At 56.4% G+C, this 57,224-nt stretch carries 50 protein-coding genes, 1 tRNA gene and 1 pseudogene (1 of these 52 running past the window's edge); 24 read left to right on the forward strand and 28 right to left on the reverse strand.

Annotated features, from left to right (window positions below; all coding sequences use genetic code 11):
• Positions 1-148: 148 nt before the first annotated feature.
• The 4 genes from dtpD to cadC all read right to left on the reverse strand — a co-directional run bounded on the left by dtpD (position 149) and on the right by cadC (position 7,156).
• Positions 149-1,633 (reverse strand): dipeptide permease DtpD, encoded by a 1,485-nt coding sequence (dtpD, locus tag GUC22_RS20125; RefSeq protein WP_024358909.1) that lies wholly within the window; start codon positions 1,631-1,633, stop codon positions 149-151.
• Positions 1,634-1,692: 59 nt separating this feature from the next.
• Positions 1,693-3,840 carry a lysine decarboxylase CadA gene (cadA, locus tag GUC22_RS20130; protein ID WP_160183742.1) on the reverse strand — a complete coding sequence of 716 codons (2,148 nt, stop codon included), beginning with the start codon at positions 3,838-3,840 and terminating at the stop codon, positions 1,693-1,695.
• An 81-nt stretch (positions 3,841-3,921) separates the two neighbouring features.
• Positions 3,922-5,259 carry a cadaverine/lysine antiporter gene (cadB, locus tag GUC22_RS20135; RefSeq protein ID WP_024358910.1) on the reverse strand — a complete coding sequence of 446 codons (1,338 nt, stop codon included), beginning with the start codon at positions 5,257-5,259 and terminating at the stop codon, positions 3,922-3,924.
• A gap of 364 nt (positions 5,260-5,623) precedes the next feature.
• Positions 5,624-7,156: a lysine decarboxylation/transport transcriptional activator CadC gene (gene cadC / locus GUC22_RS20140; protein WP_004137845.1), complete on the reverse strand. Its 1,533-nt coding sequence runs from the start codon at positions 7,154-7,156 to the stop codon at positions 5,624-5,626.
• A 353-nt stretch (positions 7,157-7,509) separates the two neighbouring features.
• On the opposite strand from cadC, the gene GUC22_RS20145 reads away from it, so the two are divergent.
• Positions 7,510-8,376 (forward strand): GNAT family N-acetyltransferase, encoded by an 867-nt coding sequence (locus GUC22_RS20145; protein ID WP_004137846.1) that lies wholly within the window; start codon positions 7,510-7,512, stop codon positions 8,374-8,376.
• 36 nt (positions 8,377-8,412) lie between these two features.
• Here GUC22_RS20145 and GUC22_RS20150 read toward each other — a convergent pair whose 3' ends face one another.
• Positions 8,413-9,288, reverse strand: a complete 876-nt coding sequence (locus GUC22_RS20150) for a LysR substrate-binding domain-containing protein (RefSeq protein ID WP_004137847.1) — start codon at positions 9,286-9,288, stop codon at positions 8,413-8,415.
• Positions 9,289-9,426: 138 nt separating this feature from the next.
• On the opposite strand from GUC22_RS20150, the gene GUC22_RS20155 reads away from it, so the two are divergent.
• From GUC22_RS20155 to GUC22_RS20165, 3 genes are all read left to right on the forward strand, one after another.
• The gene (locus GUC22_RS20155; RefSeq protein WP_049088974.1) at positions 9,427-9,969 is read left to right on the forward strand and encodes a hypothetical protein; all 543 of its coding nucleotides are present in this window, start codon (positions 9,427-9,429) and stop codon (positions 9,967-9,969) included.
• A gap of 9 nt (positions 9,970-9,978) precedes the next feature.
• Positions 9,979-10,806 (forward strand): MBL fold metallo-hydrolase, encoded by an 828-nt coding sequence (locus GUC22_RS20160; RefSeq protein WP_049130778.1) that lies wholly within the window; start codon positions 9,979-9,981, stop codon positions 10,804-10,806.
• Positions 10,807-10,978: 172 nt separating this feature from the next.
• The gene (locus tag GUC22_RS20165) at positions 10,979-12,955 is read left to right on the forward strand and encodes a glycosyl hydrolase family 28 protein (protein WP_160183743.1); all 1,977 of its coding nucleotides are present in this window, start codon (positions 10,979-10,981) and stop codon (positions 12,953-12,955) included.
• 90 nt (positions 12,956-13,045) lie between these two features.
• Here GUC22_RS20165 and GUC22_RS20170 read toward each other — a convergent pair whose 3' ends face one another.
• Positions 13,046-14,251: an MFS transporter gene (locus GUC22_RS20170; RefSeq protein WP_116943827.1), complete on the reverse strand. Its 1,206-nt coding sequence runs from the start codon at positions 14,249-14,251 to the stop codon at positions 13,046-13,048.
• Between the two features lie 465 nt (positions 14,252-14,716).
• Positions 14,717-15,256, reverse strand: a complete 540-nt coding sequence (locus GUC22_RS20175; RefSeq protein WP_201746401.1) for an FMN-binding negative transcriptional regulator — start codon at positions 15,254-15,256, stop codon at positions 14,717-14,719.
• Between the two features lie 329 nt (positions 15,257-15,585).
• On the opposite strand from GUC22_RS20175, the pseudogene GUC22_RS27630 reads away from it, so the two are divergent.
• Positions 15,586-15,721 (forward strand): annotated as a pseudogene (locus GUC22_RS27630) (integrase); the annotation flags it as partial.
• A gap of 15 nt (positions 15,722-15,736) precedes the next feature.
• Here GUC22_RS27630 and GUC22_RS20180 read toward each other — a convergent pair.
• Positions 15,737-15,813 (reverse strand) — tRNA-Arg (locus GUC22_RS20180).
• A 340-nt stretch (positions 15,814-16,153) separates the two neighbouring features.
• Between GUC22_RS20180 and folD the strand changes: the two genes are divergently transcribed.
• Positions 16,154-17,020 (forward strand): bifunctional methylenetetrahydrofolate dehydrogenase/methenyltetrahydrofolate cyclohydrolase FolD, encoded by an 867-nt coding sequence (gene folD, locus GUC22_RS20185; RefSeq protein WP_004137856.1) that lies wholly within the window; start codon positions 16,154-16,156, stop codon positions 17,018-17,020.
• Between the two features lies 1 nt (position 17,021).
• Positions 17,022-17,234: a ribosome-associated protein YbcJ gene (gene ybcJ, locus GUC22_RS20190; protein WP_004099787.1), complete on the forward strand. Its 213-nt coding sequence runs from the start codon at positions 17,022-17,024 to the stop codon at positions 17,232-17,234.
• Positions 17,235-17,371: 137 nt separating this feature from the next.
• On the opposite strand, the gene cysS is transcribed toward ybcJ, so the two are convergent.
• A complete protein-coding gene (gene cysS, locus GUC22_RS20195) occupies positions 17,372-18,757 on the reverse strand; it encodes a cysteine--tRNA ligase (RefSeq protein WP_024358988.1) in 1,386 nt (461 codons plus the stop codon).
• A gap of 175 nt (positions 18,758-18,932) precedes the next feature.
• Here cysS and ppiB point away from each other — a divergent pair, with 175 nt between their 5' ends.
• The 5 genes from ppiB (at position 18,933) to purK (ending at position 22,259) form a co-directional block, all read left to right on the forward strand.
• Positions 18,933-19,427, forward strand: coding sequence for a peptidylprolyl isomerase B (gene ppiB, locus GUC22_RS20200; protein WP_004130079.1), 495 nt, complete (start codon positions 18,933-18,935; stop codon positions 19,425-19,427).
• 3 nt (positions 19,428-19,430) lie between these two features.
• Complete coding sequence (gene lpxH / locus GUC22_RS20205; protein ID WP_082237501.1) at positions 19,431-20,153, forward strand: UDP-2,3-diacylglucosamine diphosphatase; 723 nt, start codon at positions 19,431-19,433, stop codon at positions 20,151-20,153.
• Between the two features lie 106 nt (positions 20,154-20,259).
• The gene (locus tag GUC22_RS20210) at positions 20,260-20,589 is read left to right on the forward strand and encodes a hypothetical protein (protein ID WP_004137860.1); all 330 of its coding nucleotides are present in this window, start codon (positions 20,260-20,262) and stop codon (positions 20,587-20,589) included.
• 96 nt (positions 20,590-20,685) lie between these two features.
• Positions 20,686-21,195 carry a 5-(carboxyamino)imidazole ribonucleotide mutase gene (gene purE / locus GUC22_RS20215; protein WP_004137862.1) on the forward strand — a complete coding sequence of 170 codons (510 nt, stop codon included), beginning with the start codon at positions 20,686-20,688 and terminating at the stop codon, positions 21,193-21,195.
• Positions 21,192-22,259: a 5-(carboxyamino)imidazole ribonucleotide synthase gene (gene purK, locus GUC22_RS20220; RefSeq protein WP_116943825.1), complete on the forward strand. Its 1,068-nt coding sequence runs from the start codon at positions 21,192-21,194 to the stop codon at positions 22,257-22,259. Before purE ends, purK begins: the two co-directional genes overlap by 4 nt.
• A gap of 141 nt (positions 22,260-22,400) precedes the next feature.
• Here purK and GUC22_RS20225 read toward each other — a convergent pair whose 3' ends face one another.
• The 4 genes from GUC22_RS20225 to GUC22_RS20240 are packed head-to-tail and all read right to left on the reverse strand — an operon-like array spanning position 22,401 to position 27,054.
• Positions 22,401-23,294 (reverse strand): carbamate kinase, encoded by an 894-nt coding sequence (locus GUC22_RS20225; RefSeq protein ID WP_116943824.1) that lies wholly within the window; start codon positions 23,292-23,294, stop codon positions 22,401-22,403.
• Positions 23,295-23,303: 9 nt separating this feature from the next.
• A complete protein-coding gene (locus GUC22_RS20230) occupies positions 23,304-24,107 on the reverse strand; it encodes a DUF2877 domain-containing protein (RefSeq protein ID WP_160183744.1) in 804 nt (267 codons plus the stop codon).
• A 10-nt stretch (positions 24,108-24,117) separates the two neighbouring features.
• Positions 24,118-25,377 carry a DUF1116 domain-containing protein gene (locus GUC22_RS20235; RefSeq protein WP_024358993.1) on the reverse strand — a complete coding sequence of 420 codons (1,260 nt, stop codon included), beginning with the start codon at positions 25,375-25,377 and terminating at the stop codon, positions 24,118-24,120.
• A gap of 9 nt (positions 25,378-25,386) precedes the next feature.
• Positions 25,387-27,054 carry an acyl-CoA synthetase FdrA gene (locus GUC22_RS20240; RefSeq protein ID WP_024358994.1) on the reverse strand — a complete coding sequence of 556 codons (1,668 nt, stop codon included), beginning with the start codon at positions 27,052-27,054 and terminating at the stop codon, positions 25,387-25,389.
• Between the two features lie 315 nt (positions 27,055-27,369).
• Between GUC22_RS20240 and allD the strand changes: the two genes are divergently transcribed.
• From allD to allE, 3 genes are read left to right on the forward strand one after another with little or no spacing between them, the layout of a single operon-like run.
• Positions 27,370-28,419 (forward strand): ureidoglycolate dehydrogenase, encoded by a 1,050-nt coding sequence (gene allD / locus GUC22_RS20245; RefSeq protein ID WP_024358995.1) that lies wholly within the window; start codon positions 27,370-27,372, stop codon positions 28,417-28,419.
• Between the two features lie 21 nt (positions 28,420-28,440).
• Positions 28,441-29,676 (forward strand): allantoate deiminase, encoded by a 1,236-nt coding sequence (gene allC / locus GUC22_RS20250; RefSeq protein WP_024358996.1) that lies wholly within the window; start codon positions 28,441-28,443, stop codon positions 29,674-29,676.
• A 10-nt stretch (positions 29,677-29,686) separates the two neighbouring features.
• Entirely contained in the window at positions 29,687-30,469 is a 783-nt protein-coding gene (gene allE, locus GUC22_RS20255; RefSeq protein WP_049088822.1) for a (S)-ureidoglycine aminohydrolase, read from the forward strand.
• A 76-nt stretch (positions 30,470-30,545) separates the two neighbouring features.
• Here allE and glxK read toward each other — a convergent pair whose 3' ends face one another.
• From glxK to allA, 10 genes are all read right to left on the reverse strand, one after another.
• Positions 30,546-31,691 (reverse strand): glycerate 3-kinase, encoded by a 1,146-nt coding sequence (gene glxK / locus GUC22_RS20260; RefSeq protein WP_024358998.1) that lies wholly within the window; start codon positions 31,689-31,691, stop codon positions 30,546-30,548.
• Positions 31,692-31,709: 18 nt separating this feature from the next.
• Entirely contained in the window at positions 31,710-33,020 is a 1,311-nt protein-coding gene (locus tag GUC22_RS20265; RefSeq protein ID WP_024358999.1) for a uracil/xanthine transporter, read from the reverse strand.
• Positions 33,021-33,195: 175 nt separating this feature from the next.
• A complete protein-coding gene (gene allB, locus GUC22_RS20270; protein WP_024359000.1) occupies positions 33,196-34,557 on the reverse strand; it encodes an allantoinase AllB in 1,362 nt (453 codons plus the stop codon).
• A 107-nt stretch (positions 34,558-34,664) separates the two neighbouring features.
• Complete coding sequence (locus tag GUC22_RS20275; protein ID WP_064342294.1) at positions 34,665-36,119, reverse strand: allantoin transporter; 1,455 nt, start codon at positions 36,117-36,119, stop codon at positions 34,665-34,667.
• A gap of 81 nt (positions 36,120-36,200) precedes the next feature.
• The gene (locus tag GUC22_RS20280) at positions 36,201-37,454 is read right to left on the reverse strand and encodes an MFS transporter (RefSeq protein WP_004137889.1); all 1,254 of its coding nucleotides are present in this window, start codon (positions 37,452-37,454) and stop codon (positions 36,201-36,203) included.
• A 53-nt stretch (positions 37,455-37,507) separates the two neighbouring features.
• The gene (glxR, locus tag GUC22_RS20285; RefSeq protein WP_004137891.1) at positions 37,508-38,386 is read right to left on the reverse strand and encodes a 2-hydroxy-3-oxopropionate reductase; all 879 of its coding nucleotides are present in this window, start codon (positions 38,384-38,386) and stop codon (positions 37,508-37,510) included.
• A 97-nt stretch (positions 38,387-38,483) separates the two neighbouring features.
• Positions 38,484-39,260 (reverse strand): hydroxypyruvate isomerase, encoded by a 777-nt coding sequence (hyi, locus tag GUC22_RS20290; RefSeq protein WP_004137893.1) that lies wholly within the window; start codon positions 39,258-39,260, stop codon positions 38,484-38,486.
• A 13-nt stretch (positions 39,261-39,273) separates the two neighbouring features.
• A complete protein-coding gene (gene gcl / locus GUC22_RS20295; RefSeq protein ID WP_116943821.1) occupies positions 39,274-41,055 on the reverse strand; it encodes a glyoxylate carboligase in 1,782 nt (593 codons plus the stop codon).
• 88 nt (positions 41,056-41,143) lie between these two features.
• The gene (gene allR / locus GUC22_RS20300) at positions 41,144-41,962 is read right to left on the reverse strand and encodes an HTH-type transcriptional repressor AllR (protein WP_049088818.1); all 819 of its coding nucleotides are present in this window, start codon (positions 41,960-41,962) and stop codon (positions 41,144-41,146) included.
• 91 nt (positions 41,963-42,053) lie between these two features.
• Positions 42,054-42,536, reverse strand: a complete 483-nt coding sequence (gene allA / locus GUC22_RS20305; RefSeq protein ID WP_004137898.1) for an ureidoglycolate lyase — start codon at positions 42,534-42,536, stop codon at positions 42,054-42,056.
• Positions 42,537-42,746: 210 nt separating this feature from the next.
• On the opposite strand from allA, the gene allS reads away from it, so the two are divergent.
• Both allS and mnmH read left to right on the forward strand, forming a co-directional pair.
• The gene (allS, locus tag GUC22_RS20310; protein ID WP_004137900.1) at positions 42,747-43,670 is read left to right on the forward strand and encodes an HTH-type transcriptional activator AllS; all 924 of its coding nucleotides are present in this window, start codon (positions 42,747-42,749) and stop codon (positions 43,668-43,670) included.
• Between the two features lie 87 nt (positions 43,671-43,757).
• Entirely contained in the window at positions 43,758-44,843 is a 1,086-nt protein-coding gene (mnmH, locus tag GUC22_RS20315) for a tRNA 2-selenouridine(34) synthase MnmH (RefSeq protein WP_049085243.1), read from the forward strand.
• Between the two features lie 106 nt (positions 44,844-44,949).
• Here mnmH and GUC22_RS20320 read toward each other — a convergent pair whose 3' ends face one another.
• Complete coding sequence (locus tag GUC22_RS20320; protein ID WP_004130005.1) at positions 44,950-46,095, reverse strand: porin; 1,146 nt, start codon at positions 46,093-46,095, stop codon at positions 44,950-44,952.
• A 209-nt stretch (positions 46,096-46,304) separates the two neighbouring features.
• Between GUC22_RS20320 and GUC22_RS20325 the strand changes: the two genes are divergently transcribed.
• A complete protein-coding gene (locus GUC22_RS20325) occupies positions 46,305-46,610 on the forward strand; it encodes a monooxygenase (protein WP_049085210.1) in 306 nt (101 codons plus the stop codon).
• A gap of 70 nt (positions 46,611-46,680) precedes the next feature.
• Here GUC22_RS20325 and ybbP read toward each other — a convergent pair whose 3' ends face one another.
• Together ybbP and ybbA are read right to left on the reverse strand one after the other, a co-directional pair.
• Positions 46,681-49,098: a putative ABC transporter permease subunit YbbP gene (gene ybbP, locus GUC22_RS20330; RefSeq protein WP_064342291.1), complete on the reverse strand. Its 2,418-nt coding sequence runs from the start codon at positions 49,096-49,098 to the stop codon at positions 46,681-46,683.
• Positions 49,095-49,781, reverse strand: a complete 687-nt coding sequence (ybbA, locus tag GUC22_RS20335) for a putative ABC transporter ATP-binding protein YbbA (protein WP_024359143.1) — start codon at positions 49,779-49,781, stop codon at positions 49,095-49,097. Before ybbA ends, ybbP begins: the two co-directional genes overlap by 4 nt.
• On the opposite strand from ybbA, the gene tesA reads away from it, so the two are divergent.
• From tesA to GUC22_RS20350, 3 genes are all read left to right on the forward strand, one after another.
• Positions 49,749-50,375, forward strand: a complete 627-nt coding sequence (gene tesA / locus GUC22_RS20340) for a multifunctional acyl-CoA thioesterase I/protease I/lysophospholipase L1 (RefSeq protein ID WP_098066568.1) — start codon at positions 49,749-49,751, stop codon at positions 50,373-50,375. The two genes, ybbA and tesA, sit on opposite strands and share 33 nt — an antisense overlap.
• Entirely contained in the window at positions 50,365-51,174 is an 810-nt protein-coding gene (locus GUC22_RS20345) for an SDR family oxidoreductase (RefSeq protein ID WP_162685301.1), read from the forward strand. Before tesA ends, GUC22_RS20345 begins: the two co-directional genes overlap by 11 nt.
• Before the next feature lie 61 nt (positions 51,175-51,235).
• Positions 51,236-52,090: a co-chaperone YbbN gene (locus GUC22_RS20350; protein WP_004137910.1), complete on the forward strand. Its 855-nt coding sequence runs from the start codon at positions 51,236-51,238 to the stop codon at positions 52,088-52,090.
• A gap of 96 nt (positions 52,091-52,186) precedes the next feature.
• On the opposite strand, the gene fetB is transcribed toward GUC22_RS20350, so the two are convergent.
• Together fetB and fetA are read right to left on the reverse strand one after the other, a co-directional pair.
• A complete protein-coding gene (gene fetB, locus GUC22_RS20355) occupies positions 52,187-52,969 on the reverse strand; it encodes an iron efflux ABC transporter permease subunit FetB (protein ID WP_004129987.1) in 783 nt (260 codons plus the stop codon).
• On the reverse strand, positions 52,956-53,636 hold the full coding sequence (fetA, locus tag GUC22_RS20360) for an iron efflux ABC transporter ATP-binding subunit FetA (RefSeq protein ID WP_024359007.1): 681 nt from the start codon (positions 53,634-53,636) through the stop codon (positions 52,956-52,958). The genes fetB and fetA overlap by 14 nt, the downstream gene beginning before the upstream one ends.
• Before the next feature lie 136 nt (positions 53,637-53,772).
• Here fetA and GUC22_RS20365 point away from each other — a divergent pair, with 136 nt between their 5' ends.
• The 3 genes in view from GUC22_RS20365 to GUC22_RS20375 are tightly spaced (at most 24 nt apart) and all read left to right on the forward strand, a layout consistent with a single transcriptional unit that may run on beyond the window.
• On the forward strand, positions 53,773-54,690 hold the full coding sequence (locus GUC22_RS20365; RefSeq protein ID WP_024359008.1) for an SPFH domain-containing protein: 918 nt from the start codon (positions 53,773-53,775) through the stop codon (positions 54,688-54,690).
• Positions 54,687-55,142 carry an NfeD family protein gene (locus GUC22_RS20370; protein ID WP_049131890.1) on the forward strand — a complete coding sequence of 152 codons (456 nt, stop codon included), beginning with the start codon at positions 54,687-54,689 and terminating at the stop codon, positions 55,140-55,142. The genes GUC22_RS20365 and GUC22_RS20370 overlap by 4 nt, the downstream gene beginning before the upstream one ends.
• A gap of 24 nt (positions 55,143-55,166) precedes the next feature.
• Positions 55,167-57,224, forward strand: the 5' portion of a protein-coding gene (locus GUC22_RS20375; RefSeq protein WP_098363292.1) for a hypothetical protein. 111 nt of this gene lie beyond the right edge of the window; only the first 2,058 of its 2,169 coding nucleotides appear in the window; the start codon lies at positions 55,167-55,169; its stop codon lies beyond the right edge, outside the window.

Below are 57,224 nucleotides of genomic sequence, written 5' to 3' on the forward strand. Positions count from 1 at the left end.
AGCCCTGTCTTTTGTAACCTCTTTTTATCTTCGGCTTTCGCGCCCGCCAGAATATCCTCCTCCTGTTCAGTAAGGGGTGCAAGGAGCGGCTTTTTGCTCCGTTTAGAGATGCGATAATCCCGGAGGCGGTGCTGCGCACCTGTCCGGGCTACAGGTCCTGGGCGTTGACGCCGGGAAGTTCACCGGCGGCCGCGCGGCGTTTGCCGACGCTGAACGCGGCGGCGAAGGCGACAACGACAATGACCGCCACGCAGCCCAGCGTCCATTCGCCCATCTGGGCAAAGAAGTGCTGATACGCGGCAATCGCCGTATCGCTGATTTGCGACTCGGTAGTCTGCTGCGCCACCACGCCCGCCAGCCAGTTGGCTACCGCGCCGGTCGCCAGCATATAAATCCCGGTCAGTACCCCGGTGACGCCGGGCATATTGAGGCGGGTGATCTGCGCCATCGCCACCGGGTCGATAAACAGCTCGGCGAAACCCATCAGCGCCAGGCCGGCCACCATCATGCCCATCGATGCCTGTCCCTGTGCCGCGCCGTGGCGCGCGTTAAGCGCCAGCAGCATAAAGCCGCAGCCCATCAGCACCAGGCCAAAGGCGAACTTCAGCCATACGCGCAGCGCCGAGCGGGTCGCGCCCTCCGGCCGCATCAGCCACGCCAGCACGACGCCCGCCGCCATCACCGCCACGGCGTTAACCGACTGGAACAGCGCGGTCGGCACCTCAATATTCAGCAGGCGGCGGTTAACAAAGTGGTCGATGAACAGGCTGATCGAACTGCCGCCCTGCTGCGCCAGTACCCAGAACAGGGTCCCGGTCAGCATCAGCAGAACGATTTGCCACAGCGCGCGGCGATGCTCCGGGGATTTGACCATAATGCGCGCCACCATCTGGGCGGCGAATACGCAGACGATCGCCAGCAGGTAGCCGGACCAGTTATTCTCCAGCAGCAGCGTGAAAAACACCGGCGCAACGCAGAGCATCACCACCAGCCAGCCCCAGGTCGGCAGTACAAATTTCACCGCCCGCAGCGCCTGTTTATCGACGCCGCGCGCGTGGCGGAAGTAGCGGCTGCCGCTTAAGAAAATCATCAGGCCGACAAACATGCCGATCCCCGCCAGCGCAAAGCCGATATGCCAGCCGTACCACTGCGCCGCCAGCCCGCAGGCGATAGGCGCGGCGATGGAGCCGACGTTCCCGGCGGCGTACAGCAGCGAGAAACCGCCGTCGCGGCGAGGGTCGTCAACGGCGTAGAGCTCGCCCAGCAGACAGCTGATGTTGGATTTGAACAGACCGTAGCCGCAGATAATGATCGCCAGCGCGAGGTACAGGCTCCAGGTGGAATCGGATTCGACGCCCAGCACTACGTGGCCAAGCGTCATTAATAGCGCGCCGGCAATGACCGCCGTGCGGTTGCCGAGCAGGCGGTCGGCAAGCCAGCCGCCGAGAATAGGAGTGACGTACACCAGGGAGGCGTAGGCGCTGAACAGACTGATGGCGTGGCTGTCATCAAAGCCGAGCTGATGGGTGAGATAGAGGATGAGTAAGGCACGCATGCCGTAAAAGCTGAAATATTCCCAGATTTGGATCGCAACGATGTAATAGATCGCGCGCGGCTGTGAGGGTGTTTTCATGTGTTCTCCTTGCAGCGTGAAAAAGGGAAGCGGCAAGCCACTTCCCTGTTGTGCATCGATTATTTGTTGTTTTCTTCTCTCAGCACTTTAACGGTGTAACGACCATCCGCCTGACGATAGGCGCCGTGGATATCGGTTTCGAAGCCCGGATAGTGGGCGCCGATTTCGCACAGCATCTGCAGGAATTCCAGCACCGGACGGCTCTCTTCGGTGATCATTTCACCCGGCATCACCAGCGGCACTCCCGGAGGATACGGCAGGATCATGTTGGCGTTGACGCGGCCCACCATCTCTTCGAGATACACCTCTTCGGTCTGACCGTGCAGCTCTTTCTGGAACGCGGCGTACGGCGTGATCATCATGGTTGGCAGCACTTCGAACGCGCGGAACATCAGGTCCGGCAGGTTGTGGTGCTCAATCAGTTTGTGAATGTTCTGCGCCAGTTCCTGAACGCGCATGTTTTCGTAGAATTCAGGATCTTCACGGTACAGCGACGGCAGCATGTTTTTCACCCGCAGGTTCAGGTCGAACGCGCGTTTGAAATCGGTCAGCGCGCGCAGCAGGCTCAGCGCTTTGGTTTTGTCGATACCGATGCTGAACAGGAACAGCAGGTTGTACGGACCGGTTTTTTCGACCACGATGCCGTGCTCATCGAGATACTTCGCCACGATGCTTGCCGGAATACCGAAATCATCCATGGTGCCGTCTTTCTTCATCCCCGGGGTCAGCAGCGTGACTTTAATCGGGTCGAGATACATATGTTCGTTATCGATGTTTTTGAAACCGTGCCACGCGCTGTCGGAGCGCAGCGGCCAGCATTCCGCGCCATCAATATGTTCCGGCTGCCAGACGTCGAAGAACCAGCCGTCGGATTCGCCTTTCAGGCGTTTAATCTCTTTACGGAACTTAATTGAACGTTCGATAGAGCCGTCAATCAGGCGCTTACCGGCGTTGCCTTTCATCATCGCCGCCGCGGTTTCCGTCGAGGCCACCACGCCGTAGTGCGGAGAAGTGGTGGTGTGCATCATGTAGGCTTCGTTAAAGGTTTCTTCGTTTACGTCGCCTTTAACATGAATCATTGATGCCTGAGAAAACGCCGCCAGCAGTTTGTGCGTGGACTGGGTTTCGTAAATAACTTTCCCTTCGACGCGGCCGCCGCTCATCCCGCATTTGCCTTCATAAATCGGCGAGAAGTTGGTGTAAGGCACCCACGCGGAGTCAAAGTGGATGGATTTCACATCCAGGGTTTTCTTGATGTAGTCCGTGTTGTACAGCAGGCCATCATAGGTGGAGTTGGTGATCACCGCGTGCACCGGCCAGGTCACGTTCGGGGTTTCTTTCACGCGCTTCGCGATGGTCGCGTGCTGGAATTCGCTCTGCGGGATACCGCCAAGGATGCCGTAAGCGTTACGGGTCGGGCGGAAGTAGATTGGCGTAATGTCGCTCATCATCATCAGATGGGTCAGCGATTTATGGCAGTTACGGTCAATCAGCACGGTGCTACCGGCCGGGGCGGAATACATACCGACGATTTTGTTGGCGGTAGAGGTGCCGTTGGTCACCATGTAGCTGCGTTCTGCGTTGAAGACGCGGGCGATGTACTCTTCCGCTTCTTTATGCGGGCCGCTGTGATCCAGCAGGGAACCGAGTTCAGAAACTGAAATCGAGATATCGGATTTCATGGTATTGGAACCAAAGAAATCGTAGAAGATGCTGCCGACCGGGCTTTTCTGGAACGCGGTACCGCCCATGTGGCCTGGGGTACAGAAGGTATATTTGCCTTCACGCACATATTTAAACAGCGCTTTGGTCAGCGGCGGCAGAATGGTGTCGATATACTCGTCGGTATTCTGTTTGATTTTGTTCGCAATATCTTCCGCCGCGCCCAGCGCATATTCGAAGAAGCGAACCTGCATGCGCAGATCGTTGAGGCTCACGTCCAGCGTTGAGTAAGTATTCGCAAAGGCGTACAGCGGCATATATTCGTTCATTTTGCTGATGTCTTCGCACAGTTCGAGATTGTATTTATCCCAGTCGAAGATCACGCCGCACAGACGCGCATTGTTTTCGATCAGTTTTAATAAGTCGTCACGGTCGTTCGGGTAGACAATACGGAAGTCCAGGCGTTCGAGGGCGCGATGCAGCTCACGGATGGGCTCTTCTTTGAAGTAAACACCCATGTGATTCATGATTGCGATAACGTTCATAGTCAAATCTCCAGATAAAGAAAGCCCCTCCCGCCACGTCGTGACAGGTGATGGAAGGAGCCTCAGGAATAGGGTTACGGATTAATGCGCGCTGGCGGTGCTGCTATCAGCGGAGCCGTCGTTACTCTGACGCTGGTGCATTTTGCGGCCGTAGAACATCAGGATGATCAGGCTGACAATAAAGGTGCCGGCCAGTTCGAAGGAGCTTGCCCCCATCAGGGCGATGAAACAGAACCCGCAGCCGAGGACGGAGCAAATCAGGCTGACGAAGTTGCGGACGTTAATGCCTTCGAAGCGAATCAGGTCAACGCAGGAGTAGAAGTAAGGCAGCATGGTCAGCAGAACCGCGATACCGGTCAGCTCGCCGAACAGGTCGGAGGCTTTCCCGCCGGTGGAGTTCATCAGGGTGATCAGCACCATCAGGACGGTCATTTTCACCGCGGCCAGCAGCAGGCCTTTTTTCGGGTTGCCGTTTTTATCCAGTTCACCGTAGATTTTCGGGAAGTTGCCGTCGTTAGCGGCGCGCACGCCGGCCTGGCCGACCAGCATCATCCACGAACCGAGAGAAGTCAGGCAGGCAAAGGCGGTAAAGGCCGACACCATCGGCGCAGCCCAGCCGCCAAGGATAGTCGATGCGCTGATAGCAAACGGCGCGCCGGACGCGGCCATCTCAGACGCAGGGTACATACCGGCGATGACCTGGGTCGCGGCGATATACACGATACCCGCCAGCGCGGTCCCCAGCATGGTGGCCAGCGGTACGGTACGTTTCGGGTTTTTCACCATCCCGGTACTGACGGCGGCAGATTCTACCCCGACAAAGGCCCACAGACAGAGAAGGATACTTTTCACCACCGCATGGCTATCCGTCGTGGCTGAGGTGTTCCAGTTTGCCTGATAGGTGGCAACGTCAAACCAGTGCCAGCCGACCACCGCGGTCATCACGACCGGAATAAGCACCAGCACCAGACCAATAGTCGTCAGGCGGCTTACCCAGGTACCGCCGAGCATATTCACGAAGGTGAATATCCACACGATGGCAATACAGGCAATACCTGCCGGTACCGGGTTATTTAAAATAGGGAAGAATGTTGATAAATAAGAGACGGCGGTAATGCCGATTGCCAGATTGCCGATCCAGTTAGCGTGATAATAAAGCACACCGGTCTGGAAACCGAACGCCGGAGATATTTCGCCGGCGTAGGCGATGGGGCCACCCTGCTGCGGGTTTTTGGTCGCCAGACGGGCATATACATAAGCCAGCGACATCGCGCCAATAATAGATATTACCCAACCCCAAATGGCGATAGAACCGATACTCGCCAGGTTCGCAGGTAATAATGCAATACCGCTCCCCATCATATTACCGGCTACCACGCCGGTACAGGCAAATAGCCCGATCTTCTTGGCAGAACTCATGTTTGCTTTTCTCCTAAGTTTATTTGGGAGGTACAGATCATGATGATGAACCTTTTATTGACCCGACCAACTGCCAATCAGATTACGGATTAGTACGAGATAAGTCCTAAAGATAAAGTGAAATAACTGCAAACATCAGACAAATGATATTTTGACCTTTTTCGCGCAACATATCAGGATGACATGTTGAGGTCAGGAAAAGATAAATATTAATAAATTACATGCATTTACGAACACAATTTCGTGTTGAAGATGTGTTAAAAACAAGCAAGAAAAGGATATAAAATATAACAACAGAGGCGCTCATGAGAAACATAAGTTTAACCTCACCACGGCCAAAACCATGACCATGATGAGGGTTTACTTATTCTGAAGCGAGGAAGTTATCGAGATACGGAACCACGCGGGTCACCGAGGTCTGAAATACCGCGTTTTCAATCCAGTAAAATGTATTCTCACCCGGACGTAAATTAAACGCCGTCAGGTAAGCATCGGCAGCTTCCCGGTTCTGCCCTTTCATTTCGTAGACCTTACCCAGCAGCACATAATTCATCCACGACATTTCCAGATCAATGCCGGTATTAATCGCGCTGTAGGCTTCATCGACTTTGCCTTTGCCCAGCATATCTACCGTTTTAATCTGATAAAATATTGCCATGTCTTTAATCCCCGGCATATTACCCACCCGGGTTATTTCGCTGTAAAGATCGGCAAGCTGTTTATCATCCAGCGGCTGCTGAGAATGGCGTAATACGTCCACCAGCGCTTTTTCCGCCCAGGCATAGGTAAAGTCCGGCGACTGTTTATTCACGTCGGCAAGCAGGCTACTGGCTTTTCCGAGTGAATCGACGTCTCCATTCATTAATAGCTGATGCGCCTGATAGAAATGGGTAAGCGCGATACTTTGCGACGGCTGATATTGCTTTAACATCTCCTGCATCCGCGCCGGCCACGGCTGCTTCAGCGCCTCAGACAGGCTGCTCAGCAGGTCGTTCTGAATCGACAGCTGGTTGTCGCTGGTGACAAAGTAACGCTTATCCATCATGGTCGAACCGTCGGCGTTATCCACCACCTTCACCGACATAAAGCACTGCTGCGCGCGGTAGTGCCGCTGGTTGACGAACTCAATGGTCAGGGTTTTACCGGAGCTGCTCGGCTCATTGATGTTGTAGTTGGTTTTATCGTGCACCATAAAGGTGGAGAAGGTGTTCAGCGAGGTGGTAATCAGGCTCCCGAGACCAATGGCATAGGAGTGCTGCGATGACCAGTTGTTGCAGGCGCTGCCGCTGAGCAGGTGAATATCAACATCGCGCGGGTTGAGCAGCAGCCGCGTTTTCGTGACCGGCGGGCGCGACTCGAGGGTCGATAACGCCACCAGCGCCACGCAGCTCGCGAGGGCCAGCAGAAACAAGCCCCAGACGATAAACGTACTCAGCCGCTTGCGTTTTTCCGGCTTTACCACCGGCGCCATCTCTGGCGCAGCCGCCTCAGGCTGCGGGGAAACCGATGGCGCGTCCACGGCGACCGTCGGCGTTTCTGCCGGGATAACCGGCGTCAGTTCTTCCCCCTCTTCCGTACACCAGATCACCGGCACCGTTAGCTTATAGCCTCGCTTGGGTACGGTCGCGATATATTCAAGGCTGCCGTCGTCGCCATCTTTCAGCGACTTACGTAGCTCAGAGACGCTTTGCGTGACGACATGGCTGGTGACAACGTTGCGGGTCCAGACATTATCGATGAGCTCATCCCGGCTGAGTACTTCCCCAGGATGACGGGCAAAGAAAACCAGAAGATCGATTAAGCGCGGTTCGAGAGTTAGCTGACGCCCCTTGCGGCTAATTTGGTTAACAGAGGGAGTAACCAGCCATTCTCCAACGCGAACAACAGGTTGTTGCATAAAAAAGAGCCCCAGGACGAAACGGGAAAGGCGCGATGATATCACATTTACCCTACCTATTAATGATAGGGGTCATGACCATGAACGCAATATATTCATCTTCGTTTTTGACGACTGGCAAATTTTCATTTGCTAAAGGCGTTTTTTTGCCTCACAGCGACGTTTCTTAAGCGTGCGAAAGCTTACCCTTTTTCGCGCGATTTTCCCGGATTGTGTGACCTGAGCAAGGCTTAGGCGCGACAATCGTCGCCCATCAGCGGGGATATGCTATTTTTAGGTCGCCCGACAGAGATCGGACCGCCGAACAGATGGCCGAAAACAGTGCCTCACCCGCAGCGTAAGGAATGTCGACGATGACCTGGAAATTAGTTAAGCAAATTGTGCACGATGACGCGTTAAGAAAGAGCTTCATTGACCTGGCGATTAAAACCTTCGATCTCTCCTTTAAAGAGTGGTACCGCAAAGGCTACTGGACCGACGCCTATATTCCCTACGCCCTGGTCAGCAACAATAAAGTGATTGCTAACGCCTCCGCCAATATTATCGACCTGATCTGGCAGGGCGAACCCCGCCGCTATATCCAAATCGGCACCGTAATGACCGATATCGATCATCGCAATCGGGGCCTCGCCGGGCAGCTTGTGAATGAGATTTTGGCGGACTGGCAGGATAAAGCCGACGCCTTCTTCCTGTTCGCTAACCCGACAACCGTTGATTTTTACCCGAAATTCGGCTTCGAGCGCACCGACGAGCATCAGTATATTATGCCGGTAGTGCCGGCAGCGGGCGATTTCCGCAAGCTCGATATGGATCGGCCGGAAGACGTTGCGCTATTGCAGCGGTATTATCAAAAATCGAATCCGTTTTCGCAGCTGCGGGTGCAGAATAACTTCGGTTTATTGATGTTCTACTGCTCCGCCTTTATGCAGCACTTCGTCTATTATTCCGAGAAAAACCAGGCGATCGCGATTGCGATGCAAAACGGTCCGGCGCTGATCTGTTTTGATATTTTCTGCGACAGCGGCCGCTCCCTGTCGTCCATTGTCAACCAGCTCGCCGATGACAATACGTACCAGGCTATCCTCGGCTTTACCCCCAAAGAGAATCGGACCGGCGAGTATGAGAAAATCGAAGGCGAAGATATTCTGTTTATCTACGAGCAAAAAGAAAATATTTTCAAAGAGAATAAGCTGATGTTCCCGCTTTTATCCCACGCCTGAGGCTGCGCTTAATGCCAATAAGGCCCTGCCCGGGCCTTATTGCGTCAACAGCCACTGCTCGAACGCCCGTAGCGCCGACTCATTGACGCCGTTTTCCAGCGGCTTCACCAGGCAAAAGCGCTTGCTCAGGCTGCGGGCCTGCGGCCAGGGCGCAGCCAGTAGCCCGTTTTCGATCGCGTTTTCGACGTACACATGGGGCACCAGCGCAACGCCCTGCCCGGCCAGCGCGGCGGCTATCGCCATCTCATGCAGATCGTAGCGCCCCCCCTGCGCCGGATTATCCAGCACGATCCCGCACTCTTCAGCATAGCGCTGCCAGGCGTCGGGATTCTGCCGTCGATGAATTCGCGGCAGCGCGTTCAGTTGGCTGACGAGATCTTCTTCCGTGAGTAGCCCGGCGTGGCATACCGGTACCAGCCTCTCTTCAAACAGAAACTGCATACGCATTCCGGCCCAGGCGGGGTGTTCAAAGTGAAGCGCCGCGTCAAAACCGCTGCCGGTGAGGATAAACGGGTCGGTTCTGACCGCGATATTCAGCGTGATATCCGGATGCCGGTGCTGAAAATCCCCCAGCCGGGGAATGAGCCAGCGGCTGGCGAAGGTCGGCGGCGCGGCGATTTCCAGGCTTCGGCTGCCGTCCGCGGCCCCCATCAGATATTGAGTGTCCCGTTCAAGGCGCTCCAGCGTTTCGCGCACATGGTGCGCATAGCGCGCGCCGTTAGGATTCAGCCGTACCCGGCTCCCCGTCCGCTCAAACAGCCTGCAGTTCAACAGCGATTCCAGACGGGCGATTTGCCGACTGATCGCCCCTTCGGTAAGCGACAGTTCTTCCGCCGCGCGGGCAAAGTTACCGTGCCTGGCGGCAGCCTCAAAAGCCTGCAAAGAGGCGCTGCTGGGGAGTTTTTTTCGCACGATGACCACCTCTGCTGGATTTTGCATTAATGACAAAATGTCATTGAGGGATGAAATAATATCGTTTCAGAGCGCTCAATACACAACGTAGCATGATCAAACGTCAATATCATCACGCCATCATGCAGAGGTCAGCCCATGTTATATATCGTTGAGTGCAGCTACGCCGACCCGGAAAGCGAAGCCGGCTGGAATCGATTTTACAGCCAGCACAAGCTGCCGGCGCTGGTATCCGTCAGCGGGTTCCGCGCTTCGCAGCGCTTCCGGGCGCTCTCCTCCGGCTGCCCGGTCTATCTTGCCATCCATACTATCCATGATGCTGACACCATCGCCAGTGAAGCGTATCGCCATAAAGGCGGCGGCGACTTTGCGCGCTGGCAGGCGCATATTCGCGACTGGCGGCGAAACCTGTATCGGTACAGCGGGGTGTTCCCTGCCGTCTCTGAGGAGGATGTTTTGCTGCTGAGCCCGGAGCCGCTGGACTTTGTGGACTCGGAGCTGGGGTATCAGCCGACAAGACTTCCGGCCGCCGGGCTGGATAATAACCCGTCGCTGCGCGTGGTATACGTTCTGCCGCGCCGGGAGGCGATGCTACTTGCGGGACGGGAAAAAGCCTGGATCTATGAACCCATGGCCGGTCAGCTGCAAAGCCCGGCTGAAAAACAGCCAGCATCACGCTAAGAGGTTTTTATGCGCAATTCATCTTTTGTCACCCGCCAGATTGGCGATTTTCAGGTGACTGCCCTTAGCGACGGCAGCATGGCCGCCGGCCTGGCGCTGCTGTCCGGCATCGATAGCGGCGATGCCGCACAAATCCAGCGCGATGCGGGCGTCATCGACCCCGGCACTATTGACATTAATGGCTATCTTATCCGCGGCCGGGGAAGAACGATTCTGATCGACGCGGGGACGGGAGGCGGCGTGCTGGAAACCAGTCTGCGGGCGGCGGGAAGTGCGCCAGACGACGTTGATACCGTCCTGCTGACCCACGCTCACCCGGATCATATCGGCGGCCTGCTGGATGCCAACAGCGCGCCGCGCTATCCCAACGCTCGTCTTCATCTGCATCCTCTGGAAGCGGAGTACTGGCAGGATGACGTCATGTTAAGACGGGCTAATGAGCGCGGGCAGCGAAACTTCGCTCTCGCCCGCCGCACCCTGGACGCGTGGTCCCGGCGCCTCGGGTTTCTGGAGGATCGCGAAGTCGTCGCGGGTATCCATCCGGTCTGGTTACCCGGACATACGCCGGGCCATAGCGGGTTTCGCATTGACGCCGCCGGGCAAAGCCTGCTGATTTGGGGCGATATCGTCCACTTTCCGCATATTCAGGCCGCGCGACCCGCCGCCGCTATCGCTTTTGATTGCGATCCCGTACAGGCCAGAGCGACGCGGGAAGCGATTCTCGCCCAGGCCGCCAGCGAAAACCTGCTGATTGCCGGTATGCATCTTGGCGGATCGGGGTTTGCCCATATCGTACCGACTTCGTGCGGCTATCGTATCGATGATTCTCAGCAGTAGAAGGGAAGCTGGGCGGTGAGGTCCGCCTTTGCTTATCCGATTAAGTTTTTTTTCGCCTGATGAAAGATTGAACTGACTCGCGTTTATTTTCCCACATAAATATAAAATGATGTTTTATTTTAAATGAATTTGAATTTTATTTTCTCATAAAATATGACATTAAGGAAAATCTATGCGCAATACCTTCAGACCTGCACGCGGCATGCTGGCGTTGGCAATCGCACTAGCCGGGCTCGCAGGCGGCTGTAATGACAGCGGCGGAACCGTCGATAACCAGCACGATGCGCCCGCCTCCGCGCCACAAAATGTCATGGTTCCGATACTGTCTGCCGATGAAAACAGCCTGGTGCTGGTCTGGGAAAAACCGGAGTCTGAGACCGAGCAGGTGGTGGACTACGCCGTCTATCGTCAAGGCGAGCGGCTGGGCCTGGCGCGTGAAAATCAAAACCATTTTTCCCCGGCAAAGCCCTATATTGATAACTTCTATCAGCGGATCGCCAGCGACGGCTGGCAGCAGAAAATCGATCTGCGCAGCTTCACGGCCACCAACCTGCAGCCGGATACGGAGTATGCCTTTACGGTGCGCGCGGTCTACGCCAATGGCCAGGAATCTCCGGACAGCGCGGTGGTTAAAGCGCAAACCCGCAAAACGCCGCACGTCATCGAAGCCAGCACATTCGGCGCGAAGGGTGACGGCACCACGCTGAATACCCAGGCGCTGCAGCGGGCCATTGATAGCTGTACCGTCACGCACTATCCTCAGGGCTGCAAGGTGCTGATTTCCGGCGGCGAATTCAAAACTGGCGCGTTGTTCCTGCACAGCGATATGACCCTGGATATTGCGGCTGGCGCCACCCTGCTGGGTTCGGAGGATCCGGCCCAGTATCCGCTTGATAAAGGCTATTACCTCTATCCCTATAGCGATCATCCGCAGCCTCGCCGCCCGCCATCATTAATTAACGTGCTGGGCGCGGACGATAAGGGCGAGTCTCCGGCCGGAACGTTTCGTAATATTCGCATCGTTGGGAAAGGCACGATTGACGGCAACGGCTGGACCCGCGGCGTCAAAAGCGGCGGCGATGCGACAATTAGCGACGAATTGGGCAACGCGCTGCCGCAGTACCGGGCCAGCAATGCCAAAAAAGTCGGCGCGGACGGTATTCTGGCAAAGCATCAGACCGAAGCGGCTATCGCGGAAGGGATTGAAAACAATAGCGCCTATAAAAACCGCCGCTCCAGCCTGATGACCTTGCGCGGCGTGCAAAATCTCTACCTTGCCGGACTGACTATTCGTAATCCCGCTTTCCACGGGGTGATGGTGCTGGAGTCAGAAAATATTACCCTGAATGGGCTTGTGCATCAGACCTTTGACGGCAATAACGCCGACGGCGTCGAGTTCGGCAATAGCAAAAACGCGTTGGTCTTCAATAACTTCTTTGATACCGGAGATGATTGCGTTAATTTTGCCGCCGGGTTTGGTAAAGGCGCGAAAACGTTTCATCAGCAGCCGCAAAGCGCGGCGTGGATTTTTAATAACTATTTCCGTAAAGGCCACGGCGCCGTGGTGACGGGTAGCCATACCGGCGCGTGGATCGAAAACGTTCGCGCCGAGGATAACGTCATGTATATGACCGACGTTGGCCTGCGCATGAAGAGCCGCCCCTACTATGGCGGTGGCGTGCGGGAGGTGCTGTTCCGTCATAACGCGATGAAAGATATCGCCAAAGAGCCGTTTGTTTTTACTATCAAATACAGCGCCGACGTAAATGATACGACCCCTGCCGACGAGCCCGCTCAGTTCCGCGACGTTCAGGTGCAGGATGTGACCGTCGATGGTACTTCGGCTAAGCACAGCATCCTGATTGACGGCATGACGGTAGCCGAAATGGCGGAGTCGTTTGGTATTCACTATTCTCGCGATGCCTATCATCAGAATCTGCGTTTTTCCAACGTCAGCTTCCGTAACACCAAAGCAACCAATATCTCTTTCCTGCACGACAGTCAGTTCGATGAGGTAACCTTCGCCAACACGCCGCAGGCCTGGGAATTTTTCGCCGTCAATGACGTAATGCTCGCCGACAGCCTTCATCAGCAGAGCATCACCCGTGGGGAGAACGACAAGGTTATCCTTGAGGGCGCAACGAAGTAATGCCGTTTCCGGCTGCGGGGTTTATCACAGGCTTAAAATCGGCTGATATCGATTAAGATTAAAGCCCTGTTTAAGCCTTACTTTAGTCGATTATTTCGTCGCCATAAAAGCCGGCGCAGAGAGCGTCGGCGCGCTGCGCCACCAGATAAGCAGCGCCGCCAGAGCGATAACGCTCAGCACGCTGAACGCCGTCGCGAACGAGTAATAACCGGCAATCATTCCCGTCAATGCCGGACTCATCGCCGCGCCGGCACCCTGCATCAGCATTACCACGCTTTGGCCAGCATTGACGTGCCCGCTGCCGCGCAGCAGCGCCACAATAAAGCTCGGCACCACTACGCCCAGTACCCCTGCGGCGCAGCCGTCCAGTATTTGCACCGGTACCATCATCCACGGTGCCGCCGTGCTTGCCGCCAGCGCAGCCCTGATTGGCATGATCAGCAGAGCCAGCATAATCAGTCGCCAGTACCCATATTTATCGATTCGACCTACGGTCCAGATGGCCACCGGGATCATCACCAACTGGGAAATAATCACCGTCGCTGCGGCATACAGGCCGGGATTGATCGCGCCTGGTGCCACAGCGATCCGCATACTGAGCATGGGCAGCAACGCTGCATTCGCTAAATGAAAAAGCAGCAGCGTCAACCCAGTAATTAAAAGCGCCATGTTTTTGGTCAGCACCGAGAAGTCAGGTATCTGGGGGGAGTCCGTCGTTTCAAGCCCGCGCGCCCGAGCGTTGTCGATATCATCACGACGAATTGCCGTCAGGGCAAAGAGCGTGAGCAGCATTGTCGAGGCCATCAGGATGAAAATACCGCCAATACCCCAGCGCCAGGCGATCCCGCCCGCAATCAATGCGGTCGTAAAATTACCCGCATGGTTGAAAGCCTCATTTTTACCCATCTGGGTACTAAAGCCGTCTTGCCCCGTTAGCCCCAGGGTGATCCCGGTAATAAGCGGGCCAATAAATGCCGCACATATGCCGCTGAAGATTTGCGAGATGGCGACGACGCTGCTGCCCTGGCTGAACCAGAGCAGCAGCGTCGTCCCGGTAATCATGATGCACAGTATCGCGAGCATAAGACGCTTGTTCCGCGAAGCATCGGTGATGAACCCTGCGGGAAGCGTCGCCAGCAATCCGGCAACGCCGCCCGCGGTCATCAACAGACCGATGTCATCCGGTCGCCACTGATGTTGCGTCAGGAAAATTCCCAGAAAAGGCCCAAGTCCATCGCGAACGTCGGCAATAAAAAAGCTGGTCAGGCATAGCGCCTGCAATGAACGAAGAGACATACTTTTCACCCTAATACATCCTTAACCCACTTCATCCGGTCACCTGTAAAACAAAGTCTTCCCCGCAAAGGTCATCACTCAGGGCTATCGATTTTCTCCGTTAAGGAATGGGTTAAAACGCCCCGATAAAGGGGCACCGTTCCATCAACGCCATTGTTTATAAATTTAAAAGCGATCTTTATCAATCTGTAAGGGTTATTTTATTATTTTGGTACTGTTAAAGCTGGCCGTGTCGCTTATATTATTTTAGTGCTCATTGATGACGCAATATCATTTTCTTTGCTTCAAGCGTACAGCACGTCTTCAAACATACCAGGATAATATTATTTAATATATGACATAAATTATGGGCACCCCCTCCGACATAAATATTATATTGGAGAGCAAAATTTCAAGCGCCAATACCTTTCTTCACCTTAAGCATATAGTCAGCCAGCGCTACGGACTCTGAAGATTGGCTGTTGATTAACCCTGCAACGTTCCCCGCTGATCGGCCTGAGAACGATGCTGCCCAAGCTTTTCTTTGGCCTGAAACTCCTCAATTTCAATTTTGAATCCAATAATACCTTTCAATTTCCCTTCAATAAACGTCTCGGGCATAATTTCTTTCTGCGCCTGAAGCGTCGGTTCAAATTTATGGACCAACGCGTCCATCACAATGCGTAATTCATCGACAGATAAAAGACTTACGGTGCCATAACAGTGAACGGAAGTATAGTTCCATGTGGGAACCGCGGGAGCAGTTTGATACCAGGTAGGGGAAACGTAACTATGGGGCCCTTGAAATATGGCGAGCACCCTCTTTCCTTCAAATTCTTTCCAGAGTGGATTCGCGCGCGTCATATGGGAAAGAAGAATTCCCCGCGATGAAGAACTACGATCGAGGATAAAAGGAAGATGACTGGCATTGAGGGAAGGCGAAACAACTAATCCAAAGCTATAAGCCTCAATAAAATCAAAAATATGTTTTTTATCTGATAACTTCATTGCATCAGGTGTATACATTTTTACCTCATAATGTTGATCCGCCTGTAGTTTCTTTGAAAAAGATAACTCCTCCTTTTTATTAAGCAATGATTTAGTGTATCAAAGCGTTGGTGCCAGGGAACGTCATCCACTTCGCTTCCCCTTACAGTACTCGTTAGTAATATTTTTAGTTGTTTTTATCGCTTTGATTAGAACTGTATAATGTTTACATGTATTTTCTAATGATATTAATTATCAACATCTTTTTAACTAATTGAATACACTGATCTTACACAGATGTACACATTCTGTGTCCGTATCATCTACATATTGATCTCTTGCCAGACTATTGTGTTTTTTTGATGTACTGGGAAAGCATCGAGATGCTTCGCCGTTATGCTCACCTGCCACCAAACCATTTAACAGAGCACGCACGGAAAATTGACGTCATTTTTGGCGCTAGCGACACAAGGAGGAAATCAGGCTGGACTAAAACTGGCGTAAGTAACTGTTTCTTAATGGTACGCCCTACAGGGTTCGAACCTGTGACCTACGGCTTAGAAGGCCGTTGCTCTATCCAGCTGAGCTAAGGGCGCATTGAGAAGCGAGCTTCATGATGTGCAATCGCCGGAATTATACGGTCCACGCCTGATGAGTCAATGTATTTTGCCGCGAAACTGCGCTTGCCCGTGCAGGCTGGCGGCTTATGCCGCAAAAGCAGTATAAAGTTTATCCAACCTTATGTTTCTGCACATTAACTTTTCTTCGGCTCTCGAGCTCCTTTTTGCGCTATTCGCGGCGCGGTCAGGCCCATTTTTAGGCCACCGCAGCGTCAAAGCAAGATAAAATCTTAAACGAAGACTGACAGCGGGGCTGGCTTCTGACAAAATATCGCCATCCCCCTTTCGTAAAGATACAGATGGAATCCTCTCTCTGATGGCAGCAAAAATTATTGACGGTAAAACGATTGCGCAGCAGGTACGCTCTGAGGTTGCGGAAAAAGTGAAGGCCCGCGTTGCGGCCGGATTTCGTGCTCCAGGGTTAGCCGTCGTGCTGGTCGGCAGCAACCCGGCATCGCAGATTTATGTCGGCAGCAAGCGCAAAGCGTGTGAAGAGGTAGGCTTCGTCTCCCGCTCGTACGATCTCCCGGAAACCACCAGCGAAGCGGAGCTGCTGGAACTTATCGACACGCTGAATGCCGATGAGGCTATTGATGGCATCCTGGTTCAGCTGCCGCTGCCCGCCGGCATTGATAATGTCAAAGTCCTCGAGCGCATTTCGCCGGACAAAGACGTTGACGGCTTCCACCCGTATAACGTGGGTCGTCTGTGCCAGCGCGCGCCGCGCCTGCGTCCGTGCACCCCGCGCGGGATTGTCACGCTGCTTGAGCGTTACAATATCGATACCTACGGCCTGAACGCGGTAGTCATTGGCGCTTCTAACATCGTTGGGCGCCCGATGAGCATGGAGCTGCTGCTGGCTGGCTGCACCACCACCGTCACTCACCGTTTTACCAAAAACCTGCGTCATCACGTCGAAAACGCCGACCTGCTGATCGTGGCTGTCGGTAAACCGGGCTTTATTCCGGGCGAATGGATTAAAGAAGGCGCGATCGTGATCGATGTTGGGATTAACCGCCTGGAAAACGGCAAAGTGGTTGGCGATGTGGTCTATGAAGATGCCGCCGCGCGCGCGTCGTACATCACCCCGGTTCCCGGCGGCGTCGGCCCGATGACCGTAGCCACCCTTATTCAGAACACGCTGCAGGCGTGCGAAGAGTATCACGATATTCAGGAGGCCTGAGATGGCGAATTTTTCTTTAGGCAAACACCCGCACGTTGAGCTTTGCGACCTGCTGAAGCTGGAAGGCTGGAGCGAAAGCGGCGCGCAGGCGAAAATCGCCATTGCCGACGGTCTGGTCAAAGTCGACGGCGCGGTCGAAACCCGCAAGCGTTGCAAAATCGTCGCCGGTCAAACGGTCAGCTTTGAAGGGCAGAGCGTTACCGTTACCGAGTAAAAAGTTAAGGCGCCGCAACCGGCGCCTTAAATTTATCCCCATCCGGGAATTAGACCCTATGGTCAGCGCCTGATGCACTGGCCTGAGTATAGGCAAAAAAATGCCGGGGATAGCCCCGGCAAAAAGAGAGAATGAGACTACTTCCGGCGCCAGGTGGTACCCTGCGGGCCATCTTCCAGCACAATGCCCATCTCGTTGAGACGGTCACGCGCGGCATCCGCCGCCGCCCAGTCTTTCGCTTTACGAGCGTCCAGACGCTGCTGGATCAAAGACTCGATTTCCGCCACTTCGCCGTCGTCCGCCTGCGCGCCGCTCTGCAGGAAGGCGTCCGGCTCTTGCTCCAGCAGGCCCAGCACCGAAGAGAGCTTACGCATATGCGCCGCCATCGCGTTGGCCGCGGCGGCATCTTCGGTTTTCAGGCGGTTAACCTCACGGGCCATATCGAACAGCACCGAATAAGCTTCCGGGGTGTTGAAATCGTCATCCATCGCTTCGATAAAGCGCGCTTCAAACGCCTCGCCGCCGGACGGCTCTGCGGTTTTATCGGTTCCGCGCAGCGCCGTATACAGACGCTCCAGCGCGGAGCGCGCCTGCTTTAAGTTCTCTTCGCTGTAGTTCAGCTGGCTGCGATAGTGGCCGGACATCAGGAAGTAGCGGATGGTCTCCGCGTCATAGAACTTCAGCACGTCGCGCACGGTGAAGAAGTTGCCCAGCGATTTTGACATTTTCTCGCGGTCAACCATTACCATCCCGGAGTGCATCCAGTAATTCACGTACTCGCCGTCGTGGGCGCAGGTGGACTGAGCGATTTCGTTTTCATGGTGCGGGAACATCAGATCCGACCCGCCGCCGTGAATATCAAAATGGTTGCCCAGCTGCTTGCAGTTCATCGCGGAGCACTCAATGTGCCAGCCCGGACGGCCCGCGCCCCACGGCGACGGCCAGCTCGGCTCGCCCTCTTTCGACATTTTCCACAGCACAAAGTCCATCGGGTTATGCTTGACGTCGACAACATCAACGCGCGCGCCGGCCTGCAGCTGGTCGAGATCCTGACGCGACAGCTGACCGTAGTTCGGATCGGTCGGTACGTCGAACATCACATCGCCGTTATCGGCGACATATGCGTGGCCTTTGGCGATCAGCTGCTCGGTAATCTCAATGATTTCCGCAATATGGTGGGTAGCGCGCGGCTCCATATCCGGGCGCTGAATATTTAAGGCGTCGAAATCTTTGTGCATCTCGACGATCATACGATCGACCAGCGCCACAAAGCTCTCGCCGTTCTCATTAGCGCGCTTGATGATTTTATCGTCGATGTCGGTAATGTTACTCACGTATTTCAGTTTGTACCCCAGGAAACGCAGGTAGCGCGAAACCACATCGAAGGCAACAAAGGTACGAGCATGGCCAATGTGACAGAGATCGTAAACCGTAATACCACACACGTACATGCCGACTTCCCCGGCATGGATAGGTTTAAATTCCTCTTTCTGGCGCGTCATTGTATTAAAGATTTTTAACATCGAAGATTCCATGTAAACACGTGTGTGGTTGAAAACCGGGTATTCTACCCGTAATTCAAACCCGAATCAGCACACAATGCAAGGTGATCGCATCCTGCGGTTATGCTATAACAGCCCCCTATATCTCACCCGACTCCGGGTGCAGGCACCACAATCATCGGAACAGGATGCAAAAATGGTTACTTTCCACACCAATCATGGCGATATCGTAATCAAGACGTTTGACGACAAAGCGCCGGAAACAGTTAAAAACTTCCTGGACTACTGTCGTGAAGGTTTTTACGACAACACTATTTTCCACCGCGTTATCAACGGCTTCATGATTCAGGGCGGCGGTTTTGAGCCGGGCATGAATCAGAAAACCACCAAATCCCCCATTCAGAACGAAGCGAACAACGGTCTGAAAAACACCCGCGGTACGCTGGCGATGGCCCGTACTCAGGCGCCTCACTCCGCGACCGCGCAGTTCTTCATCAACGTCGCCGATAACGACTTCCTGAACTTCTCCGGCGAAAGCCTGCAGGGTTGGGGCTACTGCGTATTCGCAGAAGTGGTTGAAGGTATGGACGTAGTCGACAAGATCAAAGCGGTATCCACCGGCCGCAGCGGCATGCACCAGGATGTGCCGAAAGAAGATGTTGTGATCAAAAGCGTTACCGTCAGCGAATAATTCGTGGCGACGCTTTTTATTGCGGATTTGCATCTGCAAACGGAAGAACCGGCGATTACCGCCGGTTTTCTGCGTTTTTTACACGGGGAAGCCCGCCAGGCGGACGCCCTGTATATCCTCGGCGACCTGTTTGAAGCCTGGATCGGCGATGACGATCCGAACCCGCTGCATCGGCAAATTGCCGCTGCGCTCAACGCGTTAGCCGAGTCCGGCGTCCCCTGCTACTTCCTCCACGGCAACCGCGATTTTCTCGTCGGTCAGCGCTTTGCCCGCGAAAGCGGCATGATCCTGCTGCCGGAAGAAAAGCTTCTCGACCTCTACGGGCGCAAAGTGCTGATTATGCACGGCGATACCCTCTGCACCGACGACGCGGGCTATCTGGCGTTTCGCGCGAAAGTCCACAATCCCTGGATCCAGCGCCTGTTTCTGGCCCTGCCGCTGTTTATTCGCCGCCGTATCGCCGCCAGAATGCGCGCCGACAGCAAAGCGGCCAACAGCAGCAAGTCGATGGAGATTATGGATGTCAATCCGCAGGCGGTGGTTGACGTCATGGAGAAACATCACGTCCAGTGGCTGATTCACGGGCATACGCACCGCCCTGCCGTCCATTCCCTGGAAGCCAACGGCAAAACCGCGTATCGCGTAGTGCTCGGCGCCTGGCACAGCGAAGGTTCCATGGTCAAAGTCACGCCAGAAGACGTCGAGCTGATTCATTTCCCTTTCTGATAGCCTGCAGGCACTATTCCGAAAAATCCCCTCAGGCAACTGAATTGCTGTCTTTCCTTGCTCCCGCCAGGTTAATTTTCCAGCAAACCTCTCTCAAGGAACGAGCATGCAAAAATGGAGTCAGCCCCTGATTTGGGGAATGGTCATCGCCGTCATCGGCCCGATTATGGCCAGCTTTTTTGGTCTGGCGTTTACCTATCTTGGAACGCTGAGCGTAGTCTGGTTCGCCATTTTATTATGGATTCTCTATTTTTACGCGATTTATCTGCTCTGCACACGGCCGCACGATGAGCGCTTTGTGCAGGTATACATGCTGATTATGAGTATTCTTATGCTGCCCTGGGGGCTGGTGCTGATTTTTACCTTTTTCGCCAGCGCGACCGCCGCCCATAACCGCCGCGTTTCATCAAATACCGACGAGACAAAAGTCGGCTAGCCATGCGTACGCAACCGTTTTCCTTGCCGTCAGTTCATGCTATTCTCTGTGGCCTCTAAAGCAGTGTGAAACACACCCACAGGAGTTTTAAGACGCATGTCTTCCCGCAATAATTCGGCGCGTATCGCCATCGTGATGGGGTCCAAAAGCGACTGGGCTACCATGCAGTTTACCGCAGAAATCCTTGATGCCCTGAACGTTCCGTACCATGTCGAAGTGGTCTCCGCCCACCGCACGCCCGATAAACTGTTCAGCTTCGCCGAAGGCGCGCAAGAGAACGGTTATCAGGTGATTATCGCCGGTGCGGGCGGCGCGGCGCATCTGCCGGGTATGATTGCGGCAAAAACCCTGGTGCCGGTGTTAGGCGTGCCGGTTCAGAGCGCAGCGTTAAGCGGCGTTGACAGTCTCTACTCCATCGTCCAGATGCCGCGCGGTATCCCGGTTGGCACGCTGGCGATCGGTAAAGCCGGAGCCGCCAACGCCGCCCTGCTGGCGGCGCAGATCCTCGCCCAACATGATGCTGAACTCCTCCAGCGCCTCAGCGCCTGGCGTCAGGCGCAAACCGATGAAGTGCTGGATAATCCGGACCCGCGGGGTGCGGCATGAAGCAGGTGTGCGTCCTCGGCAACGGTCAACTGGGCCGAATGCTGCGTCAGGCCGGTGAGCCGCTGGGTATTGCGGTCTGGCCGGTTGGTCTGGAAGCCGACCCGGAAGCTGTGCCGGTTCAGCAGAGCGTGATTACCGCAGAGATTGAACGCTGGCCGGAAACCGCGCTGACCCGCGAACTGGCGCGTCATTCCGCCTTCGTCAACCGCGATGTCTTCCCGATTATCGCCGACCGTCTGACGCAAAAGCAGCTGTTCGATAAGCTGGCGCTCGCCACCGCGCCGTGGCAGCTTCTGGCGGATAAAAGCGAATGGCCCGCGGTGTTCGCCCGTCTCGGCGAGCTGGCTATCGTTAAGCGCCGCGTCGGCGGCTACGATGGCCGCGGCCAGTGGCGTTTGCGGGAAAACGAAACCGCGCAGCTACCGGATGATAACTACGGCGAGTGTATCGTCGAGCAGGGGATTAACTTCTCCGGCGAAGTGTCGCTGGTTGGCGCCCGCGCCCGGGACGGCAGCACGGTCTTCTATCCGCTGACCCGCAACCTGCATCAGGACGGTATTTTACGCGCCAGCGTCGCTTTCCCGCAGGCCAACGCCCGCCAGCAGGCGCAGGCGGAACAGATGCTGACGGCGATCATGAATGAGCTGGGCTACGTTGGCGTAATGGCGATGGAGTGTTTCGTCACCGCCGATGGCCTGCTGATTAACGAACTGGCGCCGCGCGTGCACAACAGCGGCCACTGGACGCAGAACGGCGCGTCGATTAGCCAGTTCGAACTGCATCTGCGGGCGATCACCGATCTCCCTCTGCCGCCGCCGGTGGTAAACAGCCCGTCGGTAATGATCAACCTGATCGGTACCGATCTGAACTATGACTGGCTGAAGCTGCCGCTGGTGCATCTGCACTGGTATGACAAAGAGGTGCGTCCGGGTCGTAAAGTCGGACACCTGAACCTGACCGACAGCGATACCGACCGCCTGAGCGCGACGCTGGAAGCGTTGAAGCCGCTGCTGCAGCCGGAATACGCCAGCGGCATCGTCTGGGCGCAGGCGCAGCTGGCGTAATTCAGCCCCGGCTTGCGGCGCGCTGCGCCTTAGCCGGGCTACCAGAGAGGCACTCCCCCGTAGCCCGCACAAGGCGCCGCCCCCGGGGGAAAAGCGCACGCTATTTTACAGTCTGCGCCGCTGGTAAGTTTCGCCAACGCATCAGGGCTTGATACACGTTCCCGCCAATCCAGCCAGAGTGTCATCAATGCGCGACAGCGCGCCAATCCACGCCCGCTTGCCCCGGCGGCGAACGTAACCGCTGACCGCCGCGATTTTCGGCCCCATCGCGCCATCGTTGCGGGCAAAAGGCGCCAGCGCTTCCGGCGTCGCTTCGCGAATAGGCCGCTGCATCGGGGTGCCCCAGTGCTCATACACCGCATCTGCGTCGGTGAGGATCACCAGGCCATCGGCGTTAATCTGCTCCGCCAATAGCGCAGCCGCGAGGTCTTTATCGATCACCGCTTCCGCGCCACGCCCGCACTCCAGCACCGGGATCCCCCCGCCGCCGCAGCAGATCACCGCATGACCTTCGCCCAGCAGGCGCTCAATCGACTCGCTCTCCTCAATCCTCATCGGAGTCGGCGAGGGAACCACCCGGCGCAGATATTTGCCGTCACGCTTCATCGTCCAGCCGTATTCGGCTTCAAGCTGCGCCTGTAGCTCAGGTTCGTAAACCGGACCAATAAACTTCTCCGGGGCTGAAAATGCCGGATCGTTCGAGGCTACCGCGATGCGCGTCATCACCGTCGAGACCGGCGGCATTTGTGATTCCTGCGCCAGACGCTGGGCCAGCATATAGCCAATCATCCCCTGGCTCTCCGCCACCAGCACGTCCAGCGGGTAAGGTTCGACATCGCCATAGGCCAGATTTTGCAGCGACAGCAGGCCCACCTGCGGCCCGTTGCCGTGAACAATCGCCAGCCGGTACTTCTGCGCCAGACGCGCCAGCGCCGGAACCGCGCTATCAATATTGCGGTACTGATTTTCCACGGTCAGCGCTTCCCCGCGCTGCAATAAAGCGTTGCCGCCGAGGGCAACCACCAGCGTTTTCATGATTTTTCCTTAGATAATGTGTTGCGCCAGCCAGAATCCCAGCAGGGTATCCGCGCCGGAGGTGTGGCCCATCGCCAGCAGGGCTTCGACGGCGGGTTCAATACGTCGTCCGCGCTGAAGCGCGTGAGAAAAATGCAGCAGCGGCGAGGCGAAGCGCCCCGCGCTGGCATAGCGTAAATAGTTGACGCTCACCTGGGTCGTCGCCGCGTGCAGATCCCCGGATGCGCGAAAGAAAGCCTGCCCGCCGTGGCGCAACATCCGCCCCGCGCGCCAGGCCGCCAGCATCATGCCGATCAGCATATCGTCCAGGCTCGGCGTCAGGCCCGGCCCCTTTCCCAGCCACAGCCGCCAGTCAACGGCGTTCCCGCGCAGCGCTGAGGCAAAACAGTGGCGTAATTGCCGCAATTCAGGATGCAGTGGTGGATGAACCGCCTGCGACAGCGGCCCGAACAGCCCGGTCTCTTCCGGGCGATCCACCAGCGCTTTCGGTAAGCGAGCGCCAGCGGGCTGATAGCAAGGCCGCAGGGAGCAGCGTCTGCGCGGCGGCGACAGCAAAAGGTCATCAACCTGAATGCCATTTTCGCCCGCCGCAGGCAGAGCGCCCGCCCGCAGCGCCCCATGCAGGCGGATAAAATCGCGATGACGTAATACCCATCCGCCGGGACTGATGCCCTGCCCATGACGATGCAGCGTCAGCAATGCGCCGCCTTCAACATAGAGGTTGATAGTGCGCTGCCAGAGGCCGCCGGTTCGCCACGGCTGGCGATGGTCCGGCGCATCAACGCTGCCTGTCAGCGGACGGATAATCTGCATCGCGCGCTCCTTAGCTTACGCCCAGCTCGTCCGCCAGCGCTTCCAGCGCCAGCTCAAAGCAGGCCAGCGGCGCTCTGACGGTCCCGGCGCCAATCTGGCCGATCCCCGCCTCTTTGTGAGCGATGCCGGTGTTGATCAGCGGCGTAATCCCGGTTTCCACCACCCGGCGAATATCCAGCCCCAGACAGGCGCCCTGGAAATCCCAGCCCGGAATTTGCAGCTGCATATTGCGTTCAAGGAAGATTTCCGCCATCTCCTCGGAAACGGATTTCGCCGCCTCCATCCCGCCCGCGCCGACAAAGCGCGTGACGCCGGGAGCGGCGATCATCGCTGCGCCGCCGATGCCGAAGGTTTCGGTAATGGCGCTGTCGCCCATATCCGGGTTGGCCTGCTCCTGAGAGAAGCCGGTAAAGAACAGTCCCTGCGGGGTGTTGACCGGCGCGGTAAACCAGCGCTCGCCCAGCCCGCTGACGCGGATACCGAACATATTGCCGTTGCGGGTCATCGCGGTGACGATGCTGCCCGCGCGAATTTGCGCCCCGGAATCCATCGCCGCTTTACAGTAGGCCATCGCCAGGTTGAGGAAGAACTGATCGGTAATGGCGAGGAAATCCATCACCTCGGCAATCTGCTGCTTATTGTGATTAAGTCGCGCCAGATAAGGGGCCAGCGTGCGCATTAGCAGCGCGGAGGTGGCGATATTGCGCTGGTGGAACTCATCGCCCATGGTGATGCCCTGGGCCATCATCGCGGTCAGGTCGATGCCGCGTTCCATCTGTTTCAGCGCCGCGCTGAGGACCGGCATCAGCACATCGCGCATCCAGCGCAGGCGCTGCTGCACGTCTTCACCGTAGGCGCCGAAACGCATCACCTTGCCAATCCCTTCATTCAGGTTGCAATAGGCGCGGTTGCCTTCGGCGATGTTCTCCACCACCAGCATCGGCATATTCGGCGAGGTTATCCCGCCCATCGGGCCAACGGCGTTAACGTGGTGGCAGGGAATAAAGGTAATCTCGCCGCCTTCCAGCATCGCGTGGGCGGTTTTTTCATCCTGCGCCCAGCCTTCGAATAAGCATGCGCCGATACAGGCCCCTTTCATCGGGCCGGTCATCTCCTGCCAGCGCATCGGCGGCCCGGCGTGGAGCAGGGTTTTGTTCTGATTCAGCGCCCCGATTAAAGAACCCGCTGGCTGCACATCCAGCCAGTGCGGACGTGCATTACGAATTCGTTCTATTACTGCGTCATTGGCCTGCGCCACTGATGTAAACATAGAGACCTCTTATTGCAAACGTTCTAATAAACGAGCCAGTTTCTTATTCCCCCCGGCGATCGGCGCCCACTGATAGTGGACAACCGGCGTTCCGGCGGACTGTAAATCGAGCGCGAAGCTGCGCAGACCAGCGTTAATCACCGCCACGCCGTCCAGCAGGCTGGCGCGCGGGGCCAGTTCCGCCATCCGCTGCGGGCTAATCAGCGCGCTGGCGAGCAGCGTGGCTTCGGGGAGGCTATCGACCACCACGATCCCCGCATCTTCGAGGGAAGCAATCTGCCGGGAACGGCACTGCGGGTCGCTTTCGGTGCCGGTCACCGTGGCGATGATATGCAGCGGATGGCGCTCGTCTCTCACCGCCCACGCCCGCAGGCAGGCTTCCACCAGCGATTCGGCGGGATCGGCGGTCGCGCCGTAGCCAATCACCACGTCCAGCAGCAACACGCCGACCTGATTTTCCTTGCCCAGTTCGGCAATCAGCTGGTTGCGCAGGGAGGGGTCGATCATCGGATGCGGGCGGCCAACGGTGTAAAAATCATCGCCGAGATCGACAACCTGATGGCCCTGCGCATTGAGCATCATGCCCTGCGGATGATGAGCGTCAGGGGTGATGCCCAGCCGCTCGGCGAGCAGCCCGGCGGATTCCGCAGCCAGCGTGCCGCCGGTGTATAAACCGCGAATTTGCTTGCCCGCGACTGCGCTCAGGGTTTGCTGGTAACGCGCGACGCGCGCCAGCAGGCAGGCCAGGCGCCCGGCCTCATCCAGGGTGCGGGCGAACCAGACGTTTTCATCGCGGGCGGCGGGCGGCGCATAGCCGAGAAACAGCGCCACCACCGGCTTAGCGCTGCGCTTCATGGCGCTAATCACCTTCTGGCGCACCATCTCAGCAGGCGGCTTCGAGACAAAGGCCAGCACCTGGCTCTGCCCGTCCTGGGTCAGCATTTCCAGCGCCGTTTGCGCGCTGATGCCGCCCACCTCGGCGCTCAGGTCACGCCCGCCGAGGCCAATCGCATGGCTTATCCCTTCCCCGCCAAGGACGATTTGCGAGACCAGCTCCTGAATACCGGTGCCGGATGCGCCAATCACGCCAATGTTGCCGTCCGGCGTGACGTTGGCGAAAGCCAGCGGGGTTCCGGCAATCATGGCGGTGCCGCAGTCCGGCCCCATCACCAGCAGCCCTTTGTCGCGGGCGCGGGTTTTCAGGGCGATTTCATCTTCCAGCGTGACGTTATCGGAGAAGATCATCACGTTTTTCTCGCTGCTAAGCGCCTGATGGGCCAGCTCCGCAGCGTACTCTCCGGCAACCGAAATTAAGGCCATATTGGCCTGCGGCAGCTTTTGCGTCGCGCTCTGCCAGCGGCGAACCACGCTAAGGCTCTGACTCTGCCCGCTCCCCTGCGCCAGGGCGGCGAGGGCCTCATCAAGACGGGCGATAATCATTTCCGCCACCGACGCATCGGCGCAATCGGTACGGATCGCCACGCAAATATCATTCGGCGTCGCGGTGGTAAAATCGTCGTGCCAGAAACCGGTGGTTTCCAGCAGCGATTTATTTGCCGGTGTGCCCATCATCACCGAAACATCATCGACATTTTCTGACTCACTCAGCTTACGCGAAATAATCATTAAGCTGACTGAATCCTGAAAACAGCCCTTTTTTATAAAGGCATGGATCATAATAACTCCCCAATAATTGCACCCATTGCAATTGAATGAGCATGAATAATCTGCAATCAGGCTAACGAGATAAAATTATCGGCGGCGTGAGCCATATCACATGGAAATTATTACAAGACGCTTTCAAATAAAGCCGAAGGCATTAGCTCGGAATTTTCAATGAATAGATTAACCGGGTCCCTTCTGATAAACCCGCGGTGATTATTAAATAAAATCTAACTAACTATTTTTACCAATGCAGATCACAATTTAAGTTTATTTTCCCCGTATTTTAATCGTCAGTCAGGCTCTACACCGTCGTTAAAAGGAAGACAGATGAAAGTCAGTCGGGAAACACTTCATCAGCTTATTGCCAATAAGCTGAACAAAGCAGGGCTTACTCATAATCACGCGGATATTATTGCCGATGTGCTGGTTTATGCCGATGCAAGAGGCATTCATTCGCACGGCGCGGTCCGCGTTGAATATTATGCGGAACGTATTGCAAAAGGCGGAACTAACCGTCAACCCAACTTTACCTTTGAAAAAACAGGTCCCTGCAGCGGCATTTTGCATGCCGATAATGCCGCTGGTCAGGTCGCTGCCAAAATGGGCATGGAGCACGCGATAGAGATTGCCCGGGAAAACGGCGTCGCCGTGGTCGGCATTCGGCGCATGGGCCACAGCGGCGCGATCTCTTACTTCTCCCGGCAGGCGGCCTGCGCCGGATTTATCGGGCTTTCGCTGTGTCAGTCGGATCCGATGGTCGTGCCTTTCGGCGGCGCGGAAATCTATTACGGCACTAACCCGCTGGCCTTCGCCGCCCCCGGCGAGGGCGACGATATCATTACCTTCGATATGGCGACTACCGTGCAGGCCTGGGGGAAAATTCTCGACGCCCGCTCGCGCCATGAAACCATCCCCGACAGCTGGGCGGTGGATAAAAACGGCGCGCCGACCAGCGACCCCTTTGCCGTCCACGCCCTGCTTCCGGCAGCCGGTCCGAAAGGCTACGGCCTGATGATGATGATCGACGTGCTCTCCGGCATTTTGCTCAACCTGCCCTTTGGTCGCCAGGTCAGCTCGATGTACGACAACCTCAGCCAGGGACGCGAGCTGGGCCAGCTACATATCGTTATCAACCCGCAATTTTTCTCCTCCAGCACGCTATTTCGCCAGCATATCAGCGACACCATGCGCGAATTAAACGCCATTACGCCAGCGCCCGGATTTAACCAGGTTTATTACCCGGGGCAGAACCTGGATATCAATGAGAAAAACAGCGCGGTGGACGGTATCGAAATCGTTGATGAGATTTATGACTATCTGGTTTCGGACGCTTTATATAACCGCTCTTATGAAACCCATTCCCCTTTTGCTCAATAAATTAAAATACAGGAGTTGCGTATGGCTCATTATTTTCGACAGGCAATAGAAGAGACCTTGCCCTGGCTTTCCTCTTTCGGCGCCGACCCGACCGGGGGAATTACCCGCCTGCTCTATTCGCCGGAATGGTTACAGGCGCAGCAGGCGTTTAAACAACGGATGAGCGAAAGCGGGCTGGAAACGCGCTTTGATGAAGTCGGCAACCTTTATGGCCGCCTGCCCGGTACGCGCTTTCCCGACGAAGTTATCCTTAGCGGTTCGCATATTGATAGCGTGGTCAACGGCGGTAATCTTGACGGCCAGTTCGGCGCGCTGGCGGCCTGGCTGGCGGTACGCTGGCTAAAAGAGACCTACGGCGAACCGCTGCGCACCGTCGAAGTGCTGGCGCTAGCCGAGGAAGAAGGCAGCCGCTTCCCTTATGTCTTCTGGGGCAGCAAAAATATCGTCGGCATCGCCAACCCGGCGGACGTGCGCGAGATTAAGGACGCCAAAGGCGTGGCGTTTGTCGATGCCATGAAGCAGTGCGGATTCACGCTGCCCGCCGCCCCGCTGGCGCCGCGCCGGGATATTAAAGCCTTCGTCGAGCTGCATATCGAACAGGGCCGGGTGCTGGAAACCAATAAGCAATCCATCGGCGTGGTCAACGCCATCGTCGGACAGCGCCGCTACACCGTCACCCTCACCGGCGAGTCCAATCATGCCGGTACCACACCAATGGGCTACCGCCGCGATACCGTTCATGCGTTTAGCCGCATCTGCTGCGAGTCTATCGCCAAAGCGAAGGCCCACGGCGACCCGCTGGTGCTCACCTTCGGCAAGGTCGATCCGCAGCCGAATACCGTTAACGTGGTGCCGGGTAAAACGGTTTTCACCATGGACTGCCGCCATACCGATGCCCGTGAGTTAACGGCCTTTACGGAAGTGATTGAAGCCGATATGCGGCGGATCTGCCGGGGAATGGAGATTGGCATTGAAATCGACTTGTGGATGGATGAAGCCCCGGTTCCGATGGATAAAACGCTGGTGGCCCGGCTCACCGCGCTTTGTGAGAAAGAGAGGGTGAATTTCCGCGTGATGCACAGCGGCGCGGGCCACGACGCACAAATTTTCGCCCCCTGCTTCCCGACCTGCATGATCTTTATGCCGAGCATTAAGGGCATCAGCCATAACCCGGCGGAAAGCACGCATATCGACGATCTGGCGGAAGGCGTAAAAACGCTGGCCTTAATGTTGCATCAACTGGCCTGGACTGAATAAGGAAAAGATAATGGGTTATTTAAATAATGTGGTTGGTTATCGCGACGATTTACTGGCCAGCCGTTCCATCGTGCGCCACGGCAATTATGCGCTGCTGACGCCGGACGGTCTGGTCAAAAATATTATTCCGGGTTTTACTAATTGCGATGTGACCATTCTGTCAACGCCGAAATTAGGCGCGACCTTTGTGGATTATCTGGTGACGCTGCATGAAAACGGCGGTAATCCGGGCGGTTTCGGCGGCGAAGGGATTGAGACCTTCCTGTATGTGATTGAGGGGGAAATCACCGCCGGGGCGCAAGGCAAAAGCTTCCCGCTAACCAAAGGCGGCTATATTTACTGCCCGCCGGGCGAGAAACTCACCTTCATCAATAACCGCTCAGGCGACAGCCAGCTGTTCCTCTACAAGCGCCGCTATATTGCGGTTGAGGATCACGCCCCTTATCTGGTTACCGGCAACGTCAGCCAGCTGGAGCGGATTCATTATGAAGGAATGGAAGACGTTATCCTGATCGATTTCCTGCCGAAAGAGCTGGGCTTCGATATGAACATGCATATTCTCTCCTTCGAGCCGGGAGCCAGCCACGGTTATATCGAAACCCACGTCCAGGAACACGGTGCCTATATTCTCTCCGGCCAGGGCGTTTATAACCTCGACAACAACTGGGTGCCGGTGAAAAAAGGCGACTATATCTTTATGGGCGCTTATTCACTACAGGCCGGATACGGCGTCGGGCGCGAGGCGTTTAGCTACATTTACTCGAAAGATTGCCATCGCGACGTTGAGATCTGATTGTCACTGATTAAGTTCACCTTTTTTGTTTAGCTATGTTGGATTTTGCCACGGTGAAAACCGTGGCATTTTTTATTCAGACGGGGATTTGCTGACCTAATTTTATTGCGCAGGCAATATTACGCGCGCAGGCATAGAGATTCTGCTCGCCGCGATCCAGCACCTCGGCCAGCGGCGCCAGCGCGGGTAAAATACTGAATACCGCATCAATACCGTGCTGATGCACCGCTTCAACGCCGTCGCCCAGCACGCCCGCGATACCGATAACCGGGATGTCGTACTTTTTGGCGATCCGCGCCACGCCGATCGGCGCTTTGCCGCCAACGGTTTGCGAATCCATTCGTCCTTCGCCGGTGATCACCAGGTCCGCATCGCGCAGCGCCTCCTCCAGATGAACCGCTTCCAGCACAATATCGATACCTGATTTCAGCGTAGCGTTAAGGAAAACCCGGGCCGCCGCGCCCATTCCGCCGGCCGCGCCGCCGCCGACCATCGGCGCGACATCCTGACCGGTAGCCGCCAGCATAACCCGAGCGTAGTTTTGTAACCCGCGCTCCAGAACGGCAACCATTTCTATGCAAGCCCCTTTTTGCGGACCAAAAACCGCCGCCGCGCCGCGTTCGCCGAGCAGCGGGTTATCGACGTCGCAGGCCACCTCAATCCGGCAATCGTGAAGGCGCGGATCGAGGTCGCTTAGGTCTATTTTTACCAACCGCTGTAACGCCCCGCCGCCAAGGCCGACGCTCTCGCCGCGCTCATCCAGAAAGCGCGCCCCCAGCGCCTGGGCCATACCCATCCCGCCGTCTACCGTGGCGCTACCGCCAATACCGAGAATAATATGGCGAACCCCGGCGTCCAGCGCATGGCGAATCAGCTCGCCGGTGCCGTAGCTGGTAGCCCGCAGGGGGTTACGCTCCCCGGCGGGAACCAGCATCAGCCCGCTGGCCGCCGCCATCTCAATAAATGCGGTTTGCCCGTCGCCGCTCAGGCCGTAGAAGGCGCCGACAAAATCGCCCATCGGCCCCATGACCGGCAGCATCACCATTTTGCCGTCAGTGGCCTCGACCATCGCCTCAACCGTTCCTTCGCCGCCATCGGCGATCGGCAGACAGACGCACTCCGCCTGCGGGAAAATTGAGACAAAGCCCGCTTTTATCGCCTGGGCGCAGCGGCTGGCGCTAACGCTCTCTTTGAAAGAGTCCGGTGCAATAATAATTTTCATTGTTGATCCTTTTTGCTGTCATGACTTAATACGATCCCAGGGAATGAGATTTTCCATCACTACCGCCAGCAGCACGCCGATTAATAAGCCGTTGCCTAATAGCGGTCGAATTATCAGGGGTAGCGTCTGGAGATAAACTGGCGGCAGACCCATTAAAAAAATACCGATAAAGAGCGGCAGCGCCAGCCGGTAGATATTTCGCGCGGTGAAGGTAATTTGTTTACTGAACGATAAGCTGGAATATAACAACGGCAGATAAGAGACCAGCATGACCGCGCTGCTAATCGGCAGCGGCAACGTGGTAAAAAAGTGGGTCAGCGGCGTAAACAGGCCAACTAAAAGACAACACAGGCAGCCGATAATAAACGGCTGGCGCGAGGTTTCTCCGGTTTGGGTTAATAAGCCTATCGACGAAACAAACGGTGAAAACGGCACCACGCTAAGAGGAACTGTTATTAAGGTCATCAGGCCGGAGATAATAAAGCTGCGTCGGTAGCGGCTATTACTGGCGCCCTGTTGGGGATAAAAAACGTCGGTGCCGCGAATGGCGCCGTAGGTATTGGTGATATTCACCAGCCCGGCCAGCAGCGCCGTCAGGATAATGCCTGGGCGTAGTTCTTCGCCGTAGCCGAGCGGAAACCATTGCCAGTGAATCGGCCCGGATGCCGCCGTGGCGGGCGGCGTGCGAAACAGCAGGTACCAGCTCGCCCATCCCGCCAGGGTTCCTGTCAGCAGAGCGTAGCGGGCGATGCCGTCCGGGAGAAAAATAATCATCCCCAGCACCAGGATCATCACCGCCAGCGCGAGGCCAAAGGGCGCCAGTTGAATGGCGGCGTTGGCCTGGGTCGAACTAAAGGGCAGCCCGAGCATGCCTTTAAAAAATATGGTCGTCAGCTGCGCGCCGAGCAGCAGCATAAAAAAGACCATCACCGTCGGGCTAAAGAGCTTCGCCAGGCGATGGCCGATGCCGCTGACGCCAATAATGATGGTCAGAACGGCTGAGAGAAAGATACCCACCGCCAGGCTGGCCGCAATGCTGTCGAACGCGGTGCCGCGCGCGGCTTCGCCGACGGTGACGGTCAGAATGGTGCTCCACCATAGCCCCGTCGGCCCCTCCATAATCGCGCGACGGTGGCCCAGCAGCGCCTGCGCCAGACACGCCAGCCCGGTGGTAATAAAACCGTATTGCGTAAGCGTAATCAGCGCGCTGGCGGGAAGCTGAAAAGCAGATTGTAATGTCGGCGGCACCACCACGGTGTTGCAGAAGATAAAAAAGAACCATTGAAATCCCGCCAGGGTGTTTCGTTGATTTAGCGGCAATACCACCATGATAAAATCCTGACAAAGCGCCTGACGTTGAACTGGCGCTAAACATTGAACGGTGTGGGTTATGCCCCGGATCGCGGCTTGCGCCTTACCCGGGCTACAAAACCCGCGCACGACGTCAGGTTCGTAACCCGGATAAGGGGTTTACGCCGCAATCCGGGAATGCAACGGTTACCCGTTACTGCTGATGCTTAAGGATAAATTTCCCCTTCGGCGCCTGCGGGAAACCCTGCTCGATGTCATAAATCACCTCGCCGCGCAGGATGGTTTTAGTGATACGCGCGCCAATCTTCCGGCCAACGTACGGGCTGACTTTATGCCGGTATTCGAGGTCTTCCGCCTGCAAAACGTAGCTGCTGTTCGGCTGAATAAACACCAGGTCGGCGTCTTTGCCCGGCGCGATGCGCCCCTTGTGCTTGAGGCCGAAAATATCGGCGGCGTTGGTCGCCATCAGGCGGGCGAACTGCGGCAGAGACATACCGCGCTTCTGCACCGCTTCGTCGAACATCACGTCCATGCAGCTTTGCAGACCGGCAATCCCGCCCCAGGCCTGCATGATATTGCCCGCCTTCATTTCCGGCGGACACGGAGAGTGGTCGGAGACCAGGCAGTCTATTTCGCCGTTGAACAGCTTCTCCCACATTCCCTTCTGGTTCTCCGCGTCGCGGATCGGCGGAGAGCACTTCGCCAGGGTGCCAATCGCTTCGAACTGCTCGGTATCCAGCACAAAGTAGTGCGGACAGGATTCGCAGGTGACGTCTTGACCCTCCTGACGCGCGCGGGTCACTTCGGCGACCCCTTCCGGGCTGCTGACGTGGCATACGTGCAGGCGGCAACCGGCGACTTTCGCCAGATAGAGAACGCGGCGGATCGCCTCGACTTCGGTGAAGACCGGACGCGACGCGACATAATCATGCGCCGTCACGCGGCTCTCTCTTTTTGCTTCTTCGCCGAGCTCATCGCAGATCAGCGCATTTTCACAGTGCACCAACACGGTCTGCTTCATTTCGGACAGCTTTTGCGCGCCTTTGAAAAACTGCCAGTCGTTAACGTCGCGGAAGTCGTTGTCGATCCCGCGATCGCCGCAGGTGGCGACAAAGCATTTGAAGCCCACCACGCCCACTTCATCCAGCTCATGCAGGCGGTCCAGATTATAGGAAACCAGGCCGCCAAGCTGCGCGGCGTCGATGGTTAGCTTGCCCTTCGCGGCATCGAATTTCAGCTCGATGGTTTCGCGGTCGGTGGTCGCCGGGAGCTGGTTCAGCGGCATTTCGATCATCGTGGTGATGCCGCCTTTTGCCGCTGCGCGAGTGCCGGTTTCATATCCTTCCCAGTGGGTACGCCCCGGCTCAGAGATGTGGGTATGCGCATCGACCATCCCCGGCGACACGATCAGGCCCGAAGCATCCATCACCTGCTTCGCTTCGCCCAGGTTTTCACCGATCGCGGCGATTTTGCCGTTAGCAACCGCGATATCCACCACCCGCGATTCGTTTTCCAGAATAACGGTGCCGTTTTTAATAATTAAATCAAAAGACATATAAAACTCCTTGTATGTGTACAGACGATTAACCCGCCATACTTCTGCTTGTGGCTTTGGGTATTGATGCTTCATCCCTGAAATAAATCTTCCTCTTGATAATAAAATCAGCTAACAACATCCGGGTGCGAAATATTATTCGGCAGCGCCCGTTTTTTTAGTAAAGCGTATGCGGCAAAAGCGACGATGACGCCGACAAACCACGACACCCGGGAGAATGGTTCGAGCAGCGGAATAAATTTTCCGCCGAGCGATAAAATCACCGCCACGATGGTGACCAGGAATGCGGTAACGTTAAAACCATTATCAAAATACTTATAATCACCCGGCGCGGTATACAGCTCATCAAGATTAATTTGCCCGCGCATGACGACAAAGTAGTGCGCCATCATTACCCCAATAACCGGGCCCAGCATGCCGCCGATAATATCGAGAAAAAGATAAATACTGTCCTGATTCTCCATTAATTTCCATGGGCAGATCAGCAGGCTAATAATACTGGCGATCAGTACGCCGTTTTTATAGGTCAATTTAGTCGGTGCAATTGCCGCGATTTGATAGCCTGCCGGAATAATATTACCGGTGGCGTTGGTGGAGATCGTGGTCATTAATATCACCAGCACCGCAAAGAAAGAAGCAAACAGGCTATCCCATTTCTGCACGATATCCAGCACGTTCCAGGTATCCATTTCGTAATGGATACTGGCCCCGGCGATAATGCACACCCCGGCCACCGCGAAAAGAATATAAGCCACGACTAAACCAAGGGTTTGCCCAAGCGCCTGATCGCGAAACGAGCGCGCGTTCTGGGTAAAGTCCGAGGCGCTGACAGCCGGCGCCGCCCACACGGCGACCACCGCGTTAATCACCACCAGGAACAGGAAACCGCTATGTTCCGCTTTCTCCACTCCGGTCGGTAGGTAGTCGAGGATCGGGCCGATCCCCACCAGCGAGATAGCCCAGATGGCCATGCCGCCGAACACAACATAGATACAGGGGTTGAGGATCGCGGTGAATTTATTGAGAACTTTTCCGCCGCCGAAACCAATCCCCACATTAATCAGCCAGAAAACCAGAAAGGCGATCAGCCCCGGCAACGACAGTCCCAGCAGCTTAAAATCGCCGCCAAGGGTCAAAAACGCTGGCCACAGTTTGCCTAATAAGATCAGGAATGCCAGCGAACCGGCATAGCATTGCAAACCAAACCACATAATCGCCGCAATACCGCCTCTGAGCAGGCCAGGTAATAATGCCCCGCGCACCCCATACGAGGCTCTTAAAATCATAGCGAAGGGTACGCCGTATTTACTTCCGGCAGCGCCATTAAACACCATAACCGCGGCAATAATAAAAGCACTCAATATTATTGCCATCATTATACTGAACGTTGATAGTCCAAGAATAAAAAAACCACCAACCATGACATAATTAGGTACGTTGTGTACGGATCCCATCCATAAGGTAAAATAGTTAAATGTCTTCCAGTTACGCTGCGATTCTATTTTTGGTAATAGATCGTCGCTATAACCTCTGGATTTGTACAGGTCTTGAGCTTGTTCCATAATTCCCTCTTAATACGCATCGGATTACGCTTACAGGTTTAGCTATGTGGAACAACAAATTATTATAATTATTTATTTTTATTATACGGGGATTGTCTTTGACTGTATTTTGTTCTTACGCAAGGTAATCAATGCAAACAGTATCGTTCCGGTAATAACTAGCCCGGCAGACATCACAAAACTAATTTCTTTTGACCCAGTCAGATCGGAAATAAAACCGGTGAGCGTCGGGGCAACGACCGCTGAACTCATACCAAAGAAATTAAATAAGCTGAAAGCGCGGCCTAATGTTTTCGCTGATGCCTGCTCGGAGACAAACGAAATAAGAATCGGGTCAACGGCCATTTTGCCCAGCAGTCCGTACAGCACGAGGCTAATCATCAGCATGGTGGTATTCGGCGACAGGACGGTAAACATCAGCATGGCCGCGGCGACAATCTCCAGCCCGAGAATAACTTTGACTTTACTGTCGCGGAATTTATCCGACAGATGGCTAAAGAACAGCGCCCCCGGCACCCCGACAACCGCCACCAGCGCCGAAGCAAAACCAATGGCCCCGCCGTCAAAGCCGCGTTCGGTCTGGAGATAGGAAGGCAGCCAGGTGACGATCAGGTAGTAGCCGTAGCAGGTGCAGAAATAGAGGAAGTAAACGCTGCACAGCAGCGGCGAAAACAGCGGCGCTGACTTCTCTTCGACCGGTGCTGACGCCGTGGCGCTATTTTTATTGACCGCTGCGGCTGGCTCTTTAAGCTTGCGACGAATCACCAGGGTAAACACGCAGAGCATCACCACCAGGATCGCGGCGACAATAAACAACACGTTTTGCCAGGCCATATGCATGCTTTTGACCAGAATGCTTGAGCCAATCAGGCCAATCCCCATCCCGATAGCCGAGCCGCTGTTAATAATGGCGTTCGCCAGCGCCCGACGCTCCTGCGGCACGTTGGCCGAGGAGAGCGAATAGGCGGAGCTGAAGAAGGACGCGCAGCCGGCGCCGGCCAGCAGCGAGCCGATATAAATCAGCGTCAGGTTTCCCGCATTAGCGATGCTTAGCGTGCCGATAATAAACAGCGAGAAACCACACATCAGCATAATTTTCTGCCCCAGTTTATCAACCAGAATACCGCAGGGGATCTGCATTCCGCAGTAGGCAAGAAAATAGAAGCTGGCTATCGCGCCAATTTCAGCGTTACTGACGTTGCCTAAGGACGCCTGAATTTCCGGGTAAATCGGCGTTAATACGGTACGATAAATCCATATTGCCACCCAGCCCAGACTCATTACCACGACTATTTTCTTCCAATAGTCGATACCCGTTTTATTGATAGTATCCATAAATTCACCCGTGAAGTTTAAAAAACGCTGCCGGAATCGGCAGCATTTTCTCATTACGATATTTTATGATTCGCCATTAATTCCAGCGCCTGAACTAAAGACGAGTGATCTAATTCGCTACCGCCGTTGGCGACGCAGGTATTAAATAGCTCCTGACAGGTTGCCGTATTTGGTAAATTAAGCGCCAGCGCTTTCGCGCTCTGCAATGCCAGATTAAGATCCTTCTGGTGCAGGGAAATTTTAAAGCCGGGATTAAAAGTCCGGTTCAACATTCTTTCGCCATGTACTTCCAGAATACGCGAGGAGGCGAAGCCGCCCATCAGCGCCTGACGAACGCGAGCGGGATCGGCTCCGGCTTTAGACGCGAAAACCAGCGCTTCGGAGACCGCTTCAATATTCAGTGCGACGATAATCTGATTGGCGACTTTACAGGTCTGCCCGTCGCCGTTACCGCCGACGAGGGTGATGTTTTTACCCAGGATATCAAACAGCGGCTTCACGCGAGCAAACACGTTTTCGTCACCGCCGACCATAATCGAGAGCGTGCCTTCACGCGCGCCAATTTCGCCGCCGGATACCGGCGCATCGAGATAATCCGCGCCCAAATCCCGCACCTGCTGTGCAAAACGCTTGGTTTCAATCGGCGATATAGAACTCATATCAACGATGGTTTTGCCCTTCAGGGCCGCTTTGGCGCAGCCGTGTTCGCCAAACAACACGTCGGCAACCTGCGGGGTATCCGGGACCATGATAAAAATAATCTCGGACTGCTCCGCGACCTGCTCGGCGGTAGCCAGATGCTGCGCGCCCTGCTTGAGCAGTTCTTCAGCAACCGGACCGATGGTGGTCACGTGCAGCGCGTGGCCCGCTTTGGCAAGTCGGAGCGCCATCGGGGTGCCCATAATACCTAAACCAATAAATCCCAGTTTCATACGTTTCCTCTCAAAATTTCTGTTTCGATTTATTTGGGCAATAGTTATCCCTTCCCCGAAATGGAATAATAAATAGTGCCCAACGATAAATTAAAAATTAGCGGTAGCGATTAAACCATGTCAGGCCCGCTTCGGTGGTAGTCAGCGGTTTATATTCGCAGCCGACCCAGCCGTCATAATTTGACTTGTCGATAAATTTAAAAAGATAATCGTAATTAATTTCTCCGGTTCCCGGCTCTCCGCGCTCCGGGTTGTCGGCAATCTGTAAATGACCAATTCGGTTGGCATAAGTTTGCATCGTATGGGTTAATTCACCCTCCATGCGCTGCATATGATAAATATCGTACTGGATTTTCAGATTATCGCTGCCGACCTCATCAATGAGCGCTAGCGCCTGATGCGTGGTATTCAGATAGAACCCCGGCATATCGAAATAATTAATCGGCTCAATCAGCAGCAGAATCCCCTCCTGGGCCAGCGCGGCGGCGGCAAAACGTAAATTCGCCACCAGCGTGGCGCGAATATGATCTTCGCGATAGCCCACCGGGGTTTTACCGACCAGGCAGTTGATTTTACGATTGCCCAGCGCTTTGGCGTAGCGGACTGCGGCATCAACGCCCTCGCGGAACTCCGCTTCGCGACCGGGAATACAGGCGATGCCGCGCTCCCCTGCCGCCCAGTCGCCAGCGGGTAAATTATGTAAGGTATGCTCCAGCCGGTTGTCGCTCAGCTTTTGCTTTAATACCTCGGGCGCATAGTCATACGGGAACATAAATTCAACGGCGCGAAAACCGCAGGCCGCCGCTTTATCAAAGCGCTCGAGAAAATCATATTCCTGAAATAACATCGAAAGATTGGCAGAAAAGCGCAACATAGGTTCACCTCATTTATTCATATTTCATAAAGCAGGTTTCGGTTGGCGCATCGATGGCGCTGTCGGCAACGTCTTCGAACTCCATGACGTTATCCAGCTCGCTGCCCATCGAGATATTGGTCACGCGCTCAAGGATCACTTCCACCACCACCGGCACGCGATACTCTTTCATCCACGCTTTCGCCTGTTCAAATGCGGGCGCGATATCTTCAGGTTTAAAGACGCGAATCGCTTTACAGCCGAGACCTTCGGCGACCTTCACGTGATCGACGCCGTAGCCGTTCACTTCGCTGGAGTTGATATTTTCAAACGCCAGCTGGACGCAGTAATCCATATCGAACGCGCGCTGCGACTGACGAATTAAACCCAGATAGGCGTTGTTCACCAGTACGTGGACGTAAGGAATATTGAACTGCGCGCCTACCGCCAACTCTTCAATCAGGAACTGGAAGTCGAAGTCGCCGGAGATCGCCACCACGTTACGCTCTGGGTCGGCGGCGCAAACGCCCAGCGCGGCGGGCAGCGTCCAGCCCAGCGGCCCCGCCTGGCCGCAGTTGATCCAGTGGCGGTCTTTAAATACGTGCAGCATCTGCGCGGCGGCGATTTGCGACAGACCGATGGTGGTGACGTAGCACACGTCGCGACCAAAGGCTTTGTTCATCTCTTCATAAACGCGCTGCGGTTTGACCGGCACGTTATCGAAGTGGGTTTTACGCAGCAGCGTGCGCTTGCGCTCCTGACATTCGGCAACCCAGCGCTCGCGGCGAGGCAGGCGGCCCTCTTTTTGCATCTGCTGCGCGATATCCACCAGTTGGGTCAACGCCGCTTTCGCATCGGAGACAATCCCTAAATCCGGGCACAGCACGCGGCCAATCTGCGTCGGTTCGATATCGATATGGATGATTTTGCGGCCTGCGGTGTACTTCTCGACCGAACCGGTATGACGGTTGGCAAAGCGGTTGCCAATACCGAACACAAGGTCGGAGGCCAGCAGCGTGGCGTTGCCGTAGCGGTGCGCGGTTTGTAAGCCGACCATACCGGCCATCAGCTCATGGTCGTCCGGGATACAGCCCCAGCCCATCAGCGTCGGGATCACCGGCACATGGGTGATTTCGGCAAATTGCTGCAACAGCGCCGCGGCATCGGCGTTAATTACCCCGCCGCCGGCGACTATCACCGGGCGTTCGGCCATCAGCAACATCGCCAGCGCGCGTTCAATCTGCGGGCGCGTGGCAACAGGTTTATACGCCGGGAGCGGCGCATACAGCTCAGGATCAAATTCGATTTCCGCGACCTGGACATCATAAGGCAGGTCGATTAGAACCGGTCCCGGTCTGCCGGAGCGCATCAGATGGAAAGCCTGTTGCAGCACGCCCGGCACCAGCGCCGCTTCGCGCACGGTCACCGCCATCTTAGTGACGGGCTTAGCAACGGACTCTATATCGACCGCCTGGAAATCTTCTTTATGCAGACGCGCGCGCGGCGCCTGGCCGGTGATGCACAAAATAGGAATGGAGTCAGCGGAGGCGGAGTACAGCGCGGTGATCATATCCGTTCCCGCCGGGCCCGATGTTCCCAGACATACGCCGATATTGCCGGCCGTGGCCCGCGTATAACCTTCCGCCATATGCGACGCGCCTTCCACGTGACGCGCCAGAATATGACGGATCCCGCCGTGCTTGCGCATCGCCGAATAGAACGGGTTAATCGCCGCGCCGGGCACGCCAAATGCGGTGGTAATTCCTTCTTTTTCCAGTACATACATTGCCGCGTCGACGGCTCTCATTTTTGCCATTTTTTACTACCTCGCTATATTGGAAAAATTTTCCAAATTTGAAAAAAGCCAAAAAAGTCCCGCTCCGCAGAGCGGGTCGGTTCGGCTATCAATCAGCCTGGGGTTTGAGTCCCAGCGCGGTGCTGATATTCCTTGCCGTCTCCCTTACCAGCTCTCCCTGGCTGATAAAACGATCCGGGGTTAAGCGGGACGCCGGCCCGGAAATCGAAATCGCCGCGACCACGGACCCCACATCATCGTAAACCGCTGAAGCAATACAGTTTAATCCTGTCACGTGCTCCTCCTGGTCAATGCTGTAGCCGCAGGCTCGCGCTTCATCCAGATTCCGCTGCAGGACCGGCAAATCGACGATCGTCGCCGGCGTAAACCGCTGTAGTCCGGTCTTCACAATGACATCCACCAGCTCTTCCGCCGACAGCGGATACAGCAGCGCTTTCCCGGCGCCTGAAGCATGCAGCGGTAGTCGGCTGCCGAGCGGCGCGCACATCCTCACCATCGACTTGCACTCCTGCTGGCCAATCAGCACCGCTTCGTTGCCGTTGCGAATCGCCACGTTGACGGTCTCGCCCGACATCAGCATCAGCCGGCGCATAAAGGGTCCGCCGACGGATAAAACATCCCGGTTGTGGATGTACGCCGAACCGATATTGAATGCGCCAAGTCCGATGTGCCACCAGCCTAACTGCGCGTCCTGATACACAAAATCCGCGCCTTCCAGCACCTTAAGCAGACGAAAGGTGGTCGACAACGGTAAGTCCAGATTCAGGGAAATATCGCTGACCGACGAGCTGCCGCCGCTCTTTTCAAGGTATTGCAGTATCGCGATCCCTCTCTCCAGCGCCTGGGCGCCTTTTTGCGCGGAAGGCTCCTGCTGGCCCGGCCTTCCCCGCCTTCTCACTTCTGTCATACCTCGATTATCTCCGGCTCAAAACCTGAGCATAAATAGTGTGTAAGCGCCCACATGTTATGCAAGATAATCGATAGCGTCACGTGCAACCTCACGCAAAGCTCAACTCCACGGTCGGGATCTCTACCACATCGCAGTTATCTTTTCCGCCGCGATCGACGGTTAAAAAATCGGTTTCACTCTGCCAGGCAAACAGCGGGTGATGCCAGACGTTACGATGGTAATTGACCCCCTGACGGCCATTGGAGATAAACGCCCGCAGGGTGGTCATGTCCGGTTGATCGCCTCCTGCCGCGACCACCACGACAAAGGCTTCACCGTTCATCGGCACAAACGCCTGGGTGCCCAGCGGATGACGTTCCAGCTCGGTGACCACAATCGGTAGCGCCGCCGGCTGGGCGCGGTTAATGCTAATCAGCGTGCGCTCCTGCTGCAGGGTTTCCACCATCGCCAGATCGTGAAAACGCTGGACTTTGCCATCGTTGATGTGGAAAAAATCCTGTCCTTCCGTTTCGATAACGTCCCCATAGGGGCGGAAGGCTTCGCGCGTCAGCGGCAATACTTCTAGCTTCATTGCATATTCCTTAGTCATTAAAAACCGTTCCCCTCCTCATACCTTGAGGGTAAGAGATGTACCGGTCAATTCATGGCCATCTCAAAGTGGTATCAACTATAAGTTGGAATAATTTTCCAAAACCTGATTTAAGCCACATAATTGAAATGGTTATTATGAAAAAATACTTAAAAATCATGGGGGAATTATTAAATTACGAGGAATAAGGCGATGCTAGACCCCGAAACACTACGTACCTTTGTCAGCGTAGCGGAGAGCGGCAGCTTCTCCAGAGCGGCGGAAAAACTCTATAAAACAACCGCCACTATTAGCTATCGCATCAAATTACTGGAAGATAACACCGGCGTCGCGCTCTTTTCCCGCACCACGCGCAGCGTACTGCTGACCCCGGCCGGGATGCACCTGCTGGCGCAGGCCAGAGAATGGCTTGGCTGGATTGACAGTATGCCCGGAGAGCTACAGCAGATAAACGACGGCGTGGAGCGCCAGGTCAATATTGTAGTAAATAACCTGATGTATGACCCGCAGGCCATCGCCCGGCTGCTGGCCTGGCTCAGCCAACGTTACCCCTTTACGCAGTTTCATTTTTCGCGACAAATTTATATGGGCGTCTGGGATACGCTTCTGCACGATGACTTTTCGCTGGCGATTGGCGTTACCGGCACCGAACCGTTAGGCGAAAATATTGCGGTCACCCCGCTGGGCGAAGTGTCCTGGCTGTTCGTGATGTCGCCGCATCACCCGCTCGGCCAGCAAAGCGATCCGCTATCGGAGGCCCAGCTACGTCGCTATCCTGCGGTCAATATTGAGGACAGCGCCCGGAGATTGACCAAGCGCGTCGCCTGGCGTCTGCCGGGGCAAAAAGAGATTGTGGTTCCCGATATCGAAACTAAAATCGCGGCGCATATCGCCGGCGTCGGTATCGGCTTTTTACCCGAGCCGCTGTGCCAGCCGCTTATCGCTCGCGGTGAGCTGATCGCCCGACAGATCCCGGCGATGCGTCCCCCCTCTCCTCTGAGCCTCGCCTGGCGCAAAGATCATCATGGTAAAGCGGTGCAGGATATCGCCTCGCTGTTCGTCCATTCGGCCCCGGAAATCCAGGGATTCCTGACACTATTCAGCGATACACCGTGAAAAATCAATTCAGCCTACCGCTCACCGCGTACAATAGGAGGATTATCGCGTCGAGCGACGCGTCTGGATGGCTTAACGGTTTAAATGATGCAATTAGTCCCACAGAATATTCGGCAGATCCTCGCCAGCGATACGCCGCTGATTGACGTACGCGCCCCGATTGAATTCAGGCAAAGCGCCATGCCCGCGGCGGTCAACCTGCCGCTGATGAACGACGACGAACGCGCCGCCGTCGGCACCTGCTATAAACGTCAGGGGCCGGAAGCCGCTCTCGCGCTGGGTCATCAGTTGGTCAGCGGCGAGATTCGCGCCAGCCGCCTCGCCGCCTGGAAAGAAGCCTGCGCGCGTTATCCCGAGGGCTACCTGTGCTGCGCCCGCGGCGGCCAGCGTTCGCATATCGTGCAGCAGTGGCTGAATGACGCAGGCGTGGATTACCCGCTGATTACCGGCGGCTATAAAGCGCTGCGCCAGGCGGCTATTCAGCTGACCGAAGAGCTGGTGCAGCGCCCTATCGTGCTGATTGGCGGCTGTACCGGTAACGGTAAAACCCAGCTGGTCTGCGCCCAGCCCGACGGCATCGATCTCGAGGGCCTCGCCCACCATCGCGGCTCTTCATTTGGCCGTACCCTGCAGGAGCAGTATCAGCAGGCAACCTTTGAAAATCATCTTGCCGTGGCGATGCTCAAAAAGTCAGAGCGGCAGACGCGCTGGGTGCTGGAAGATGAGGGGCATATGATCGGCGCCAATCACCTGCCGGAATGTATGCGTATTCGCATGGCGCAGTCGCCGCTGGCGGTAGTGGAAGATCCGTTTGAGATCCGTCTTGAACGGCTGCGCGAGGAGTATTTTACCCGGATGCATCGCGATTTCCTGGCGGCCTACGGCGAAGAGCAAGGCTGGCGGGCATATAGCGAATATCTGCACCACGGCCTGTTCGCTATCCGCCGCCGCCTCGGGTTACAGCGTTTTGCCCAGCTCACTGCCAGGCTTGATGAAGCCCTGCTGGAGCAGCAGCGCAGCGCCAGCACCGAAGCCCACTTCAGCTGGCTGGTTCCCCTGCTGAACGAGTATTACGACCCAATGTACCGCTACCAGCTCGGCAAAAAAGCGGAGAAGATTATTTTTCGCGGCAGCTGGCAGGACGTCGCCGCCTGGCTGGCGCAGGCGCAGTAGTCACATCCTCCCTTGTCCCGGCTTGCGGCGTAAACGCCTTAGCCGGGCTACGGGTCCGCAAACGGCGAGCCCCGGAAGCGCAGCGCCGCCGGGGAAGTGTTTCAGCTTAGAAGTCGTAGCGCAGACGCACCAGGTTCATATCGCCCAGGTTGTCGGTGCTTGACGTGAAGACGTGTTCGTAGTCAACACGGAAACCGTAATCCAGTTGGAAGCTCACGCCGACGCCGTTATCAATCCGCTGATAGTTGCGGCCGTTCACGTACTGCAGGCGGTCGCCCATAAAGTACGGCTGAATAGATTTCACCGCATACTGACCAATCGGGAATTTATAACCGGCAAAGTACTCAATACCCCAGGCATCGCCCGCGAAGTAGTTATGAACATCGGTTTTTTTGGTGGTCAGGAAGTTCTGATACCAGCCGCCGCCGAAGGAGAAGGTCCAGTTATCCGGCGTCCAGCTTAGGGCGGTACCGACGATATTCTGGTCGTATGATTTGCTGTCTGAACTCGAGGGGTTACGCATATCGGCGCGGGTATAGTTCCACGCGGCACCCCAGGTCAAATCCTTCATAATGTGGTAATCGGCGCCGATGGAGCCACCGCCTTTACGCTTGTAGCGCAGGCCGTTGCCCGGCAGATATTCGCTGTCTTCGAATAAGTAAGAAGCGTAGAGATCGACATCGCCAACGGTTTTCTTGTATTTCAGCATATTGCGTGAGCGATAGGAACCATCGTAGTCACCGTTGATGCCGTTACCCGGCGCCTGGCCTATCATGTCGTAATCCCAGATATCGGTTTTTACCCCGACCACGTCGTAATAAACGCTGTTCTGCTGACCGTAGGTTAACGTCCCCCAGGTATCGCTTTTCAGGCCGGTATAGAGCATACGGCGGCTGGTGTTATTCGCGCCTTCGGCATAGTGGTTATCCCAGTCGAAAAGCGCCGGAATATTGACGCCCAGCTCGTAGTAGCTGATCCAGCTAATATCATCGAACAGATAGTAGTCGGCGGCGAAGCGGAAACGGGTGCCGCCATCGAAACCGTTACGTTTATAAGAGCCTTTGTCTCCGTCGCCGGACATCATATTGAACTGGGGACGGATGCTCCCGCCGACGGTGAAGTTAAGCCGGCTTAACGGATCGCCCGCCTGCGGATCTTGTTTTAAAAGCGTAATTTCCGCCTGGGATGCAAAAGAGGTTAACGCCAGGGCTGCGCCGATCGTTATCGCCAGCGCTTTTATTTTATGTGCCATACTTTTTCCTTGATTAATAAGCAACCTTATATTTGCCAGTTGAATATTAACTGCGATTGAGTATGACGTGTTGTTGAGTTTTTAATGTTTCGTGCGGTTAAAAATCAGTAACTTACCATTTTGTGCCGTTAAAAAAACAGTGGTTATCTTTTCATCGCCATGTCATTAAAATGGTCTATTACCGCGCAAACTTCATCCATGGAGGAACTATGTCGAAAAAACTACTGCAGCTGCACTTTGCCTTTAATGGCCCCTTCGGCAGCGAGATGTCCCGTCAGCTCGTGGAACTGGCCGAGTCTATCAATCAGGAACCGGGGTTTATCTGGAAGGTCTGGACGGAAAGCGAAAAGGATCAGGAAGCGGGCGGGATCTATCTTTTTGAGAATGAAGAAACCGCGCTCGCTTATCTCAACAAGCATACCGCACGCCTGAAATCTCTCGGCGTGGATGACGTTATCTGCAAAATCTTCGACGTCAACGAGCCGCTCACCGTCTTGAACCACGGTCATCTGTAATAGCCACTCTCATCCGTACCGGCCCCCCCCGGGTTGCGGCTAACGCCTTACCCGGGCAACATCACTCACGCTATCCCTGACTAAACTGGCGGAACAGCGCCTTCCCTTTCAGCAAACGCAGCCCCAGCCAGCCGCCGCACAGCGACAGCAGTATCGCCCCGCACAGCGGCAGCATCACCCATAGCCGCCAGTCCGGAGACCACGGGAAGTCAAAGATTTTGCTTTGCAGCAGCGCCAGCGCTACCTCTGCGCCAATCGCCGCCACCACGCCTGACACCACGCCCAGCAGGGCGAACTCCGCCCACAGCGTGGTGCGCAGCAGAGACTTACCGGCCCCCAGCGTGCGCCAGACCACCAGTTCCTGATAACGCTGGCGCATCCCGACCTGCACCTGCGCCAACAGCAGCAACACGCCGCAGGCGGTGACCAGAATCACCATCACCTCAAGGGCGCGGCTTACCTGTGTCAGCACCTGGCCAATCTGCTGCAAAATCGCGCCGATATCCAGCAGGCTGACGGTGGGGAATTCGCGGTTGAGCTGCGTTAGCATCCCGTTGCCGTTATCCCAGCGGAAGCTGGTGAGCCAGCTTTGCGGCTGCCCGTCGAGCGCCCCCTGCGGGAAGATAAAGAAGAAGTTTGGCCGCAGGCTCTCCCAGTCAACTTTGCGCACGCTGGACACTTTCGCGCTAAAGTCCTGGGTATCCCCGGTAAACGTCACGCTATCGCCGAGCTTGACGCCCAGCCGCTGCGCCAGCCCCTCTTCAATCGAGACCTCGCCCGCTTTCGGCGGCCAGGTTCCGGCCACCAGCGGATTATGATCAGGCCGCTCGCGGCTCCAGGTGAGGTTAAGCTCGCGGTTCAGGGCTTCATCTTTATTGCCTTCCGTCGCCTGGCCGTTGATTTGCGTCAGGCGGGCGCGCACGATGGGATAGAACTCGGTGGCGCGGGTCTGATGTTCGGCAAGGAAGGTTTTCACCGGCACCACCTGCTCCGGGGCGATGTTGATCAGAAAGTAGTTAGGACTTTCCGGCGGCAGCTGCTGCTGCCAGCGATCGAGCAGATCGCCGCGCAGCACCAGCAGCAGGGCCAGCAGCATAAACGACAGCGAAAAGGCCGCCAGCTGGCTCAGGGTCGACCACGGCTGACGCAGCAGACGATTCACCGCCAGGCGCAGCGGCAGCGCTTTTAACGTCAAACGCTTCAGCAGCCACAGAACGCCCCATCCCGCCAGGCCGCACACCAGCGCCAGCACCACGGCGCCCGCCAGCACCGCCCATAGCAGAGGGCTACCGCCCATCAGCAGCGCCAGCAGCACCACCACGACCAAGCACACCACGGGAATATAGAACTTAAGCGGCCAGACATTAGCGACAACATCCTGGCGCAGCACTCGCAGCGGCAGGGTCGCCAGCAGCAGTCGATAGGGTCGCAGCCCGACCAGCAGGGAAATCACCACCATCGCGCCGATCGCCCACAGCCACGGCCAGCCGCTCGCCGCCGGCAACACCGCCGGGAGCACCGGTTTAAGCATCACCAGCAGAATATTTTCCAGCCCGACGCCCATCGCCCCGCCGGCAACCACCGCCATCGCCAGCAGCATCAGCCACTGGCCGACAATCAGCTTGCGCAGCTGAGCCCGCCCGGCGCCGAGGGTTTTGAGGATCGCCACCAGATCGTAACGGCTGCGGCAGTAATGGCTCATCGCCACCGCCACCGCGGCGACCGCCAGCAGCAGCGTTAACAACGCCGACAGCAGTAAAAACTGCTGCGAGCGTTCCAGCGATTTGCCCAGCGCGCTGTCGTCCTGCTCCAGGCCGATCCAGCGATGTTCCGGCCCCAGCTTCGGCAGCAGCCATTTTTCATAATCCGCCAGCTGCTGCGGGGTTCCGGCGAACTTATAGCGCCAGGAAACGCGGCTGCCTGGCTGTACCGCGCCGGTTTTCGCCACGTCGGCGGTGTTCATCATCAGCCGCGGCGCCATCTGGAAGGGGTTAAAGCCGGCATCCGGCTCCTGAATCACCTCGCCGGCAATGCGCAGCGTAGCGTCGCCGACATCAATAGTGTCGCCGGTTTTCAGATTCAGCAGCGCCATTAATCGCGGCGCCAGCAGCACGGTCCCGGCGTGCGGCTTCAGCCCCGGCGGCTGGGTCTGCAGCTGACCATACAGCGGATAACGCTCGTCAACCGCTTTGACGTCCGCCAGCTGCGGCGTATCGCCGGAAAAGGTCATGGTGGCGAAGCCCAGCTGTTCGCCGACGGTTAAGCCAAGGCGACGCGCTTCGTCAATCCATGCGCCAGGGACTTCGCGTGAGCTGCGCAGCGTGCGGTCGCCAGCCATAAATTCCCGGCTCTGCTGGCTGAGTCCTTTCTCCATGCGGTCGCTTATCGAGCCCAGCGCCAGCACGCAGGCCACCGCCAGGCTTAGCGCCAGCCAGACAATCAGCAGCGACGGCGAGCGCCATTCGCGCCAGAACCAGCGGGCAATCATGCTTCCTCCCGCAGCTGGCCATCTACCAGCCGCAGCCGCCGGTCGCAGCGCGCCGCCAGCAGCGGATCGTGGGTGACGAGGATCAGCGTGGTGCCGTGCTCGCGGTTAAGCGAAAACAGCAGATCGGCAATTTTATCTCCGGTATGACGGTCGAGGTTGCCGGTGGGTTCATCGGCGAACAGCAGCTCCGGGCGGCCGTTAAACGCGCGCGCCAGCGCGACCCGCTGCTGCTCGCCGCCGGAAAGCTGCACCGGCAGGTGATGCAGGCGTTTACCCAGCCCCAGCTGCTCCAGCAGGGCCCGGGCGCTGCCGCGGCTCTGGCTGTCGCTTTCGCCGCGCAGCAGCGCCGGAAGCTCGACGTTTTCCAGCGCATTGAGGGTGGGTATCAGCATAAAGGATTGAAACACAAAGCCGACATGCTTTGCGCGCAGCTTCGCCCGCGCCTCTTCGTCCATCTGATGCAGCGGCTTGCCAAGCAGCGAGACTTCTCCGCTGCTGCCGTCGTCCAGCCCGGCCAGGATCGCCAGCAGCGTCGATTTACCGGACCCCGACTCGCCAATCAGGGCGATGGTTTGCCCTTGTTTGACAACCAGCTCAACTCCGGTAAGGATGGACAGCTGATGCTCACCCTGACCGACGGATTTCTTAAGATGATGAACTTCAAGTATGTTTTCCGCTGGCATTTGCCTTTCCTGTTTCTGGTCCTGTTTACCTGCCGCGCGATGGCGGCCGACACGCTGTTGGTTCTCGGCGACAGTCTGAGCGCCGGTTATCGTATGGCGGGCAATACCGCCTGGCCTGCGCTGCTTAACGATAAGTGGCAGACCAAAACGCCGGTGGTGAACGCCAGCATCAGCGGCGATACCTCGCAGCAGGGGCTGGCAAGGCTTCCGGCGCTGCTTAAGCAGCACCAGCCGCGCTGGGTGCTGGTGGAGCTCGGCGGTAACGATGGACTGCGCGGTTTCCCCCCGCAGCAGACGGAGCAGACGCTGCGTACCATTCTTGAGCATATCAAAGCGGCGAATGCCCAGCCGCTGCTGATGCAAATTCGCCTGCCCGCCAACTATGGCCGCCGTTATAATGAAGCCTTTAGCGCAATCTATCCGGCACTGGCCAAAGAGTTTGATATTCCTCTGCTGCCCTTTTTTATGGAAGAGGTTTATCTGAAACCGCAGTGGATGCAGGACGATGGAATTCACCCCAATCGAGACGCCCAGCCGTTTATCGCCGACTGGATGGCGACGCGTTTGGCTCCCTTAGTTAATCATGACTCCTGATAACAGCGAGTCATTCGCAGGTAAAGTTATGCAAAAATCGGTTTTAGTTACAGGATGTTCCAGCGGAATTGGTCTTGAAAGCGCCCTTGATTTAAAGCGCCAGGGCTTTAACGTGCTGGCCGCCTGCCGCAAAGCAGAAGATGTCGCGCGGATGCACGAACTGGGGCTGAGCGGTGTTCTGTTGGATCTTGACGATCCGCAGAGCGTTGAACGCGCCGCCGCCGAGGTGATTGCCCTGACCGATAACCGCCTGTATGGCCTGTTTAACAACGCGGGCTACGGCGTCTACGGCCCGCTGCCGACCATCAGCCGCCAGCAGATGGAGCAGCAGTTTTCCGCCAACTTTTTCGGCGCCCATCAGCTAACGATGCTGCTGCTTCCGGCCATGGAGCCGCACGGCGAGGGGCGTATCGTGATGACCTCATCGGTGATGGGGATCATCTCCAGCCCCGGCCGTGGCGCCTATGCCGCCAGTAAATACGCGCTGGAGGCTTGGTCCGACGCGCTGCGCATGGAGCTGCGCCACAGCGGTATTAAGGTCAGCCTGATTGAGCCGGGCCCCATCCGCACCCGTTTCACCAACAACGTCAACCAGACCCAGGCCGATAAGCCGGTGGAAAACCCCGGCATTGCCGCCCGCTTTACTCTCGGACCGGAAGCGGTGGTGGAAAAAGTGCGCCATGCTTTTGTCAGCGATAAACCGAAGCTGCGCTACCCGGTAACCCTGGTGACGCACGCGGTCGCCCTGCTGAAACGCCTGCTGCCGACCCGCGCGATGGACAAAATTATCCAGGGCTAAGTTGAAGCGCCTGCCGTCGCCCCCATATATCTATACAAGTATCGACTAAAGAGACTCGCTCATGTCCGCACAGAATATTGTCAATATTACCGAAGCTAACCTACACCAGACGCTGCAGCAGTCCGCAGCGACGCCGGTGCTGTTCTATTTCTGGTCCGCGCGCAGCCAACATTGCGAGCAGCTGACGCCGGTGCTAGAGAGCCTGGCCGCCCAGTACAACGGTCTGTTTACCCTTGCTAAGGTTGACTGCGATGCCGAACAAATGCTGGCTTCGCAGTTTGGCTTGCGCGCTATCCCTACGGTTTACCTGTTCCAGAACGGTCAGCCGGTCGACGGCTTCGAAGGCCCGCAGCCGGAAGAAGCGGTGCGCGCGCTGCTGGATAAGTTCCTGCCGCGCGAAGAGGAACTCAAGGCGCAGCAGGCGCTGGCGCTGATGGAGGAAGAGAACTACGCCGAAGCCCTGCCGCTGCTGAAAGACGCCTGGCAGCTGTCGAACCAGGAGAGCCAGATTGGCCTGCTGCTGGCGGAAACGCTGATTGCCCTGCACCGTTCCGATGAAGCGGAAACCGTGCTGAAAGCCGTGCCGCTGCAGGATCAGGATACCCGCTATCAGGGGCTGGTGGCGCAGATCGAGCTGCTGAAAAAAGCCGCCGACACGCCGGAAATTCAGCAGCTGCAGCAGCAGGTAGAGCAGAACCCGCAAGACGCGGCGCTGGCCTCCCAGCTGGCATTACAGCTGCATCAGGTAGGGCGTAACGAAGAGGCGCTGGCGCTGCTGTTCAGCCATCTACAAAAAGATTTAGGCGCCGGAAACGGCGAAGTGCGCAAGATGCTCCAGGAGATCCTCTCCGCGTTGGGCACCGGCGACGCGCTGGCCGCGAAGTACCGCCGCCAGCTCTACTCTCTGCTTTATTAATCGCAAAAAACCCGGCTCGCGCTGCGCGTAGCCGGACTACAGACTGGATGATCTTGTAGCCCGGGTAAGGCGTTTACGCCGCAACCCGGGAAACGCTTACGCCCGTTTTTTCAGCTGCGTCACCACCAGCTGATGGCGAGCGTTAAAGAACTTCAGGTAGGTCAGATACCCGGCGATAATCGTTGACAGACTGGCGGTAGAGAGCAGCATGAACGTCACCATAATCTGATACTTAATCGCTTTTACCGGATCAATCCCGGCGAAAATCAGCCCCGACATCATCCCCGGCAGGCTCACCAACCCTACCGTTTTCGCCGAATCCACCGTCGGGATCAGCGCGGCGCGAATGCTATCGCGGATCAGCCTCGCGGAAGCCATCTTCGGCGTTGCGCCCAGGCTCAGCTTCTCCTGAATCTGCTGCTGCTCGCTGCTAAACCGCTGCCCCATATTGTTGTAGCACAGCCCGACCGCCACCATCGCGTTGCCGGCCACCATCCCGGCGATTGGAATGACCTGCATCGGCACAAAAGCAATCGACCCGGAAAAAACCAGCACCGCCAGGGTTAACCCGGCGCCGGTGGTTATCGCGATAAATGAAGAAACAAAGGCTTTATCGATATATTTGCTGCGTTTTTTCGCATTCCACGCCGCGTTAAAGCAGATAAACAGCACCATCAGCAGCGTCAGCACGGCGTGATTAACGTTAAAGATATATTTCAGCACGTAGCCGACGATAATCAGCTGCACAATCGCCCGGCAGATACTCCAGATAATATCTTTTTCCAGCGCCAGCTTTTCCCGGTAGCTGACCACAATCGCCACCAGCACCAGAACCATGGATAACGCCAGCGACTCGTTGGTAATATTATGCCCGTTCATTTTTTTGCTCCTCCTGCGCTTTGCCGCCGGCAGGCTGGAGCGTAATCACTTCATCCGCATGGGCAATTTCATTGCTATCGTGAGTGACCCACAGAACGGCGATATTTTTTTCGCTCGCATAGCGGTGAATAATCTCATTCACATTTTTTTTATTGCTCTCGTCCAGCGCGCTGGTTATTTCATCGAGCAGCAGCACCTGCGGTAAAAACTGCAGATTGCGAATCAATGAAACGCGCTGCTTTTCCCCGCCGGACAGCTCGTTAATGGATTTTTCCAGCGTATTTTTCGCCAGACCGAAGCGGGCAAGATCGGCCACCAGCGCCTTAGGATCCGGCTGTTTTTGACGGATCTGCCACGGGAAGATCAGGTTGTCATACACCGAATCGCCGAACAGCGCCGGGGTTTGCGCGCAGTAGGAAACCTGCTGGCGATAGGTTTCCGGCGTTAAGTCATTAATATCTTTACCGGCGAAGAAAATGCTCCCCGAGGTGGGGCTTTGCAGCGAAGCGATTATTTTTAATAACGTGCTTTTTCCGCAGCCGGAAGGGCCGGTAATCAGCTTAAATTCCCCTGCTCTGAGCTGAAAATTAATCTCATTAAGGATGGTCACCCCATCGGCCTGAAAACCCACGTTCTCCAGGCGCAAAATAGCGTTACTTTCGGTCATTATTATTCCCAGTTTTTCGACAACGCCTCTAGTTTACTCCACTTTTCTTTCACCCGGATGCGCGGAAAGATATACTCTGGTTAAACGCGCGCCGCTCTTCCGGCGCATCAACAGGCAACAAGACAGGAGGTTTTTGATGCTGATTTTTATCCCCATTCTTATTTTCGTCGCGCTGGTTATCGTCGGAGCGGCGGTAAAAATTGTTCCTCAGGGCTACCAGTGGACGGTAGAGCGCTTTGGCCGCTATACGCAAACGCTGCAGCCGGGTATGAGCCTGGTGGTGCCCTTTATGGATCGTATCGGGCGCAAAATTAATATGATGGAGCAGGTGCTCGATATCCCTTCGCAGGAGGTGATTTCGCGCGATAACGCCAACGTCACCATTGATGCGGTGTGCTTTATTCAGGTCATCGACGCGCCGAAGGCCGCCTATGAAGTCAGCAACCTCGAGCTGGCGATCATCAACCTGACCATGACTAATATTCGTACCGTGCTGGGCTCCATGGAGCTGGACGAAATGCTCTCCCAGCGCGACAGCATCAACACCCGCCTGCTGCATATCGTCGATGAAGCGACCAACCCGTGGGGGATCAAAATTACCCGCGTTGAGATCCGCGATGTGCGTCCGCCAGCGGAGCTTATCGCCTCAATGAACGCCCAGATGAAAGCCGAGCGAACCAAGCGCGCCTATATTCTTGAGGCCGAAGGGATACGTCAGGCGGAAATTTTAAAAGCCGAGGGCGAGAAGCAGTCGCAGATCCTCAAAGCCGAAGGCGAGCGTCAGTCGGCGTTTTTACAGGCAGAGGCGCGCGAACGTTCCGCGGAAGCGGAAGCGCGCGCTACGCAGATGGTCTCATCCGCTATCGCCTCCGGCGACATTCAGGCCATCAACTACTTTGTCGCGCAGAAATATACCGATGCGCTGCAGCAAATTGGCGCGGCCAGCAACAGTAAAGTGGTGCTGATGCCGCTCGACGCCAGCAGCCTGATGGGCTCCATCGCCGGGATCGGCGAGCTGCTTAAAGAAGGCGCCGGCGCGCAGAAAAAATCATGATCGCGCTGATTCTCGCCCACCCGCATATTTTCTGGCTCAGCCTCGGCGGGCTGCTGCTGGCGGCGGAAATGCTCGGCGGCAACGGTTATCTGCTGTGGAGCGGCATTGCCGGCGTCGTAACCGGGCTGCTGGTCTGGATGCTGCCGCTGAGCTGGGAGTGGCAGGGTACGCTGTTTGCCGTCCTGACTCTGCTGGCGGCCTGGCTATGGTCGCGCTGGCTGCGTAACCGCGTTAAGCGCCAGAAGCCGGCGGACGCTCAGCTTAATCAGCGCGGGCAGCAGCTGCTTGGCCGCCGCTTTACGCTGGAAACGGCGCTGGTTAACGGTCGCGGACACGTCCGCGTGGGCGATAGTTCATGGCCGGTCATTGCCGATGAAGACCTCGCGGCGGGCAGCAAGATTGAAGTGGTCGCCATCGAAGGCATAACCCTACATATAAGAGTCGTATCATAATAATCATGCCACAGGACATCCGTCATGGTCAGGAAGACAACGTTTACCTTTTCGCTCTGCGCCCTGCTCGCGGCAGCCGCTCAGGCATATGCTTCTGCTGATATCGAAGATTGCTCGTGGAACGACCCGCTATGCCTGCTAAAAGGCGACCCTATACTGACGCCGGGAAATGACTCGCGCGACAACTTGCTGCGCCTGCTGAGCGAAGCGAAATCTTTCGCCCTTCCCGTTCAGGCCATTCCCGCTGATGTCAGCCGTATCCGCGATGTTTACTTCGCCTGGCATCCTGAGTGGAATAGCGCGCCGCCGCCTCCCGCGCCGTCGGCGCAACGCGAAGATGAAACCTTCATCCAACAAATGACGGCGCTGAATATCGATCCCGCGCAGGTCATGTCAGCCGATTCGGCTGAACGGCCAGGAACATCCGACTATGAACTGGAAAACCGCTTTGTCAGCAACACCCTTGCCGCCGTCAGCCAGTTCAACGCCGCCCTGTTCGCCACGCCTTCTCTGACTCCGCTGCAGCGTCATGACCTGGCGCTGGCGCGGCTGAAACTGTTTTATGGCGCCAATATTACCGCTGTAGCTGATATCCTCAATAGCTTCCCGGCAGATGCGGACGCCGACTTATTCGCTTATTACCTTTCCGGCATCGCCCACTTCTATGGCGGCAATTACACCGCCGCGACCCACGATTTCACCCTGTTGCTGGGGAGTAAGCAGCCCTGGCTGACCGAGACCGCGCAATATATGCTGATGCGCACGGCGCTCAATAAAAGTAGCCAGAACAGCGTCGGGCAGTATGGCGATTTTGATATCGCACGGATCAATCGTGATGATGCCGCACAGGCGCAAAATGAAGCACAAGCCTATTTGCAACGCTGGCCCGCAGGGCTTTATGCCGACTCCGCGCGCAATATGCTGCGCCGCATTAACTGGTATCTGCAGGCGTGGCCGCAGCTGGCCGGACTCTATGAACAGGCCTTCCGGCAGGCTGCAGACGCCGGGGATCTGCGTAGACTGGTGAGTGAATATGATAATGTCTTCGGCATGCCGTTCTACGCGCAGCCCGTTCTGGCAGCATTCCCGGACGCGCCGCAGGTCAGCTATGTCGAGCTTCTCCGCGCCCTGCGCCTGAATGCTGACAATAAGCCGACCTTAACCCAGGCACAGCTTGACGCCAGCAAAGCGGCGTTTGAGAAGAGCGGAAATCTGCCGCTGTGGCGCGACCTACAGCTGCAGCTGTGGAGCGCGACGGGCAACGATGCCGCCATCCTGCAGGCTGTCACGCCGGCGAAAACGCTGCCGGCGAATGATATTCTCGCCTTCAGCGAACAGGTCCTCTACGGCGAAGCGCTAATGGGGCAAACGCAGTGGCCCGCAGCGCGCGATTTTTGGCAGCAGCTGCTACAACTTAGCCAAAACCCCGAGCAACAGCAGTATATCCAGGCAAAACTGGCGGCAACGCTGGTCTACAGCGGTAACGCGGCGGCTATCTTTGCCGCCGATAGCCCGGTGACCAATCTACGCTTTCGCTCCCGAGTGCTGAAAACCCAGGCCTCGCCTGAACTGCTACGCCAACAGGCGGCCCACGGCCCCAACAATGAAGAACGTACTATCGCTCTGCATACGCTGCTGGTGCGGGATCTCACGGAAAGTCGTTTCAGCGACTGGCTGAACGACAAAAAGCTCGCCACCGCCATTACCCAGCCGGTAATCAGCGAGGCCTTTAACGACGTCAACCTTAGCAGCTTCGGCTGGGATGGCGAGGCGACCGAAGCCGGTTATGCCTGCCGCAGCCTGGATGATACCGTCACCGTGCTCAGCAAAAACGCCGACGATGCCCATGCGCTTAACTGCCTGGGCGAGTTCTTCCGCACCACGCAGACGCATGTTGATCTGTGGAAAGACCAATCCGGCAACGATATGCTCGAGGCCGCCATCAACCGCCGGCAGCCTCTGGGACAGTTCGATCGCCAAAGCTATTACCAGCAGATTATCACCTCGCCGAAAGCGGAGCCGGAAGATAAAAGCTATGCGCTCTATCGGGCGATTCTCTGTTATGCCCCCTCCGGTAGCAAC

This window comes from Klebsiella sp. MPUS7, from assembly GCF_009905335.1.
Taxonomy (GTDB): Bacteria; Pseudomonadota; Gammaproteobacteria; order Enterobacterales; family Enterobacteriaceae; genus Klebsiella; species Klebsiella grimontii.

What these genes read in the sequence shown, in the direction of transcription:
- dtpD (WP_024358909.1), bottom strand. Translation starts at nt 1,633, where the DNA reads ATGAAAACACCCTCACAGCCGCGCGCGATCTATTACATCGTTGCGATC.
- cadA (WP_160183742.1), bottom strand. Translation starts at nt 3,840, where the DNA reads ATGAACGTTATCGCAATCATGAATCACATGGGTGTTTACTTCAAAGAA.
- cadB (WP_024358910.1), bottom strand. Translation starts at nt 5,259, where the DNA reads ATGAGTTCTGCCAAGAAGATCGGGCTATTTGCCTGTACCGGCGTGGTA.
- cadC (WP_004137845.1), bottom strand. Translation starts at nt 7,156, where the DNA reads ATGCAACAACCTGTTGTTCGCGTTGGAGAATGGCTGGTTACTCCCTCT.
- GUC22_RS20145 (WP_004137846.1), top strand. Translation starts at nt 7,510, where the DNA reads ATGACCTGGAAATTAGTTAAGCAAATTGTGCACGATGACGCGTTAAGA.
- GUC22_RS20155 (WP_049088974.1), top strand. Translation starts at nt 9,427, where the DNA reads ATGTTATATATCGTTGAGTGCAGCTACGCCGACCCGGAAAGCGAAGCC.
- GUC22_RS20160 (WP_049130778.1), top strand. Translation starts at nt 9,979, where the DNA reads ATGCGCAATTCATCTTTTGTCACCCGCCAGATTGGCGATTTTCAGGTG.
- GUC22_RS20165 (WP_160183743.1), top strand. Translation starts at nt 10,979, where the DNA reads ATGCGCAATACCTTCAGACCTGCACGCGGCATGCTGGCGTTGGCAATC.
- GUC22_RS20170 (WP_116943827.1), bottom strand. Translation starts at nt 14,251, where the DNA reads ATGTCTCTTCGTTCATTGCAGGCGCTATGCCTGACCAGCTTTTTTATT.
- GUC22_RS20175 (WP_201746401.1), bottom strand. Translation starts at nt 15,256, where the DNA reads ATGTATACACCTGATGCAATGAAGTTATCAGATAAAAAACATATTTTT.
- folD (WP_004137856.1), top strand. Translation starts at nt 16,154, where the DNA reads ATGGCAGCAAAAATTATTGACGGTAAAACGATTGCGCAGCAGGTACGC.
- ybcJ (WP_004099787.1), top strand. Translation starts at nt 17,022, where the DNA reads ATGGCGAATTTTTCTTTAGGCAAACACCCGCACGTTGAGCTTTGCGAC.
- cysS (WP_024358988.1), bottom strand. Translation starts at nt 18,757, where the DNA reads ATGTTAAAAATCTTTAATACAATGACGCGCCAGAAAGAGGAATTTAAA.
- ppiB (WP_004130079.1), top strand. Translation starts at nt 18,933, where the DNA reads ATGGTTACTTTCCACACCAATCATGGCGATATCGTAATCAAGACGTTT.
- GUC22_RS20210 (WP_004137860.1), top strand. Translation starts at nt 20,260, where the DNA reads ATGCAAAAATGGAGTCAGCCCCTGATTTGGGGAATGGTCATCGCCGTC.
- purE (WP_004137862.1), top strand. Translation starts at nt 20,686, where the DNA reads ATGTCTTCCCGCAATAATTCGGCGCGTATCGCCATCGTGATGGGGTCC.
- purK (WP_116943825.1), top strand. Translation starts at nt 21,192, where the DNA reads ATGAAGCAGGTGTGCGTCCTCGGCAACGGTCAACTGGGCCGAATGCTG.
- GUC22_RS20225 (WP_116943824.1), bottom strand. Translation starts at nt 23,294, where the DNA reads ATGAAAACGCTGGTGGTTGCCCTCGGCGGCAACGCTTTATTGCAGCGC.
- GUC22_RS20230 (WP_160183744.1), bottom strand. Translation starts at nt 24,107, where the DNA reads ATGCAGATTATCCGTCCGCTGACAGGCAGCGTTGATGCGCCGGACCAT.
- GUC22_RS20235 (WP_024358993.1), bottom strand. Translation starts at nt 25,377, where the DNA reads ATGTTTACATCAGTGGCGCAGGCCAATGACGCAGTAATAGAACGAATT.
- GUC22_RS20240 (WP_024358994.1), bottom strand. Translation starts at nt 27,054, where the DNA reads ATGATCCATGCCTTTATAAAAAAGGGCTGTTTTCAGGATTCAGTCAGC.
- allD (WP_024358995.1), top strand. Translation starts at nt 27,370, where the DNA reads ATGAAAGTCAGTCGGGAAACACTTCATCAGCTTATTGCCAATAAGCTG.
- allC (WP_024358996.1), top strand. Translation starts at nt 28,441, where the DNA reads ATGGCTCATTATTTTCGACAGGCAATAGAAGAGACCTTGCCCTGGCTT.
- allE (WP_049088822.1), top strand. Translation starts at nt 29,687, where the DNA reads ATGGGTTATTTAAATAATGTGGTTGGTTATCGCGACGATTTACTGGCC.
- glxK (WP_024358998.1), bottom strand. Translation starts at nt 31,691, where the DNA reads ATGAAAATTATTATTGCACCGGACTCTTTCAAAGAGAGCGTTAGCGCC.
- GUC22_RS20265 (WP_024358999.1), bottom strand. Translation starts at nt 33,020, where the DNA reads ATGGTGGTATTGCCGCTAAATCAACGAAACACCCTGGCGGGATTTCAA.
- allB (WP_024359000.1), bottom strand. Translation starts at nt 34,557, where the DNA reads ATGTCTTTTGATTTAATTATTAAAAACGGCACCGTTATTCTGGAAAAC.
- GUC22_RS20275 (WP_064342294.1), bottom strand. Translation starts at nt 36,119, where the DNA reads ATGGAACAAGCTCAAGACCTGTACAAATCCAGAGGTTATAGCGACGAT.
- GUC22_RS20280 (WP_004137889.1), bottom strand. Translation starts at nt 37,454, where the DNA reads ATGGATACTATCAATAAAACGGGTATCGACTATTGGAAGAAAATAGTC.
- glxR (WP_004137891.1), bottom strand. Translation starts at nt 38,386, where the DNA reads ATGAAACTGGGATTTATTGGTTTAGGTATTATGGGCACCCCGATGGCG.
- hyi (WP_004137893.1), bottom strand. Translation starts at nt 39,260, where the DNA reads ATGTTGCGCTTTTCTGCCAATCTTTCGATGTTATTTCAGGAATATGAT.
- gcl (WP_116943821.1), bottom strand. Translation starts at nt 41,055, where the DNA reads ATGGCAAAAATGAGAGCCGTCGACGCGGCAATGTATGTACTGGAAAAA.
- allR (WP_049088818.1), bottom strand. Translation starts at nt 41,962, where the DNA reads ATGACAGAAGTGAGAAGGCGGGGAAGGCCGGGCCAGCAGGAGCCTTCC.
- allA (WP_004137898.1), bottom strand. Translation starts at nt 42,536, where the DNA reads ATGAAGCTAGAAGTATTGCCGCTGACGCGCGAAGCCTTCCGCCCCTAT.
- allS (WP_004137900.1), top strand. Translation starts at nt 42,747, where the DNA reads ATGCTAGACCCCGAAACACTACGTACCTTTGTCAGCGTAGCGGAGAGC.
- mnmH (WP_049085243.1), top strand. Translation starts at nt 43,758, where the DNA reads ATGCAATTAGTCCCACAGAATATTCGGCAGATCCTCGCCAGCGATACG.
- GUC22_RS20320 (WP_004130005.1), bottom strand. Translation starts at nt 46,095, where the DNA reads ATGGCACATAAAATAAAAGCGCTGGCGATAACGATCGGCGCAGCCCTG.
- GUC22_RS20325 (WP_049085210.1), top strand. Translation starts at nt 46,305, where the DNA reads ATGTCGAAAAAACTACTGCAGCTGCACTTTGCCTTTAATGGCCCCTTC.
- ybbP (WP_064342291.1), bottom strand. Translation starts at nt 49,098, where the DNA reads ATGATTGCCCGCTGGTTCTGGCGCGAATGGCGCTCGCCGTCGCTGCTG.
- tesA (WP_098066568.1), top strand. Translation starts at nt 49,749, where the DNA reads ATGATGAACTTCAAGTATGTTTTCCGCTGGCATTTGCCTTTCCTGTTT.
- ybbA (WP_024359143.1), bottom strand. Translation starts at nt 49,781, where the DNA reads ATGCCAGCGGAAAACATACTTGAAGTTCATCATCTTAAGAAATCCGTC.
- GUC22_RS20345 (WP_162685301.1), top strand. Translation starts at nt 50,365, where the DNA reads ATGACTCCTGATAACAGCGAGTCATTCGCAGGTAAAGTTATGCAAAAA.
- GUC22_RS20350 (WP_004137910.1), top strand. Translation starts at nt 51,236, where the DNA reads ATGTCCGCACAGAATATTGTCAATATTACCGAAGCTAACCTACACCAG.
- fetB (WP_004129987.1), bottom strand. Translation starts at nt 52,969, where the DNA reads ATGAACGGGCATAATATTACCAACGAGTCGCTGGCGTTATCCATGGTT.
- fetA (WP_024359007.1), bottom strand. Translation starts at nt 53,636, where the DNA reads ATGACCGAAAGTAACGCTATTTTGCGCCTGGAGAACGTGGGTTTTCAG.
- GUC22_RS20365 (WP_024359008.1), top strand. Translation starts at nt 53,773, where the DNA reads ATGCTGATTTTTATCCCCATTCTTATTTTCGTCGCGCTGGTTATCGTC.
- GUC22_RS20370 (WP_049131890.1), top strand. Translation starts at nt 54,687, where the DNA reads ATGATCGCGCTGATTCTCGCCCACCCGCATATTTTCTGGCTCAGCCTC.